Consider the following 57,671-nt stretch of genomic DNA (forward strand, 5'->3'; position numbering starts at 1 on the left):
AATTGAGAGTTGTGACTCCCCAATTTAAAACTTGTATCATCTCTGCCCGGTTTAAATTGCTCCCACTGTAGACAATCTCGCTGGGATGAAAACCTGCTTGCAAACCCAGAAAAATATCTCCTGGCGTATTAGCGTGGAGTCCCCAGCCAGCCGAGCGAAAAATTTTTAACAGGGCAATGTTACCATTAGTGACGCTGGCAAAGCAAAATTGTGTATGAGGATAGCTGACAGCCCCAGTTATATACTCAATAGTTTGGCGTAAGCGATCGCCATCATAAACATAAAGCGGAGAACCATAATTACTGATTAACTCCTGCGCCTGTTCCTCAGAAAATGGCGGACTAAGGGAAGTTTGAAACTTAAAAAATTTGTTAGTCTCCATAATTTCAACTTAGTTGCTCAGTCTATAAATTACGAATTACGAATTATTTTGTAGTTTTTCCATAGCCAACGGGGTAACCAAAACGGATGATTCCAAGATTGTTTGCTGAAGTTTTCATTTAAGAACTGCGATCGCCAAAGTTGCCACATAATTAATAACCAGAGAATTTCACCAATCCGACGGCCTTGAATAGCTGCTCCCAATTTACCTTCGACAATTTGGGCGGCTATGTCTGGATAAAAATGATTGTTAGCACGCAGTATTTCGGGATTTAGCCAAACACCAATTTGATGCCAAAAATCATTTAAACACCATGAAGTTAAAGGAACTCCCATACCACGCTTTTGTCGCCAAACAATTTCGGGCGGTAGCCAATTTTCTACAGCACGTTTGAGGATATATTTTTCACAGGCTCCCTGTAAGCAAAGTTCTCCAGACAAACGGAATGTCCAATTTGCTAAATCTAGATTACAAAAAGGCGATCGCACCCACAATCCATTAGCCAACCCCAAAGCACTAGCACGAGGATGGATATTCTGCGCCCCTTTGAGCATCAAACTAGCACGCCGGAGACGATGCAGCAAAGATGGACACTCAGTAGCATCGAGAGCCGTCAATAACCAATCTTCAGGATGCAAATTTTGTATCTTGCCATATATTTCTGGCTGATAAACTTGAGACTCGTAGCCGCAAAGACGGTGAAAAGTCCGGAGATATTGCTGGATAAAAGTTTCCTCTCCGGCGGGATTTTCTGACTGATAAACACCTGCGGCAATTAAAGGTTTATTCGTCCAACCGGCAAATAATTGATCTCCACCTTCCCCATTAAAAATTATCTGAGTTTCTTGACTAGCTCTTTGAGATAGCAGATACAACGGAACACACACGCCATCACCAAAAGGTAAATCCAATGCTTCCACAGTAGGAATTAAAGCATTTTTGATGTCATTTGGCTGTGCTGCTACTTTTACTAAAGGAATTTTCAGAAATTGCGCCACTTGTTCTGCATAGGGATATTCTGGAATCCCTGCATTACCAAAATCCAAAGTGTAAGCGCGGACTTTCACCCCTGCTTGCACCAGTAGCGCCGCCACCACAGAAGAATCAAGCCCGCCAGAGAGAAACACCCCAACAGGTTCATCGCTTAAATCAGCAATTTGTTGCTCAATGGAATTTTTCAGAAGGACTTGCAATTCTTCAATTGCTGTAGCTTCATCTGTTAATTGTTCTGGGGCTTGTCGCCAAGAATTGATATTTTTAGATTTAGGTATTTGAAGTATATTAAAATTGCGATCGCCAAAGGCGGGGCGTAGCCCATCGCGCCAAATCAACTCAGTCCCAGTCGGAACTGCAAACACTCCATTCACAGGAGTTAAAGGTGTCGGAACATAAGAAAAACAACTATAGCCGTATAAACCAGGAATACTAATATCTGGTTGTTGCAAAATCGGTAAGAGTAGTTTTAGTTGAGTTGCAAACCAAATTACTTGTGCTTGTACAGTCCAATACAAAGGCATCTTTCCGAAAGGTTCTCTGCCCAAAATCAGGCAATTATTTTCCTCCAGACTTACCCAAGCATCAGGCGAACTGAATATTCCTGACGCCGAAACACCAGCAATTTGATTTTTTAACAGTGAATAATTTCTATCCAGTCCTATATAAACAACATTCCAAACAGGAAGAAGATGATTTTCTTGTTGAGAGAACTGACTCAGGCCTAACCCCCCTTTCCCTGTTATGGAAGGTAAAAAAGCCTCTCCCCTCGTAGGGGAGAGGTTTGGAGAGAGGTTTTCCAAAACACCAGTTAACAGCGCTTCCAATTGATGTTGAGCGCCGTAACCCCAATACCCAAGAAAATGATGTGGGATGTTGCCCATATTGGACTAGTTCACTTGAAAGGTTTCATCGCTAATTTGACGGCCTTCCAAAAACATTTGCACCTGCCATTTGCCAACAGTTGCAGCTGAATTAATCGTGTGGCGACACTGAGTATTCCAAACAGAGGTATTAATTTCGCGGGTTTGATAGCTGTTTTGCTTGACAATTTGACCGCTTGGATCAATCCAATTACAAGAGAGAGCTAGTTTTTTACCCAACGGTGCATCCTTCAAGGTGACACGATAAAAAACTTCTGGATTAGTTTGGCGGGAAATTGTGTTTAAATTACCGCTATTATTTTGTGCCAAACTAACGCTGTCTTGTTGAGCAGAAACACGAGCAAGTGCAGAATTTTGTTGCTGCATAACAAATATTGTAGATGCACTCACCACTGCTAAGAATGCTACCACCCCAGAGGTAATCCATCGATTTTGGCTCTGTTGCACTGAGAGTGCTTGCCGACGATTCAACTGAACTACAGCTTCATCTAATAACTCAGGCGGTAAGTTCATCTCCTGTAAAATTTCTTTAACTTGCTGTTGGTCTAATTCTGCTTCTCGACGCGTTTGCAGACTTTCGACTTCAGTTACTATTTGTGCTAATTCCTCTTGAGTCAGTCGCGGCGTCATAGCATAACTCCTGTTTAAAAAAGTTGATGGCGCTTGTTGATAATGTGCAATACAAAGAGTGTTTGGGAGAAGATACCCTACTGAATTGCAAAAAATTACTATATATTCCGATGGATCGCATCATAAACTACAAGTTTAGTTAATTGCTTTTCGGATTTTTTCCCAAAATTTTTGTCAAATCGGCCAGCCAGTCACCAGATTTTGAGGTTTTAAGATTACCCGATTAAAGCTGCTTTGTCGTAGGGATTGCTGTTTTGATTATAATGAGGTCTTTTGGTGAATGCTAAAGTGCGTAGTTTACCGCCGTAGGCATCGCTCCTAACAGCGAAAACCACACCCAAGACACCTATTATCATTAAACCCAGTGCTGAATTAGCTTCCAAAAACTGATTAATTCTATCTGGAAACCCTTAATCCCAATATTAATTGTTTATTTTTTTAACATTATTGAAAAGTTTCGATAATTTTGTTTGTGAAATGTATCGAAAAATATGATATAAATTCTTAAAACTTTAAACTTCTTTATTTACACCAATAGCTAGTTCCTTTTTGCTATGTTTCAGCTGTTTCCAAAGCACCTTAATTTGCTCGTAAGCTTCTTCAGTAGATAATTTTCCACCTGTTTGTAGACAAGTGATGTAAGTAATTTTTTGGGCAAACTCTTGCAAGTTGGCATTAAACACCAAATTCTCTGGCTCGAACTTCCCATAATACCGACTACGAGGGTAAAGGAAGTTGTTCTTGTATTCTGAGTTGGGGTCTGTCATGATTTTCCTCTCCGTAATCTTTACTAGAGCTATAGACTTAACTTTTTTCCAAGTCTAAATACACACCAGAAATTCAAATTCCAGAATCACTGCTCAAAATCAAGCACATTGGATGTTAAGAATGTTGACTAAGGAGTTATAGCAGGCAATAGGCAACGGGCAAAAGGCAAGAGATTTGAAAGGTGTCGGCGTTTTACCATCCGTTTATATCCTAAGCTAACTGGCAACTGCTATATTATTCTCTCCTCCACTCCCTGCCCCTCATCTTCTCCATACCCAATGCCCAATGCCCCATACTATTTAGCAATGTCTTCAAAGTCTGTTATCGCATAAGCAAACTCTCTAAAAGCTGTCTTAATTAGAACCTCCTTAGTTCCTCTTTCGAGGGAAGAATTGCGTATGAGATCTGTTAATTCTATAAACAATAGAGAAAACATAAAACGATCTTGGCGATCGACTTGCTTCAAGCAAGAGAATATAAACTCATAAAGCTCTGTTTTTCTCGGCTTAGTTTGTTCATCCCATATCTGCAACCCAAGCCGAAAAGTCCTCAAACGGATTTCATTAGTATTGTAGGACGCGTCTTTGTAGCGCACTGATAGGCGTTGGGGTAAGTCCATGAGTTTTAGCTATGCATATTTAATGTAAGGTAATTATTCACTTATATTTCGCCTCATCCGGAAAAATTTCCATAGAGCATAGGGGATTGGTTATATCGTGTTCGGGTGAAGACTTATCATTAGGACTGACGCTCTGACGCGGAGAAATTTTAATAATAAGTGATTATCCAAACTTGATATTATTCCCTAAGTCCCCGTGTCCCCGCGTCGCCCCATCTCCCCACTCCCTCACCTCCACTCACCTTGTAGAGTGAAAGCTGCCCAATAATAAGGCGCAGCATATTTTTGAGTCCGCCAAATTTCCAGTTGGGCTGTTCGTAATGCTGCGGCAGGCTTTAATCCTTCTTGGAGCATCTTTTTATAAAAGACTTTCATCAGTTCTGATGTTGCCTGGTCATCTACACTCCACAGACTCACCACAACTCGTGGACTGCCTGCATACATAAACCCTCTAGTCAATCCTACCAATCCTTCTCCTCTAACTTCCCCTCCCAGTCCGGTTTTACAGGCACTAAGTACTACTAAGTCTGCTTGCAGGTTGAGGTTGAAGACATCGTGCAAGCGCAAAAAGCCATTTTGTGGCATTCCTTTGTCATCAAATAGCGACAACACTATGCCTGATAGTTCTGGGTGTTTGCTGTTGAGAATGCCATGAGTAGCAAAATGAATAATGCGATATTGACTCAAGTCGTTGCTGGTTGCAGTGTTACGGCTAGCTGTAAAGTCAAAAGCTTGCTTGGCTTTATTAGCTGGAACAAGGGCGAGAATTTGCTCGGCTTCGTGGCGTGTAAATTGTAAACGTCCAAAACTAACTTCTGAGTCTTTAGCAGCTCTATTTAAAGCGAGGGTGTTTAAATTGGCCCCTGTTACAGCTGGAGGAGAGGTTTGTACTTTACTTTGGAGGCGTTCATCATCAATACTAAAAATGGGATCGGCTAACACAATTAATGTCTTGGCTGCTGGTTTGCGTTGTTTGTGTTCATTCCTGAGAATAGCCACTGTAGAAGCTGATGGTAAAGTAATAACTTCGTGGTTAATTAGTAATGGTTCATAGCTACTAGTTCCCTGGGAATTAGGTTTAGTCAAAGCAGCAAATGGTACATATTGCAAAGCACCATCGCTAACAACTACTAAGCGTTTATTTTGAAGTTTTGAGGCTACTGGTGCAAGTATAATTTTAGATAGAGCATCTATAGATGGGCTATGTTTGAGATATGGGCTAGTGATTTCTTGACGGAATTTTTGAACGATCGCTTCAATCTCTGCACGTTTTGGTAATTCGTAACTCGTGATACTCTTATTAGTAACCGCCCACAGATAACTCCGTTCTTCTCCTAAAGAGTATTCTAAAAGTAACGTGTTCTCATCAAGTACTTGCTGTTGAATTTGGGCAAGTGAAAGAGGTTGAGGTTGAGTTAAAGCTGCATAATGTGGACTAGTGGCGCGGATTTTTATCTGGACTTGCTGATATTCTTCTAGAACTGCTTCATTTTCTTTTTCTAAAGCTTGCACCTGGGCTTTAGTGTAGTTTCCACCTAATAGCTGTATCCGACGTTTTTCTAAAACATCTAGTTGTTTTTGTAAGTCACGTTCTTGAGAAAGTAATTTTGGTTCTACGCCTTGCCGAATATCAGCTTTAGCTTCTGTCAGCAGTTCCAAAAGACTGCGGGCGCGCGCACGTTCGCTGGTTTGCAGTGCCAAAGCATCATATCCTTTGGATGGTTCTTGCTTGTGCATTTGCATCAACAAGTCAATATAAAATTGATAATAATTCTGCACAGTAGCAAAATAAGAAGCACGGAGTTCCTGAGAGTTAATTTTGGTACGCAGGTCTTCAACAATGTTGATGACTATTTTTATTTGACTCAAGGCTGCGGTAAGATTTCCTTGTTTGCGTTGAGCAGAGGCCATGTTATAAATAGTCAGAGCTTCTCCTCCTCTATTTCCGACTTTTTGGTATAGAGAGAGAGATTCTTGGTAATAATTCAGTGCTTTTGGCTGTTCTCCCAAATCTGAATAAATTAGACCAATATTGCCGAGGTTAGCTGCTAAGCCTAATTTATTTTCCGTAGATTTAAATAGAGGTAAAGATTGCTGGAAATAATCTAAAGCTTTTTGTTTATCTCCCATCTTCAAATAGACATTGCCAATGTTATTTAAGGTACGAGCATCGCCTAATTTATCCCCTAATTTTTGGCTAATAATCAGAGATTTTTGAAAATAATCTAGTGCTTTTTCTTGTTGTTGTAAATCTGAGTAAATTGTACCAAGATTATTAAGTACAGTAGATTCTGCTGACTTGTCTCCCATTTCTTGATTTAAAGCCAAGCATTGGTTAAGATAATCTAGGGCTTTTTGCTGTTGTCCTAAATGTAAGTAAATCAAGCCAATATTATTAATAGTACGAGCTTCCCCTAATTTGTCTCCTACTTCACGCCTGAGGATAAGGGCTTGTTGAAAATAATCTAGTGCTTTTTGGTCTTCTCCTGAATTTATGTAGACATTACCAATGTTATTGATAGTACGCGCTTCCCCGATTTTATCTCCCATCTCTCGCTTGAGTAACAAAGCTTGATGAAAAAAATCGAGCGCTTTTTGCAATTCTCCTATATCTGAGTAGACGCTACCAATGTTGTTGAGGGTAATAGTTTCTCCCTTTTTATCTTTTATCTCACGTCTTATTAATAAAGCTCGATCTAAATAAAAGAGTGCTTTTTGTTGTTGTCCTAAATCTGAGTAAATTTTGCCGAGGTGAGCGACGGTAAAAGCTTCTGATGGACGATCGCCTAGTTTCTGATACAGTGGTAGTGCTTCTTCAAATTTAGCGATCGCTTTTAACAAAGATTCTCCTGTTCCTTGCTCATATAGCTTCTTTCCCTCTTTATATGCTGCATCAGCAGCAGCGCTAATTGCATCATTGACCTGTGTTTTCTGTGCAATATTTACCGGATATTCTTTAGCAATTGCAATATTTGATTCTGTAAACAACAAAATGCTGGTAAAAAGAACAATACTACGACCTGCTACAAATGGGAAAAATTTCCATTGTATGGAGTCAGATATTTGAAATTTAGTCATATACATCTGCGTTTTTCTAGCTTCCTAGATTTAGGATTCCCAAAAGCAAGTAAAAAATGTTAGATGCTTATCCACGCTGAATTGGTAGCGATTTTTCAAGTAAGAGGCTATGCTAACGCGGGTATATCGTATATGTAGCAGACTGTCTGTGAGTTGTGGCGATCGTAGTAATTAGTGAGTTAAACTGCGTTTGATTAGAAAATATAGCATCACATTATACTCAGGTAGTACTTGAAATTTATGCCAGTAGCCATTCACGCCACAGAAAAAGCACTATACAAGGTTTTTAGTAACGACTTCGCATTTTCCATACCAGCTTATCAACGTCCTTATGCATGGACAAAAGACCAAGCAAGTGATTTATTAAATGATTTGTTGTCTTTTTTAGGGAATGATTCAGAAATTACAGCCGATACTAACCCTTATTTTTTAGGGAGTATAGTTTTGATTAAGAGTAAAGATGCTCCTAAAGCTGACGTAGTTGATGGACAGCAGCGTTTGACAACGCTCACAATTCTTCTAGCTGTTTTAAGAAGTTTACTTAGTGAAAATAATGCATCAAGAATTACAAAATATATTTATCAAGAAGGTGATGAGTTTGAAGGAACATCTGATTGTTATCGCCTAAAGTTACGAGAACGAGATGAAGATTTCTTTCGTAACTATATACAAAGCGAAAATGGATTAGATAATCTTCTAAAACTTGATGCCTCCCAGTTAACTGATAGCCAAAGAAACATTCAAGCAAACGCCAGTTATTTTCGTGAGGAATTATCTCAACGTTCTGAGCAGCAGCAAAGTCGTTTTATTCATTATTTAATGACGTGCTGTTTTTTAGTAGTTGTTTCTACACCGGATCTTGACTCAGCTTATCGTATATTTTCTACTCTAAATGCGCGTGGTCTAGACCTCTCACTCAGTGATTTTCTTAAATCAGAGATTATTGGAGCAATTGATCCATCTCAACAAGATAAATATACAAAAATTTGGGAAACTGAAGAAGAAAATTTGGGTCGAGATAAGTTTCAAGAACTATTTGCCCATATCCGCATGATTGATCGTAAGGCTAAACCGCGTAAGACAACTCTCAAGGAATTTACTGAAGACATATTGCCTAAAATTATACAGCGTCAGAAATTTATTGACGAAGTATTAAAACCTTATTCTAATGCTTTAAAAATTATTAATACAGCAAATTACCAAAGCGATAAACATGCAGAAACAATTAATTCTTTGTTGAAATGGTTGAACCAAATAGACAACTTTGATTGGATTCCGCCAGCAATTCTCTATTTTTCTAGAAATAGCCATAATCCTGAGAAATTAAAACAGTTTTTTATGGATCTTGAACGATTAGCAGCAGGTTTAATGATTTTGCGGGCTGATATTAATGACCGTATCGGACGATATGCAAAACTTCTTGCCGCTATTGAGGAAAATATCGATTTATATGCATTAGAGTCACCTTTACAGCTAACTTCTGATGAAATAAATCGAATTATTAAAACGCTTGATGGAGATTTATATCTAATCAAGCGAATTAGACAATATGTTCTTCTGCGCCTTGACTCTGCACTTTCTGGAGGGGAAGCGAGTTACGACTATTCAGTTATTACAGTTGAACACGTACTTCCTCAGAACCCAAGCGAAGGTAGTAAATGGCTTCAATGGTTTCCGAATGAAGAAGAACGCATCCAATATGTGCATCGCATAGGTAATTTGGCGCTGCTTTCTAGAAATAAAAATGCCGAGGCGCAAAATTACGATTTTGATAAAAAGAAAGAGAAGTATTTTCTTAGCAAAAAAGGGATCTGTCCTTTTGTTTTGACAACCCAAGTTTTACAACAATCTGAATGGACTCCGGAAGTTATTAAGCGGCGGCAAGAAAATTGTTTGCAAAGTTTAAGAAAACTATGGCGTTTGTAAGTGCGATCGCTCTCAACCATTGACAAAAGTTGTAGGGGCGTACAGCTGTACGCCCCTACCATCAGCTATTTTGTGAAATGGTATACCTGGGAATTAGAAAATTAGGCTGGTTGTATTTCTGGATTACCATCTGTAACCACAAATGAAGCCTTTTTGCTAATAGTGCCAAATGGAGTTTCCACCTCTGACACCGCAAGATAATCTGCTTTCCAGGTTGTGGGAGTCACATTACAGCGAACATACCCCCGTCTATTGTTGTAAAACTTAACCTGTGGGTTTTCTGGTATGTAACTGGGGATAGTGTCTGAGCCATTTCCACCGGAGGATATTGAACTACAGACGAATTCACTCCCCACCGTAGCAGATTGTGGGTTATTAAAGTCAGCCTTTAAATCTATTGCCCAGTGGTTATGGACATCGCCTGTTAAGACTACTGGATTAGATGGTTTACGCTGTTCTAAGAAACGTAAAAGGCGATCGCGGGAAGCTACATAACCATCCCACTTATCCATACTATAGGTTTCCCCTGGCCCCGCTGTTCTATCTATCTGAGCAACTATAACTTGCTGAGCTAAAACGTTCCACTTAGCCTGTGATTTATCTAAGCCATCATATAGCCAATCCTCCTGTGCTTTACCAGTAATGGTTCCATTCGGTTCTAGTCCACAAGGACGTGCTTTAGTACCATCACCACAAGGCTGGTCAGTGCGATATTGGCGAGTATCTAACACATGGAAGGTTGCTAACTTACCAAAGTTCAGTCGGCGATAAAGTTGCATATTGGGGCCAACAGGACGTTGTAACGGACGCAACGGCATGTGTTCGTAGTAAACCTGATAAGCAATAGCCCGACGTTGCAGGAAGATTTCCGGGTTTTGATCTGGTTCGCTATCAATTTCTGAGATGTCGTTGGCGTAGTTGTTTTCTACCTCATGGTCATCCCAGGTAACAATCCACGGAAATGCTGCGTGCGCTGCTTGCAGATTGGTATCGCTTTTATAGAGGGCGTGACGGTTGCGGTAATCTTCTAAGGTGAAAATTTCTGAACTATTGTGTTGTCTGGGAGTAGTGGTTGAGATTCCCCCTTCATAGATGTAATCGCCAACATGGACTACTAAATCGAGGTCGTCCTGTGCGAGATATTTGTAGGCGGTATAGAATCCCTGCTGATAGTTTTGGCAGGAGACAAGGGCAAAGTTCAACTTATTCAAGTAGCCATTCGCTAAAGGTGCAGTACGAGTGCGACCAATGGGGCTAGAGTCTTGACCGACAACAAAGCGATACCAGTACCAACTATCAGGTTGCAGCCCTTCTACCACAACTCGTACTGAGTGAGCTAGTTCTGGGGTTGCCAGCACCGTACCTCTGGAGACAATGCGCTTCATCTGTTCATCAGTAGATACTTCCCAGCGAATTGGTACATTTACTGGTGGCATTCCGCCGCCGTTCAAGGGTTCGGGAGCCAGACGAGTCCAAATCACAACGCTGGTGGCATCGGGGTCACCCGACGCTACACCCAAAGTAAAAGGATAATTGGAAAATCTGGTTGTGGCACTCGCTGTTTGATGAGAAAATTGGTTAGCGATCGCAAAACCACTTAATGCTCCTGCCCCAATAATTAAGTTGCGTCGTTTGATTCGACTTTGCAAGAGCCTTTCAATATTATGAAAATCTACCATTTTTTACTCCTGGTTGATTGGTAATTGGGCAATAGACAATGGGCAATGGGCAATGGGCAATAGGCAATAGGCAATAGCTAAAAAACCAGACAAAATAATTGGATGCAAGCCTCTAATTTGCATTAGGAATAAAATTCAAAATTTTAAATCAGGTGACTTGCCGCAATATTTGAATACGTCAGTTTTCCAATCCCATAGTTTTAATTATGTGGATATCCCTATTGCCTTCTTGCCTCTTGCCTTTTATTAATTGCTAATGAAAATCAAAGATTAAGCTTTAACTTTTTTGATGGAAATGAACTTTTTCTTTGTCGTCAAGCCAATGCCACAAGCTAAGAAAACGCCAGCTAAAGCTGTAGGTTCAGGTACTCTTGTATAAGAAACTGTACCTGAAATTAGTTCCACATCAGGTTCGGTTGGGGAGAAAATTGTAAAATCCTCACCAATAATTTCGTAGCGGAGAGAATTGGCAGGATTAGTTTTGTTGTCGAATGTATAGTCTAAAGCTAAAGATGGTTTTCCTGTGGAAAACACTGTTGAATATACAAGGGGAAAGTCTGGATAGTCGATATCATCTTGTTCGGTGTAAACTGTAGAATCGCCATCAAATTGAAAAGAAACCGAATTAGCGATCGCTACGGAATTTTCTTCACTTAAAGTTGAATCATCAAAGCTAAAAAAGCCATTTCCCTTAGTGGTGGGACTATCAACGCTGAAAGCATAATTAATAATTGCAGCAGATACAGATTTTGCATTTAGAGTTACAAAACTTATAGTCAAACTAGCGGCAGCAAGCACTAATTGTGGAACGAATTTCATCTTTTGCTTTCCTCACGATGAACTTCTGCAAGTAATATACATCAGTAATTACAGCAGAATCTAAAATTAAGAATTGGGAACTAAAACAGGCTTAATACCTGGTTACCTGACCTAGTATGTCTACTTCACCATTTTTTGAAACCCTTTGTATTAATTAGTTTGTTGTTAATTAATACATCTTTTACGTGATTTTCCAAGCAATAGCCTGTCACCCCTGATTACAGCGATGACAATGAAATTTCGATTATTCAATTGGAAAAATTAAGAGACAAGTTTTCCAATCCTTCAAACAACCATATATTAAAATCCTTAGTTTAAGCCAAGTTTAATTATGGGTAAAAATCGCAGCAAATTTATTTTGCTAATCAAACAATTCCTCAAATCCAAGATATTTTTTTAGAAAAATTTTCGGTTGACTTTTACTGATATAATTTATCTTTCGAGATGTGCTTAAAAGATTTACATAAAACTACATACTGTAGCGTCATAGCTTTAGATTCCCGCCTTGTTAAAGAAGTCCGGGATCTAGGTGCGTCAAGCTTCGTTCTATTGAGAATTTGTAGTTGAATGTGAAATCTCAGCCTGCTTTTGGGAATACTTAATTTAGTCAACTGATTGTTGGCAATTTAAGCTATCCAATCTAGAACCAAGGCATTTTGAGATAAATTATGAAATTGATTAAATCATCTCAATATTTTCTAGTATTTTCCTTATCTTTATGTTTTAATTTCGCTCATACTTTCACAACACAAGCACAAGCTCAGTTATACCAACCAAACAAAACTTGGCAAATTAGTCAAACATTTAAGCCACCGAAGCGAGGAGCACCTCCTGTAAGTGCTGGTGGTTCAACTCGTAGTAGTTCTTGTCTGGCAGGCAAAAAAGTCATAACTCCCTTAATTCCTCCAAATAAATTAGGACTGACACTTGGTCAACGTCCAACATTTTTCTGGCATATACCCGAATCTTCAGTCAAAACAGCTAAGTTTTTGCTTTTTGCTGATAATGACCAGAGACTAGTTTATGAAACATCTTTTACACTTCCAGATAAATCAGGAATTGTTAGCTTTACACTTCCTGACACTGCTCCAGCATTGGCAGTAGATAAAACTTATCACTGGTATCTGACAATTGTTTGCGATGCTGAAGACTCCAGTGACAATCCGATTGTAGATGGTTGGGTGGAACGAATTAAACCGGAATTAGCATTATCTGAGGCGTTAAAAAAAGCAAATTTGCGGAAATTGCCCACCATATATGCAGAAGCCGGAATTTGGCATGAAGCCTTGGCTACTTTAGTGCAACTACGCCGGACTGAGCCGAATAATTTAAAAGTGAGGATGGATTGGAGGCAATTTTTTAAATCAGTTGATTTAAGCGCGATCGCTTCAAGTCCATTAATTTAAATATGGGGTACTGAGGACTGGTGACTGGGTATTAAGAGTGTGAGAGGGTTGAGAAGCTTTTTTATTATATGTAATCTCTCACACTCTCCTGTTTCCCTCATCTTTCCCAGTCCCTAATCCCTACTTAATATTATGTGGAAAAACCTGAAACCGCGAATTTGGCAATGGCGGGGTGTTTTATTTGCAGTTCCCAATATTACAATTCTAGTGATTGGATTACGCTTAACTGGATTACTACAGTTATTAGAATTAGCTGCATTAGATCAATTTTTTCTCCTCCGCCCACGAGAGCCAGTTGATACTCGTATTGTGATAGTTGAAATTAATGAGGCGGATGTCCGCAAGCAAGGACAGTGGCCAATGACCGATGCGGCGCTTGCTGATGTATTAGAAGATATTAAAAAGCAGCAACCTAGAGCGATCGGTTTAGATATTTATCGGGATTTACCTGTAAATCCTGGTCACCAAGCTTTAGTTAAAGTGTTTGAATCAACCCCGGATTTGATTGGCGTGCAAAAAATTTCTGATAGTTTTGATAGTTCTTCAGTTGATGCCTCTCCAATTCTCAAACAACGCCATCAAATTGGAGCAAATGATTTACCTTTAGATGGGGATGGAAAAATTCGCCGAGGTTTGCTTTACCTCAATTTAAAGAACGATGAAGTTCTGGAAAGTTTTGCTTTAAAACTAGCTTTGTTGTACTTGAAACCTGAAGGTATTACTGCCAAGCCAGCAGCAACTAACTCTAATTATTTGCAGTTAAATCGGGGTGTTTTCCCTATTTTTGAAGCAAATGATGGAGGTTATGTGCGAGCGGATGCAGGAAGTTATCAAGTACTTTTAAATTATCGAGGAAGGATACAAGAATTTCTCAAAATTTCTCTGAGAGATTTACAAAATAAACGCATTCCCAAAGATTTAATGCGCGGTAAGGTGGTATTAATTGGGGCTACAGCTGAAAGTTTGAAAGATTTATTCTATACGCCTTACAGCAGCAATGTACTTACTGAGCCAGAACGTATGGCGGGTATTACAATTCATGCTAATTTAATTAGTCAAATTTTGAGTGCGGCTTTGGATGGTCGTCCAGAAATTAAGACTTTGCCGGAACCAATAGAATGGCTATTGATTTTTAGTTGGTCAACTATTGGGGCGATTTTGTGTTGGGTACAACGCCACAGCAATAACCAAAAGATTTTCCTAGCTATCGGTCTGGCAGGTAGCGGTTTACTCGGTGGTAGCTTTTTGGCATTTCTGAGTGGTTGGTGGATTCCCGTTGTTCCTTCACTATTGGCATTGGGAGGTTCTGCGATCGCACTTACTCAGTATATCGCCCAAGGTTCTGCCCAGATGCGAAAAACTCTCGGCCGTTATCTTACTGATGAAATAGTGGCCAATATTCTGGAAACTCCTTCGGGGTTAAAACTAGGAGGAGAACGCCGAAAAGTGACAGTTCTCGTATCTGATTTAAGAGGATTCTCGGCTATTTCTGAACAATTACCTCCTGAGGAAGTAGTTAGAATTCTCAATCTTTATCTAGGAGCAATGACAGAGGTAATTAATCACTATAAAGGTACGATTAATGAATTTATGGGCGATGGTATTTTTGTGATCTTTGGTGCGCCAATTAGTCGTAAAGATGATTCTCAAAGAGCGATCGCCTGTGCTATTGCTATGCAATTGGCAATGCAACAAGTCAACGAACAAAACCAACAAATGAATTTACCAATCCTCGAAATGGGAATTGGAATTAATACAGGTGAAGTTGTGGCGGGAAATATTGGTTCTCAAAAACGCGCCCAATACACAGTCATCGGCAGTCATGTCAATTTAGCTGCCCGAATTGAAACTTATACAGTGGGCGGGCAGATTTTGATTTCTGAAAATACCTCCAAAGATGCCAATATTGACCTCAAAATTGCTGGAGATTTAGAAATCAAACCTAAAGGCATAAAAGACCCGGTGAAAATTTTTGATATTCGTGGCATTGGCGGTCAGTATAACTTGTTCTTACCTGAAGATGATGAAGCAATGGTCAGCTTAAATCAGGAATTACCTGTGGAATACAGCATTTTACAGGGAAAACAAGCAGGTGGAACAGTATTTGCAGGAGCTTTAGTTGGCCTCTCAGAAAAAACAGCACAACTCCAATCTTTACATCCCTTAGAACCTTTGAGTAATCTGAAGCTGAAATTATTAATTGAACCAGAACTAGCTACAGAAGAAGAACATATTTACGCCAAGGTCATTAAACAATCTGATGTTGAGAAGCATCTTTTCCTGATTCGGTTTACAGCCATTCCTCCAAAAGCGATCGCACTTCTTAATATACTCCGTCAACCTGAGTGAGACTATGCCATCAATATTGAAATTGTAGCGAAGGGAAGTGTATCTAAATACAGTCAACTGAGAAAGTAGGTAGTTCACCTTTTTTGGAAACAGTAACAATTGTTGCTGATAGAACCTGGCGATCGCTGTAAAATTTTGCAATTCAGCTAGATTCAACTCTAAGAAATCCTTAATAATTCGTAACGAATGGTATAGAAGAACTAATTTTAGTTTTGGGTATAAAAAACATAATTCCTCGTAAAACTGAGATTAAATTACATCCAAACGACAAATGACGAACGTAGAAAAATTTCAGAAACTAGTAGACCTTGCAAATGAATATGGGATTATTTGCCAGCCAGCACCAGAAGAATGCTTGATCGCATCCTTACCTGGAGACGATGATTTTTTATTAGCTTTTACCTGGTCTGGTGTAATTGAAGGAGAGTCGCCAGAACATGAATTAATAGCAATTAGCGTACAGGATATAGTCAAAGAAGTTACCGTTGCAGCTTGGCAGATTCCTATTTATTTATTCGGAAACGTTTTAAGACAAGCACAAATGCTTGTAGCTGTCCACAAAGATTTTTGGCGTTGCTGAATCAAGAGATGATTCTTGTAGGGTGGGTATGCAGAGTGCCTGGAAATACAAGGGACAGGCTTTTCGACCCATCTTACAAAACCTGCAAAATCATCCTGCTTTTTCTGCAATGCCTAATAACTAATATCTCCGTCAACGGTGGCGGAGATTTTTATTCCACAAGCGATGTTTGACAACAAAACTATCTGTAAAATCTCATAAATTATAATTACTAAAGAATTAGGCATCAAGTTTATTAACATATACAAAGCTTGATATTTGCTTAATTTTAGAATATACCAAGTGTATAGGTGAACTTGTCATAGATATCGCCCCATATATAGCCCTACTTAATAATTCGTGAGAAACAAGATCCCCGATTTCTCAAAAAAATCAGGGATCTAAACACCGCAAATTGTCACAAATCAGATAGGATTGCTATAGCCCGAATAGGACTCGTTTTTTTCTTGTCATCAACAAATTTTTCAAAAAATATGAGACTATAGAAATATTCAGATAGTCAGAAAAACGTGAGTCAGCAAGATAAAATCTTAGAAAAAATCCTCTCTGGGACTTCTGATACAGACATCCCCTTTGCCCAATTGTGGCAACTCTTATACAAACTAGGCTTTGATGAACGTATTCGTGGCGATCATCGTATTTTTGTTAAAGATGGTGTAGAAGAAATACTAAATCTCCAACATAAAAAAGGAAAAGCCAAAATCTATCAAGTTAAACAAGTTCGTGCAGTAATTATTAAGTATCAGCTAGGAACTAAAAATGACATTTCGCTATGAAGTTATTCTCTATTGGAGTAGAGAAAATCAAGCTTTTATTGCCGAAGTACCAGAATTACCAGGTTGTGCTGCCGATGGCGAGACTTATCAAGAAGCTCTGTACAATGTAGAAATCGTCATGCAAGAGTGGATAGAAACAGCTAAGGATTTAGGCCGTTCCATTCCCGATCCTAGACCCCGTTCTATGTACATCTAATAATTTTTGGATTTTAGTTTTTGCGAAAAGTCATGATATCAAAATATTTGTCGAGACATTGCAATTGCTAGTCTCTACATCTGGGTGCTGTTTATTCAAGAATATTATAATTAAATAACAGGTTGATTAATATGCAGTCCCATAATAACTAAGTCTCGTTCAACGCCGTCAAGTTCTCCAACTTTAGGCAAATATCCCCACTGTTGAAACCCAAATGTTGCAAATAAGTTTAAACTGGGTTGATTGTGGGCAAAAATGAAGCAGACTAAATTTTTTAAACCCAACCTATAACTTTCTTGAATTGCTTGTGCTAAAAGTTGTTTTCCTAAGCCACGCCGATGGAAGGCAGGGGCTATGTAAATACTAATTTCAGCAGTTGTATTATAAGCAGGACGCCCATAAAAGGATTGGAAACTCAGCCAGCCAGCAATTACTCCTTCTACTTCGATTACCCAAAGTGGCCGGTGTGAAGGCGATCGCGCCCTAAACCAAGCAAGCCGACTTTCCACAGATACCTGCTCTAAATCAGCAGTCGCCATACGGCTGGGAATTGCAGCATTGTAAATTTCCACAATTGTGGCTAAGTCTGTTTCAATCGCATGGCGAATCATCATTGCTAAGGTCTTGGAGAAAATCTAAGCGAAAATATTCAAAAATCATACAGTGCTATACCAGGCAATAGGCAATAGACTTGACAATCTTTTTGTGCCCAGGTTTTAACGTTCGGTTTATGTCCTAACTTAACTGGCAACTGATATGACAGTAGTAATTATACGGTTTCTAAGGTAATTGTCACAGATGCTTCATTAAACAGGACTTTCCTAATTAATTCACTATTTATTTTAAAAGTGTTGAAGGGGACAGGAGGTTTTTTTCTCCAAGGGGATTCAAACCCCTCCTGAAAAAGAGCCACAAAACAAGAAAATTTGGAGTTCTTGTCTTAAACCGCAAGTTCGCTTTTGTCACGGCAGGAAACAGAAGGCTGTTTTCCTTGTGCCTTCTGCCTTCTTTGATAAGAATTACAATTTATCTGGTTATTGTTTTACGTATAACAGAGAAACATTATAATTCCTCACCCCGAAATTGTTAGTTTTTATTTCTCATGGCTAATTTAGCATTCATTCTAGAGAAACAGTTTTTTTCTGATGTCAGGAAAAAACAACTTATTTTATCTAAAAATATATATTTCTTGTGATAGAGAGATCGGCTTTTTTTAAAATCACTTAATAATTCTAGTATAGCACAGCTATGTATTGCATATATGCCTCAAACGATACAGTATTGAATCATTGAAAAGCAGAATTTACAAAACCTTTTGCTCAGTCAGTAACATACATATAGAGATATAAAATTTTGTATAAACAATCAAATTCTTGAAACTTTAATTTGATTGTTTATATACAGATATAGATAACTAGGGCTTGCATCTCCAGCTAAAGATAGAGGTTAGTAATATTAAGTTTGCTTAGCATAGGAGTAGGGATAAGATTTCTAGTCTTTAGTGAATAATCAAATAAGTATTTTAAAATAAAAATATTATTATGTCTGCCAATTGTTTTAAAAATAATCAGAAATCTAATCTAGATAGCCTAGAAAAAATGAATAGCAATCAATCTAAAAATACATTTGTAGAAGTTGATATTGCTATTTTAATAGATAAAATTAAAAATGGAATTTGGCTATTTGGAATTCCGTCTTGGCTTTTTGGGATAACTGACAGAAGCTTCGCTGCATTTACCGATGGTTATGTATCGACTGTAGAAATTTTTCAACTATTTACAGCTTCTTTCTTTTTTTTCAGTTGGTTATATCTCAAACCAGAAGAAAGCTTTACTAGTAATGATTTCCCCCCTAATGAATATCAAGAATATCTCTGTCGTATCCAAGCGGAAAAGTTAAAAATTAAAAGGCTACATATGATTAGCCAGGAATATATTTTACCTTTTCCTTACGTTTGCCAGATTTATCATTTGTTGAGCTTAAAACATTTAGAAACAGTTCATAAATTTAGCTTAAACAACCTGAAGATTTTAAATATCAGTCATTTTGAACCCACAAATATCGGTGGAATCATCAAGTTCCAAACAATATTAGATTCTCCAGCTAATCCTTTAAGAATTTGGCGGCAGCCAATTGTAGAGGTAGATTTAATATTGCATACTCCATACACTGTTGAACTGAGTATTCCAGTCTACAATAACAAAAGAATAATTGTTATTTTTCATGCCTTTCCATTAAGTGACTCGGAACATCAGTTGTTCATAGATATTTATAGCGATCTAGAGTGGCCAAAGCCATTATTGCAAATAATCTTACATTTTGCTTCTTGTTTGACACTCTTTGAAGACTTGCCTTATTTACAAGCTCTAGCTGAGAGAAACATAGAGCGTTTACTCCATTCACATCGAATTTCAAATCACGAAACTGGGTTGCTATTTAAAAGATATGTTGAGCTATATGGTTCGAGTGGAGAAGGAACGAAATTAATTGAAGGGAGGGAAAATAGTTAGGAGTGAGGAGTGAGGAGTGATATCAGGTTCGTCTAATTAGTTACGATAAAAACTTTGCAGACTCTTTGCGCCTTTGCGTCTTTGCGTGAGATTTAATCATAACTATTTTACTGAACATGATATGAGGAGTTAAAAGTTAGTAACTCCTAACTCCTAACTCCTAACTCCCAACTCCCAACTCCTAACTTTATTTTTCTAAGCGCGTGCTAATAATGGCGCAGCAGCTAGTAAGGTTTTGGTATAGGGGTGCTGAGGATTAGCAAAAATCTTTTTCGTTTCACCGAGTTCAACAATTTTACCGCCGTTCATTACGGCGATGCGATCGCACAAAAATCTGGCTAACCAAAGATCGTGAGTGATGAACAAATAAGTTAACTCAAATTCTTCTTTTAATTGCAACATCAAATCTAGCACTTGTGACTGCACGCTAGCGTCTAACATACTCACTGGTTCATCGCAAATCAAAAGTTTCGGGTGAGTAATCAAAGCACGAGCGATCGCTACTCTTTGTTGTTGTCCTCCAGACAAATCTGATGGATAACGTTCATAATACACGTGGGGCGGTGTTAAGCCAACTTTTTCTAACATCCACAAAACTTGTTCTTTTGCCTTTACAGAATCAGCAAGATGATGAATAAATAAAGGATCGGCTATACTTTGTCCCACTGTCATCGCTGGATTGAGACAAGCATGGGGATCTTGAAACACCATTTGTATTTGTCGCCGTGAAGAACGAATTTCTTGAGGCGACAGTTTAGTTAAATCCTGTCCTAAAAACTCAACTTTACCAGCCGTGGGACGGATTAGTTGCAAAATTGTCCGCGATAAGGTGCTTTTACCGCAACCAGATTCCCCAACTAAGCCAAGAATTTCTCCGGGATAAAGATCCAGGTTAATACCATCTACCGCTTTAATTGTCTCTGAGTGTCTGTTAAACAGTCTTTCAATAAAATTAGGTTCTATAGTGTAATATTGTTTGAGGTCAGTGACACTCAAAATCGGCGATTTCTCCTTAATACTCGCTAACTGCTTTTCTTCCCCAGTCCCCAGTCCCCAGTCTCCAGCCTCTATTTCATCCACTGATTGAATATGTAAAGCTGCTTTGAGGAGCGATTGCGTGTATTCGTGTTGCGGTTGTCTAAATACAGCTTCCGTCGAACCCATTTCGACCATTTTACCGTGGTACATGACGCCAATGCGATCGCAATACTCAGCTACCATTGCTAAATCGTGAGAAATCAGCAGCAATCCCATGTTTTCTTCACTGCACAGCCGAGTTAATTCCTGTAATATCTGCGCGGAAACGGTAACATCTAAGCTTGTGGTGGGTTCATCTGCAACAATAAACTTGGGATTGAGAAGTAAAGCTAAGGCTATGGCTACCCGTTGTCGCATTCCGCCGCTAAATTCATGAGGATACTGATTCCAACGGCTTGCGGGGATATTTACCTTTGCCAATGTTGCAAGTGCTTTTTCTTTGGCTTGCGCTGCTGATAATTCTGGTGAGTGCGCTTGCAAAGTTTCCAGACAATGCTTACCAATAGTCATCAGCGGATCGAGGCGTGTCATCGGATCTTGAAAAATTAAAGCGATCGCTTCACCGCGAAATTTCCGTAACTGGTTAGGCGTTAAATCAAATACTGACTGTCCCTGAAATGTCACCCGCCCCTCAACGCGGCTAGAAGCTGGAAGTAATCGCATAACTGCGCGTCCGATAGTTGACTTACCGCAACCCGACTCTCCTACCAATCCCATTTTTTCACCACGTTGCAGGGTGAAAGATACATCATCAACCGCCCAGCTTGGTGCTTCTTCACTTCGTTGAGGATAAGCAACTCGTAGATTTTCGATACAGAATAAGGCTTGACTCATACTTAGTTATTACCCTGGGCTAGCAGCTGGGATAATCTTAAATTTTAGATAGTTTAACAGATTATTTTTAGACCTTACCTGATGTGAATATCTTTAAGGGACTTTACACACCAATCTTGCTCAGGCAGACAGAAAGCCTTTGGTGATTTACCGGAGTCTTTATTATTAGCACACCCAAAACCCTTGCATAACTTTTCGTATACCGAATTTAAATTTTACTTTTAGATATGATTTTCGATTACTATTCCCACAGATACGTTTGAGATAATAATTATTAACCTCAAGAAAACTTTCGACATAAAAATGAGTTTTAAGTCTGAAAAAAATCACATATTATTCCCTTTATAAAAACCCTTTGGCATATAATAAATTTAAATTTGAAGATAATAAAATTAAAATAATGGCTAAAATCGTAATTTCCACCTTGTTTGATAGTGAAATCAAAACGTTTTTTCACAAGCTGACATCAGGGGAATTAGAAGTTATACTCGGAGGGATTTCTCCTTATACTTTTCATGTAGTTAATATCACTGATAGCGTCGCAATTAATCCTTTAGGAGGAGATAATACATATGAAGCTATTAACCATTCAGTGAGCTATCATGATAATGACATTAATAGCATAGATTATTCAGGGTCTATTTATAATAATTTTTTTTAGTATTGATAAGTGGCTGTAACGCAAAACTTTATTCAGATAATTCTTGATAGAGCCTAGTATGCTAAATATAAAAACTTTCTCATATAAAGCAATAGGAAATAAGCAATTAATTTTTCCCTATTCCCTACTTCCTATTTTCCAAGAATCTGTAAATTCATCAATCAAATAGAAGTTCTATAAAACTACTATTTGATTGCCTGAAAATATACGTAGTAGCGTGTGAAGCCTTAAATTGTGCATTAGAAAACTCTTGTGGGGCGGGCGTCTCGCCCGTCCAGTGCGGGGAAGATGCCCACATTACAAGAAAACTTATTGCAACATTATTAGTCTTGCCACGCCACTACAGTACTAATTGTGTCCAAAAATCAAACATGATTCCTATATACTAATGATGATGATCGGTTGTGCCTTGGTCAGTTTCTACTAGACGTGACATCAACACATCTGGTTTTCTACTGATCACAGACTTAACTTTATCAACTGCAATTACTTCACTGATTTTTACAACCATTTCCCAGAGAGTATCTTCCTCTGCCTCTTTGTTGTAAGTTCTATGTTTAAACCACAACAAATCATCCCAAACTCCGATAATTGTAGCAAAATACCACTTTTCTCGTATTAGTATCCAGATTTCTTGTTCTAAGTACGTCTGTAGGAGAGATTTCACGATGCTTGAGATTATAAAAAATATTGTGCTACATATTAAGTAAGTATTAATGTCTTTAACAACAGTAAAAACACTGTGATTTTTTTGTATAATCAATATTAAGAAAAATTAAACCTCATAAAGCAAAAGCTCATTTAAACTACTATTTAGCAGATAGTTCAGATGATAATTTTTTTACCTTTGTAAATCTTGTCAGTATAATACGGAATTTTTATTTTTAGTATCAGATACTACAGACAATGAGCCTATCAAAAGGCGTCGGTAAAACCTACTCCCTCTAGGGATGGAATGAAAGACGCCTTGACACTGTTGACTGTTGGCTGTTGACGGTTAACAGTCAACAGTCACCTGACTTGCAAATTCTATTAATTATCACTAACAGTCACAGCTACCTTGGCATGTTTGTTAACATAATCCACAAACAGTTGCTTCAAGCGGGGACTAACACCAGCGTGTTCAAAGAACCCAAAGCCTACATTCCGAGCTTTTGATAAGATTTGCTCTGGCGTTAATCCTTCTTTAATTGCGATACTCAATAGTGCAATTCCAGTCGATCGCATCCCTGCTGCACAATGCACAACTGCTGGTTTGGGAATTTGTTCAACTGTTGTCAGTATTTTGGTAATTAATTCTTCATTTAGTGCTTCTAGCTTAAGTGGCACATTCGCATAGTGCAACCCTAATGCTTCCGCCACCCGTTGCTCATCGTGGGAGAATCCCAACTCATCAGGCGATCGCAGATTTAAAATCGACTTAAAACCTTCTTGTCTAGCTTGCTCGAGCTGTTTCGGTATAACTTGTCCTGTGGTTGTCAAGTTTTCGTTAATTTGTATCGCGTTGATCACATTCACTCCTTTTAACTTTCCAATTTCTTGCAGCTTATTAAATGCTCTAAAAAGCAAGCTTTGAGAAGATATTTAGACAAACACAACAAAATACCCCAAATTTCAGAACTGATCGCTTGATTATTTCTCAATTCGCTTTTTGAGTTGATTATTTTATTGCTGTACCTATAATATACGGTTTGTCGGTAGGTTTAGTGTAGATTAAAATATATTATATATTTTAACGATAAATTTACTGTAGTTTATATTTTGAGCGGACTTGATATTCTCAAAGGCATGTCACCTAAATGCCAGTTTTAAAACGATGAGTGCCAATAAAATATCTCTTCGGCCTGCTGATGAAAAAGATGGGTGGGCGCTGAGTGCAATTCATATTGCTGCTATCAAAGCTCTACCAGCAACTTTTTATACAGAAAAAGAACTTTTAGCTTGGCGTAATCACCGCAACCAGCCTGATGCTGCAAATATTTTAAAAAATATGAAATTGGAATCTTTGTGGGTTGCGGTGGAGGGAGATATAGTTATGGGGTTTACCAGTTTCGTTGTTGACGAACTGATTGGGTTATACGTCCATCCTAAATATCAAGGTCAAGGAATTGGGCGTGCTTTAGTTGAACATTTTTGCCATCGAGCAAGCGATCGAGGTATAGATAAGGTAATTACAACTGCGAGCCTTTATGCAGAAGGATTTTATTTAAAACTGGGATTTACTGCCATTCAAAGAACGCCTCATTATTTAAGAAATGGGCTATTTGTTCCAGTTACCAAGATGAGTAAAATATTAAATATTCCTGAGGGAATAGTATAGAAATCAGGTATTTCGGCTTCAAAAAATGCACAATCATACCAGCTAATCTATGAAAATTGCATACATCATTTTAGCCCATAAGTATCCCGAACAATTAAAGCGTCTTATTCATCGACTTAATACACAAGATGTTTCATTTTTTATACATATAGATAAGAAAGTAGATGCGAAAATCTATCATCAGATGCTTACTCAACTGAATGAATTTCCAAATGTTTCTTTTATCAAGAGATTTAATTCAGCATGGGGAAGCTTTGATGCTGTAAGAGCTAGCCTTGAAGGTATGAAGTCAATAGTCAAAACAGGCACTGAGTTTGATTATGTTATACACTTATCCGGTCAAGACTATCCAATTAAATCAAATACCCATATTAAAAACTTTCTCGAACAGAATAAAGGTAAAGAATTTTTAGAGTATTTTCCACTACCTTGTACTAAATGGAAAGGAGGCGGCTTAAGAAGAATAGAATATTGGCATATCCGTTGGAAAGATGAGTATATTTCTATTCCGGAGAAGCGTGAGTTTAAATCTCCTATCAACTCTTTGTTATATTCGTTTTTGATTTCATTTTTACCTAAAAAACGTAAATTTCCTGAAGGCTTTGCTCTTTATGGAGGTTCTGCACTTTGGTGCTTAACGGGAGAATGCGTAAAGTATATAGATGATTTTGTCAAACAAAACCCTAAGTTTGTGAATCGTTTTAATTACACTGCTCTAACAGATGAGCTTTTTTACCAAATAGTTATTTTAAATTCCCCTTTTAAAGACAAAATAATTAACGACCACTTAAGATATATAGATTGGGGAAATATTAACGCACTCCACCCCAGGATATTAGAAAAAAATGATTTTGAAAAAATTAGCCAATCAGAAAAATTATTCGCCAGAAAATTCGATCTAACTATAGACCCCGATATATTAGATATGATTGATGAAATGGTGCAAGTGGATGTCTAACCGAAAAATTCGCAATTGATTGAGTGACGCTTGGATGAGCGTCACTACTGACTATAAGACTCCTATTTAATTTTTCAAAAAACTTAGTTGATATTTCTGTTTGGGTGAATGCCTGTATATCATGGCATATCCAAACAAGAAACTGATAGAATTGTGCTAGTACTTTAATAGTGCAAATTCGCAACTACCGATGCACTTGAACTCTAGGAAAGATATCACAGTCTATCGGTTCACCAGATTTTTTGGTTTTCAATGAATTAAATTCTGGTACATCAATTTCTTCGAGGGGTTTGAAAGGCCACGCTTTCGGACGCTGATAATAAGTAACATCATCGCCAGTCCAATTCGTCACTATTGCACGTCGTTGTGTAGAAGATATGTTAGTGACTGAATGATGAATTGTCAGAAAATGATGAATTAAGCAATCTCCAGCCTCCATATCCCAGGAGAGAATTTCGTGAGGTTCTGGTTCTACAAACCAGGATGGGTTGGATCTTTCGCGTAACTCTTTGCCCCATTGATGAGAACCTTTGATATACTCTAATCGACCGTTTTCTTGTTTGACAGTATCTAGAGCCAGCCAAATTTTACAACACTGCCAACCTTGTACAGGCCAGTAAGGTAAGTCGTTATGCCACCCAATACGGCCATTTGATTCGGGTTTTTTAACAAAAAAACCGTCAGCCAAAAAGTTCAATTTTTTCGATTTTAAAACTTGAGCTGCAAGTGTTGGTAATGGAGATTCAAAAGCTAAAGCACGGAAATCAGCATCAATGAGCCAGATGCTACTGGCATGTTCCGCACTACCTTGTGGTCTTGGTGCATTCTTGTTCTCCAAAGGGCCAGGGATTGATATATTTTTGTCAACCGCTGTTCGCATCCGTTCTACCCAGATATCATCCACAGCATTTTTGACGCAGATAACGCCATCTCGTTCAAAAGCTTCAACTTGTTGAGGGCTAATTTTTTGTGTGTCTACCTTCAGCATTTTATCTTTTTTCAGATTTTGAAATTAAACTATTTTGGCTCAGAACTGCTAAATGCATATCACCCGATTTCAGTCATAATCTCAAGAATTAACTTTACTGAAATTAAGTTTTTTACTATCTAACAAAGAAAGCTTTTTCAGTATAAAGTAGATATTCATTTAGTTATTCTTTCTGGAGATGGACTATTTTTTAACAACCGTAGTTAAATAATTTCACACTTACTACCGAGATCCTTTTTAATAATTAGTGGTATTAGTGACGCTAGCCGTAAAATCCCAGACACAATGAAGACTTCGACTATGCCAAAAGAGCCAGCAAATTGAGCGATAAAGCCGCCTATAGTTGCTCCTAAAGCACCACTGACCCCAGCAATAGCAGCTGCGATCGCAAAATAGATAGACTGATTTTTTAGCGGTGCAATTTCTATCTGGAGATTGTTGTTACACAAATCAACTCCTCCCCAATTGGCGCCAATAAAAATGTGTAATAAAGGCAACCACAACCACAAATCTAAAGGGCTAGAACCAATCCGCAGCCACAGCCAAGGTATAACTGCAATCAGAATTCCTGTAGAAATTAGAATCCGACGATTGCCAATTTTATCTGATAATTTTCCCCAAACAATTAACATCAGCATGTGTGCACCAGCTCGCAAGCTGTTGTAGAAAGTTACCCAGCTGACATCTAGATTTAGCGTATCTAGCAAATAGAGGTTAAAAAATGGGGCACTGAGGTTAACAGCAAACGTCCAAAAGCCGAAATAAAGCAGAAATACCAAATAATTGGAGTTTTTCTTAATGCTGCTAATTAAATCGTTTTCTGTTGTCAGGATTTGCGGCAAAGAAATTGCGCCAGATGTGTCGCCAAGTTCGTTTGGTGAGGAGTCTGCCTGAATCTCGCTAGTTTGAGATGAACTAGCATAATAAGTATTTTGTAATTGGGGATTCATATCTACCTGGAAATACTGACACCCCAAACTCACAATTCCAAAGAAAATGCCTACTAACAAAATCACTCCATAACCTTGGATGCTTCCCCCATACCAATGCGATATGGCTAAACCTGCTAAGGGTAAGCTAAGTAATTCTGTGAGGTTGGCAAGACTATTGCGTAGTCCGAAATATCTGCCTCGTAACTGTCGTGGGACTAACATTGCTATCCAACTCAAGCATGATGCAATTGCTAATCCTCCTAAAAGATGAGTGCATAGGAGAATCGAGAGCGACAATATCACCAATTGATTGGAATCCAGCCATCCCCAGCTAAAACTAGCAATGCCAATTACTAAAATTACCCACAATAATCGAGCAATTCCGTGTGTTTGCAGCGAATACTGAAAGCGGCTGGTGCTGCGTTCAGACAAGTAAGCACCTATCGGCTGAAATAGATGTAGCAACATGGGGATAGAGGATACCAGACCAAAGACAACTGGACTGGCATCCAACTCCACCAAAAAATTACCCAGCAAAATTGAGCCAGTGGCAATGGAGAAAAGTGCTGCAAAAATGCCATCGGCGGTGGAAGCCCTCAAACTTGTGCGAATTGCATCTTTAGAAATACGACTTGGTGTTGAGGTAGGAGCGAGTGGTGCTGATGGCGCAGCAATCTCAGCGATTTCTACAGTAATAGGTGTGCCTATTTCAGCCGGAACAAAATCCATAAATGTAGTACTTCAAAAAATATAGGGAAACATCCCAATTAGAGAGTATCTATAAAATCCATAAAAAGGGAAGGGAAACGCGATCGCTTAAAAACAGAAATTTCTTATCAATCAGACTAAGGTTATACGTATAAATACTCATTATAAAAATTCTTTCTTTTCAAACAAGAAATCACTTGCTTTAAACCTTTATAAGAACGTGGGATAGTTGAAGCGGACAAGGACAAAGAATCAAACCAGTAAACAGCCATGTAAGGATATCTTAGTACAAAAAAGTTTGAAATTTGATTGTTCGTAGGTCGATCTGGGTAATTTTACTTTTTCTTTGAGCTAGAAATGAAACCTAAATCTCTGGGCGATTAAGATAGTCGGCGTCAAAAAAATAAACTATGTTAAGATAAGTAAATACTTAGAATATGTTGACCAAGGTAACTAAAAGCTTTTGAGTAGCGATCGCGATAAAATTCTATTCAAACCAAGAAATATTCATGGTATTTGTGCTTCAGAGAAAGAGTAAATAACAAAAACAATGTGTAAAATTTTACTATATATATGTCTGCTTAACTTTTATTTACATAGTTATTAATTTTCCCGCTGACTTCTCCTGGCATGGATGATGCCGTATCGTCTCGCTAATCAAAGATTAGCTTTTTAAATCAACGCTCAAATCGCCAAATACTCAAAATCTAGTTTTTTTTGTTTGAAATCTACCTTTGGTGTAGGTGCAATTTTTGAAAAATAGTGATACGTTAACTAATGTAAACAAGTGTCTAAGCTTTCTAAGCAAGTAAAACCACTCTCTTAGCTTGCTTTTAAACCGTTATTCAGCTACTAAAAGTCCGTAAACCTTGAGGCTAGACATAGAAGTGACAGTCTGATAATCTGATAAAATCAATGAAGTTTTGTTGCGTAAATTTGCGATCCCCTTAAGGTTCAGCGAAGACTTAAGGCCTTTGGCTGTGCTGGTGAAATGACACTAGATGCACTTCATCTCTGGTGCTGTAGTTTGTCATTTCTAAATCTGCAATCCAACGAGATTTCATTCAGATTTACGGTTTTTTCTCACGAATCGCAGGCAACTTACTTGCTTGCGACATAATGTCCCAAGTTAAGTCACTCTCAAAGAGAAGTGCTTAAAATTACGATTGCATCAGTACCAAAGTAACAATTTCTTTCACTTAGAGGCAAAATTTGTGAGCATCGTTCAAACAAAACTCCAAGCTACCGAAAACAAATTTCACGTAGAAGCTTATGAAAAGATTGAGTATGAATTAGTTTATGTAGATGGCGTTTTTGATATTGCTAATCCAGAACTTGCAGAGATATATAGAAGTTTTGGCAGATGCTTGGCTGTTATCGATACTAATGTCTACAATTTTTACGCTACTCAAATTGAGAAATATTTCCGCTATTACAATCTCGATTTGAGGATTTTTACTCTGACTATTACCGAACCAAACAAATCTATTCAAACCTTTGAGAAGATTATAGATGTGTTCGCAGACTTCAAATTAGTGCGAAAAGAGCCAGTATTAGTCATCGGTGGTGGTTTAATTACAGACGTTGTAGGTTTTGCTTGCTCTACCTATCGCCGTAGTAGTAACTACATTCGGATTCCTACTTCTTTGATTGGTTTGATTGATGCTAGCGTCGCTATCAAGGTAGCAGTTAATCATCGGAAGTTGAAAAATCGTTTGGGTGCTTATCATGCTTCCCAAAAAGTTTTATTAGACTTTTCTCTGTTGGGGACATTACCAAAAAATCAAGTGCGTAATGGAATGGCAGAATTAGTCAAAATTGCTGTAGTTGCTCATGGGGGTGTGTTTGAGTGGTTAGAAAAGTATGGTAAAGAATTGCTTGATACCCACTTTGGCAATATCGATGGAACTCCAGAGATTAAACAAATAGCTCATAGTCTGACTTACGAAGCCATCAAAAAAATGTTGGAGTTAGAAGTACCTAACCTCCACGAACTAGATTTAGATAGAGCAATTGCTTATGGACATACTTGGAGTCCGACTTTAGAACTTGCGCCACACATTCCGATGTTTCACGGACATGCGGTGAGTATCGATATGGCTTTATCTGCAACCATCGCAGCTAATAGAGGGTATATCACAATTGAAGAACGCGATCGCATTTTAGGATTAATCAGCGATTTGGGACTAGCTCTCGACCATCCTTTAATGGATGAAGAACTATTGTGGGACGCTACCGAGTCTATCACTCTGACACGAGATGGTTTGTTGAGAGCCGCGATGCCGAGGCCAATTGGTACTTGCTTCTATATGAATGATTTAACACGGGAAGAATTGGCACAAGGTTTAGCAGACCACAAGCAGCTTTGCGTTAACTATCCTCGTGGTGGCGAAGGTGTGGATATGTACCCCGTTTATCAGACAGAACTAGTTGGGAGTGCCATATAATGTCCACCACAATTGCCAAGCCCACAGCTAGACCAGTCACACCGGTAGGCATCTTAGCAAAGAAGCTAGAAGCTATTGTCCAAAAAATTAACCAACGCACAGATTTACCTGCGGATTTAGTCGATAACATCACTCAAGCATGGCAGTTGGCAGCTGGTTTAGATCCTTATTTGGAAGAATATACAACCCCTGAATCACCCGCTTTAACTGTACTTGCCGAAAAAACATCAACAGAAGCATGGCAAGAACACTTTAGTGAAGGCACAACAGTACGACCTCTAGAACAAGAGATGCTATCCGGCCATGTAGAAGGACAAACCCTAAAAATGTTTGTTCATATGACCAAGGCCAAAAAAGTACTCGAAATAGGGATGTTTACAGGTTATTCTGCATTGGCAATGGCTGAGGCATTACCTCCAGATGGAGTGCTGGTTGCTTGTGAAGTAGATCCCTTTGCTGCGGAAGTTGGACAAGCAGTTTTTGACAAATCTCCTGACGGTCAAAAAATCCGGGTGGAATTAGGGCCAGCTTTGGAAACCTTAGATAAGTTAATAGAAGCTGGAGAATCCTTTGACATGGTGTTTATCGACGCAGATAAAAAGGAGTACATAACCTACTTTCAAACATTGCTAGATACTAATTTGCTAGCACCGTCAGGATTTATTTGTGTAGATAACACCCTACTGCAAGGAGAGGTTTATTTACCCGCACAACAACGCACTTCTAATGGTGAAGCGATCGCTCAATTTAATCGTGCCGTAGCACTCGAAAAGCGCGTAGAACAGGTAATACTCCCCCTACGAGATGGCTTGACGATTATCCGCAGAATTGCGTGATTGCGTATGGCACAATCTATTTCCGTTTCTTCTTCACCTGCTATACCGTCTTTACCTTCAGAGACAAAAATAGCCGTAATTATCCAAAATATTTTGACTTTGGCGTTGCTATTATTAGCACTGCCAATCAATGCCGCGATCGTTTTAGTGACTTTGTTGTGGCATACTATCTCGCGTCCTTTCCAGCAGCCAGCCACCAAAGCCGCAAACCCCAAAAATATCCTGATTAGTGGCGGCAAAATGACCAAAGCTTTACAGATAGCGCGGTCATGCGCTGCTGCTGGACACAGAGTGGTGCTGATAGAAACCCACAAATATTGGCTATCTGGGCATCGATTTTCCCAAGCTGTTGACAAGTTTTATACTGTTCCTGCGCCGCAAGAAAATCCAGAACGCTATACTCAGGCTTTGATAGACATCATCAAACAAGAAAATATCGATGTCTACATTCCTGTGACCAGTCCCTTGGGTAGTTACTACGACTCCCTGGCCAAGCCATCACTGTCGAAGTATTGCGAAGTATTTCACTTTGATGCAGATATTACCGAGAGATTGGATGATAAATTTGCCTTTGCCGAAACAGCGCGATCGCTTGGTTTATCAGTGCCTAAATCTTTCAAAATTACCTCTGCCGAACAAGTTCTAAATTTCGACTTCTCCCAGGAATCTCGCAAATATATCCTCAAGAGTATTCCTTACGATTCAGTACGGCGTTTAGACTTAACTAAGCTTCCCTGTGCCACTCCAGAAGAAACAGCTGCATTCGTCAGAAGCTTGCCAATCAGCCCGGAAAAGCCTTGGATTATGCAAGAATTTATTCCCGGCAATGAATTTTGTACCCATAGCACCGTCCGGGATGGCGAATTGCGATTGCACTGTTGCTGTGAATCTTCAGCTTTTCAAGTTAACTATGAAAACGTTGAAAATTCCCAAATCAGGGAATGGGTGAGGCATTTTGTCAAGGAACTGAAACTTACAGGACAGGTTTCCTTTGACTTTATTCAGGCTGAGGATGGCAGAGTATATGCTATTGAGTGTAACCCCCGCACGCACTCTGCAATTACTACTTTCTACGACCATCCCCAAGTTGCCCAAGCCTACCTAGATAAAGAACCGATGGCTCAAACGTTACAGCCATTGCCAACCAGTAAACCAACTTATTGGACTTATCACGAAGTCTGGCGTTTGACTGGTATCCGTTCTTTTACGCAATTGAAAAAATGGATTGCAAATATTTGGCGGGGAACTGATGCAATTTATAAACCAGATGACCCGTTACCATTTTTAATGGTGCATCATTGGCAAATTCCTTTACTCTTGCTCAAGAATCTACGTCAGCTCAAAGGTTGGACGCGCATAGATTTCAACATCGGCAAATTGGTGGAATTGGGGGGAGATTAATACCGAGGCTGCTACGGATTACCAAGAAATAAATTACTACTTGTGCGGTGGGCGTCTCGCCCGCCCGCAAACAAGGGCGGACATCTTGTCCGTCCCACAATAAAAGTTAGAGAACATGAATCATGTCAGTACTTCGTATCCTTCATTTAGTTGGCTCTGCACAGAATGATTTTTACTGCGATTTGTCACGCCTGTACGCCCAAGACTGTTTGGCAGCAACGGCAGAGCTGCACTATGACTCTACGATCGCATATATTACCCCCGATGGCGAGTGGCGATTTCCTACCTCCCTCAGCCGAGAAGATATTGCTCAGGCTAAACCGATGCCTGTGTTTGAAGCCATAGAGTTCATTGCAGCACAAAACATTGACATCGTGTTACCACAAATGTTTTGTATCCCTGGAATGACTTACTACCGCGCCTTATTCGACCTCCTGAAAATTCCTTACATAGGCAATACTCCGGATCTCATGGCAATAACGGCTCACAAAGCCAGAACCAAAGCAATTGTGGAAGCAGCAGGGGTAAAAGTGCCTTTTGGAGAACTGCTGCGCCAAGGAGATGTTCCGACAATTGCACCTCCAGTAGTTATTAAACCCGTAAGTTCAGACAACTCACTAGGGGTAACTCTAGTTAAAGATGCTGCCGAGTATGACGCGGCGCTGGAGAAAGCATTTGAATATGCAGATGAAGCGATGGTAGAAACATTCATCGAAGGTCGAGAAGTCAGATGCGGCATCATTGTTAAAGACGGGGAGTTAATTGGTTTACCTCTTGAAGAGTATTTGGTAGACTCTCATGAAAAACCCATCCGCACCTATGCCGATAAACTCAAAAAAACAGACGATGGCAACTTGGGTTTCGCCGCAAAAGGTAATAACAAGTCTTGGATTTTAGACCCTAATGACCCGATTACCCAAAAGGTTCAGGAAGTAGCTAAGAAATGCCATCAGGCTTTGGGTTGTCGCCACTACAGTTTATTTGACTTTCGCATCGATTCACAGGGACAACCTTGGTTTTTAGAAGCTGGGTTGTATTGTTCTTTTGCCCCCAAAAGCGTGATTTCCTCTATGGCGAAAGCAGTAGGAATCTCTTTAAATGAGTTATTAATGATAGCGATCGATGAAACGTTGGGCAGTAATAAGTAAGTCGGCGTAAATAATTATCGTTGGAATCAGGCAATAGGCAATAGGAATAAGGGTTTGAGCTAGTTTATTTTTTTTAATATAGTTTGTTTGATTTTATTCTGCCAACTTATACCAATTCTGTATGAAGATGCGCCAAAGTATATAAGAAACGAACCGCAAAGGGCGCAAAGGACACAAAGTAAAAAAAGAAAGAAAGAAAGAAAGAAGCAAGCCAAGAGAATTTGGCGCAGCCTCACAAAGAAATGGTATTACTTACAGCAGATTGCAAAGGAGTGATACCATTTCACTAAAATCCTGATACAAATTCTTTCCCCTTTGCTCCCCTGCTCCTCTGCTCCCCTGCTTGCCTAAATGTATCAAATTGAAAGTGAAACGGTATGAGGTACAGATAATCGTAGGTTGGAAAATCTTATAGCAATCCTAAGTCATTCGTGAAAAAATCTATTGCCTATACTTCGACTTCTCTACGAGACGCTACGCGTAGCTTGCTTCCCCGTAGGGGTACGCTCAGTACAAGTTGCCTATTGCCTATCTAATTGGTATCAGTTCCAAATTATTGGACAATTGACACTGAACTATTGACTTTTCACTAACAATGGCTTCTCTGGAAAATCAAATCATTTTAATTACTGGCGCTAGTAGTGGTATTGGTACTGCTTGTGCCAAAATTTTTGCTGGTGCGGGTGCAAAACTCATCTTAGCGGCACGGCGGTTAGAACGTTTGCAACAACTGGCAGATACTCTCACTCAAGATTTTAATACTGAAGTTCATTTGTTAGAGCTAGATGTGCGCGATCGCTCTGCTGTAGAATCTGCCATCTCTAATCTACCCTCCTCTTGGTCTGACATCGATATTTTGATTAATAATGCTGGTTTGAGTCGCGGTTTAGACAAGTTGCATGAGGGTAGTTTTACAGATTGGGAAGAGATGATTGATACTAATATTAAAGGTTTACTTTATCTCTCCCGTTATGTTGTTCCTGGAATGGTCAGCCGCAGTCGCGGTCATGTGGTCAATTTAGGCTCCATTGCCGGACATCAAACTTATCCTGGCGGCAATGTATACTGTGCTACTAAAGCGGCGGTGAGGGTAATTTCTGAAGGCTTAAAACAAGATCTGTTGGGTACTCCTGTACGGGTAACTTCCGTTGACCCTGGTATGGTAGAAACGGAATTTAGTGAAGTGCGCTTTCATGGTGATACTGAACGCGCCAAAAAAGTTTACCAGGGAGTCACCCCTTTAACTCCCGACGATATCGCTGATGTGATATTTTTCTGCGTGACGCGATCGCCCCATGTCAATATTAATGAAGTTGTGCTAATGCCCGTTGACCAAGCCAGCGCTACCTTAGTTAACCGACGCACTTAGGGAATAAAAGATAAAAAATATACCTTTTATTTGAAGATAGGGGAGCAGGGGAGAAAAACCGCAACTAACTTCAAGCTAACGTCACTGAGCAGAGTGAAAAGCTTGTGGGTGGCAAGCACATTCAGGGTAAGCTCATGATTAAGGTAGTAAACTTGCTGTTCTAGGAATTGTGTAAAATTCCTCTGACGTAAGCTGATGTTAAAACCCTTCATACAAATGAAGGGTTTTGAACTTTCAGTTACCCTGAAATAAATATATAAAAGAGCAATTTTCAAATGACCATTTACTTTTATAAGGCTTGGCAGCCTTATGGCTGTTTTTCTAACTTTTCTTTCCACGGGATTCACGTCCAGGGTATTTATTGGCCAACGGTTGAGCATTATTATCAAGCACAAAAGTTTGTTGGTAGTACGGATGCAGTAATTATACCTTTCATTCATGCCGCCGCCACACCCGAAGAAGCTGCTGCTTTGGGAAGATGTAGCAGCCGTCAACTACGTCGAGATTGGGATTTGGTTAAAACTCAAGTGATGCGAGAAGCTGTACTCAAAAAGTTTCTCACTCATGCTGATATTAGAGAAGTTCTTTTGAAGACAGGCGATGAAATGTTGGTTGAAAACTCCCCAACCGATTATTTTTGGGGTTGTGGCGCTAATAAAACCGGTCAAAACCATCTCGGTAAAATTCTCATCAGCGTTCGTGAAGAAATCCGAAAATTGCTATCTTTAACGGTAATTCACGAATAATTTAATTAAAAAAGTTACATTCAACATAAAATCAGCAATTAAACGGGGAATAGTCAAATTCCCCCAGTCAAAAAATTTTAAATAAATCACCTATAGTGAGCCATTTAGTTGAAAAAAATCTTAATTAATTGGCTTAATGGGCATAATTATTAAAAAAATATTGTTAATTCCAAGCAATTAATCAGCTACTAAGTTAAGTAAAATTACTGAAATAGTTTAATGGCTGAGAATATAAAATTAATAAGTGTCAATGATTAAAATTTTCTTAACTATAAACTTGAGAGGATATTTGTAAAGTCTATGTAATAAATTAAGCCTTTTTAAATTTTCCTAAATCAATTTTTATAGCAGGAATTCTGATACTTGTGAAATATCCTCTAATACCATTTGCAAAAATATCTGTAACAATTATATGCCCAAATCAAGTATTTTTAGCAGAAATTTCATCAAATATGATGATAATTCAGGAACTGGAAATTGAAAATTTTCATCAAAGACAACTATAAAAAACTTTTTTAAACTTCAGTCATAGTGTACATAAACGATGACATTTACCGATAAAACACACTGGTTGCAGCAAAGCTTAGACAAAGAAAGTTTACTGCATCGGATGACCAAACAGATTAGGCGATCGCTCGATCTTCAAGAGATATTAACGGCTACTGTTGCCGAAGTACGGTTATTTTTGGGTACAGATAGGGTCACGGTGTATCGGTTTAATGTTGATGGTAGTGGTGAAGTTATTGCTGAATCTATTTATGAGCAGCGTCTACCATCTTTATTGGGGTTACGCTTTCCAGTCCATGATATTCCACAAGAAGCTAGAGAGATGTTTCTGCTAGCAGGACAACGTTCAATTGTAGATGTAAGTAATGGGAAAATTGGGCTATCACCTCTACACTCAAAAGAAACTAACGAACGTCTGCAAACTAATATTTACTATCGGCAAGTAGACCCTTGCCATATTGAATATTTAAAATCAATGGGCGTGCAGTCTTCATTAGTAGTGCCAATTTTGCATTACGACCTGAAAGAAGAATCGGCAAAACCACAATTGTGGGGATTGTTGGTATCTCATCACGCCGAAGGGCGAAGGATTTTGAAGCGAGAACTGAGATTAGTGCAGCAAGTTGCCGATCAAGTAGCGATCGCCATAGCTCAAAGTCGCTTATTCACTGAAGCGATCGCCCAGCAGCAACGAGAAGCTACTATTAACCGAGTAACAACACTATTACATAAACTGCCAACAATCCAATTACAAGGCGCACTAGAAGAAGCGATCGCTGCCTTCGCTGGCGTCGGTGGCAGGCTTTATATTGAAGAAAGTAAAGAACTATATACCTGGGGCGAGCAGCCGAAACTACCATTAGAGCTAGATAATGCTCTGATCGAACAGCATCCCATGTGGCAAAACTGGATGGCTGAGTGTAAACCAGGTAATATTTGGGCAACTGCTGACCTTTATAAAGAACCGCGTTTGCGAGTTTTAGCTTTAGGGTTCCGTTCCACTCCAATTCGGGGACTGATGGTGATTCCCCTACATTACCGCGAAAAATTTACTGGTGTATTAAGCATTTTTCGCTCGGAATTTGACACAGAAATTTTGTGGGCAGGACGGTGCGAAGATAATCGGCGGCAATTATTACCGAAACTTTCCTTTGAAGTTTGGCGAGAAGAAAAAAAAGGGCAAGCACCTGAGTGGAAGGCAGAAGATATCTTATTAGCCCAAGCTTTGTACGATCATTTTTCAATGGCAATTCAGCAGCAGCAAATGTACAAACAAGTACAAGCCCTCAATTCCAGCCTAGAAGTGCGGGTGCAAGAGCAAACTGCTGAGGTAGAAAAATCATTACTATTTACCAAAGTACTCAAACAAGTCACAGACCACATCCGCAGTACATTAGACTTGCAGACAACCCTCCAGACTATCGTTCGGGAAGTGCGATCGCTGCTGAATTCAGACCGCGTATTAATTTTCCAAATCCAAACTAAATCGGTGATTGTGGAAGAAATTAATGGCAGCTGGCAGTCAGTTTTGGGAGTGGAAGCACCAGGAGAATGCTTTCCTGACGACTTTGTTAATTTATACTTCCAAGGTAGGGTACGGGCTGTTAACAATGTATCAACCGTTTCTTTGAGTGACTGTCATCGAGATTATTTGCAAAGTCTCCAAGTGCAAGCTAACTTAATTGTTCCAATCAACATAGGTATGCAAGTATGGGGATTACTGATTGCCCATCAGTGCGATGCACCCAGAAATTGGCAGGATGCAGAAATTGATTTATTGCAACAGCTAGGAGATCAGGCTGCGATCGCCATTCAACAAGCACAACTCTACGAACAAACTTGTAGTGCTGAAGCTGAAGCCAGAAATCAAGCTGCACAGTTAGAAAGTACTCTGCATCAACTCCAAGAAACACAGACAAAATTGATTCACACTGAAAAAATGTCTGCCTTGGGACAGTTGGTAGCAGGTATCGCCCACGAAATTAATAACCCCGTTAACTTTATTTACGGTAATCTCTGCCATGCAAGCGACTATACCGAACAATTACTAGAGATTTTACGGCTTTACCAGTTACATTATCCCAATCCCCATAGTGAAATTCGTGCTGCTATTGAAGCGATCGATTTTGATTTTTTAGTAGAAGATCTGCCAAAAATCATGGAGTCAATGCAAGTGGGAAGCGATCGCATCCGTTCAATAGTGCTGTCGTTACGCAATTTTTCTCGCTTGGATGAATCTGAAAACAAGCGCGTCGATCTCCATGAAGGTATTGACAACACTTTATTAATTTTGCGACACCGCCTCAAAGGCAATCCTGAATTTCCAGCCATTGAAGTCATCAAAGACTATGGCAAAATCCCACGAGTGGAATGCTATGCCGGACAAATGAATCAAGTATTCATGAATATTATCAGCAATGCGATAGATGCTTTGGGAATGGGGAATGGGGAATGGGGATTCGGGAGATGGCAAGATGAGGAGATAGAGAAATGGGGAGACGGGGAGAATAACCAATACTCAATGCCCTATCCCCAATGCCCAATGCCCACCATCCACATTTCCACTAAAGTTTCAGCTGACAACTCTCGTGTGCTGATTCGTATTAGTGACAATGGACCTGGAATGACTCAAGAAGTGAAAAAGCGAATTTTTGACCCGTTTTACACTACCAAACCTGTGGGTAAAGGCACTGGACTGGGATTGGCAATCAGCTATCAAATTATTGTCGAAAAACATGCCGGAATAATGGAGTGCATTTCAGAACCAGGCAAAGGTACAGAGTTCTGGATTGAAATTCCCGTTAAGCCGCCAGCAACAATCAATAGTCAACCGTAGCTAGAGAATGTGGGGAGGGTGGGGAGATGGGGAGACGAGGGGACAAGGAGATAGCTCAATACAGTTGAGTTAAGCAATTTTTTCCTTCTCTTTCTTCTCTCTCCGTGTCCTCTGCGCCTCTGCGGTAGCCTGCGGCAAGCCGCTGTGCGTCTACATTAAAAAAAATGACTTTGACAAAGAGTGCTACCCTGAACCCAAGCGTATTGGGAGATAGCTCAGCAATCAACAGTTAACACTCCCAATGCCTAATAGATTATTACAAAATGTTAGTTTCAAAACTTAAAAATTTACTTAGCAATTACTCAATTCATCCACAAGGTTGATGATAAAATTATTAACAATAGGCTATACAACAAATTTTAAAGCTATTTAGAGCTTGCACTATATTAATTTAGGTAAAAAAATAGCTCAAAAGTAAAGTTTAGTTGCAAAAAAAATTAGTTTCATCCACTAGTGCTAATCTAATAATTGAAGCTAATAAAAAGCTTCCCTGGCAGATACAACAGCTGCATGATGGAATGTAGTTAAGAGGTAAAAGACGCTGTTTAATTCACATCTGTCTCGTCAAAACACGGCAACACCCAACGCGAAAACTCATATTTCCTCAAAGTGGAAAATTAGGGGGCGCTGTAACTGATTTTCATTACTTGTTTACAAAGTGATGAGAGTTATTACATCCCTGGTTAGAATAAACAAGGAGAGGAAATGTTGAAGCGAGTAGATGGTTGGGTGTTGTTGTATTTAAAAAGAAATCAGAATAATGACTCCTCTGGGTGTAAGCTGAATACGAAGGTTGAATAGCGAGAAACAGTTAAAATAGCGCCTTATGTCAATTATTGCGCTCAGAGCATGGTATTTACAGGATTATGAGCCGATTCCAGAATTGGAAAAGCGCCCACCAGACATTCGCCTAAGTAAAAAAAGTCTGCTGAGATCGGCATTGCGAGCGGACTTTTTAGAAGAAAGCGACGAAATTAAAAAATCAATTTGGTTTGGGCGCTATCTGGAAGGGGAAGATATTGAATTTTATATTGAAGGTAGTGGCGGCTATCGCGTAGCTAACATTGACTTGATTAGTCACGAAATTTATTTTACTAAACAAGCCCTGTTAGCTCAGTTAGAACCAACTATTTTTTTCTCTTACCAAACTGAGTATGCCGCAGCAAGTGATGTTCTCAGAGAAGAACTGCGAAAAACTTTGGAGAATTTAAACTTGCGATCGCGTCTTCCCTTAACATTAGTAGAATCCTCTCGCCCCAGTGATGCCACTTTCCGAATTAATCGCACTATGATGCGAAAAATCCGTAAGAGTTTGTTATTTATCGCTGATACCACACCCATTAGCAGTGTTAATGTTAAAGAAAACCTCCAACTAATTCCTAGTCCCAATGTCTGTATTGAAATTGGCTATGCCATCCAAAGTAAGCGGTCTGAACAGATTCTACTAGCACAAATGCAACGCTCAAATTTTGAAGGACAAGTTCCCTTTGACTTACCCACACAACAAATTTTACAATTTCAAGACATCAAAGAACTGAATAAAATTCTGACGCGAACAATTGAAAATCAGCTAGCACGGTTCAAGTTGTTTTTTTGAACAAAATAATGAACAATTAGATCCCCGACTTCTTAGAGAAGCCGGGGATTTAAAGTTTGCGATTTGAGTGAGTACTTACTCTCTAAAAAGTTTAGACAGTTCTAGCCCATCTTCCAGATCCCTGGCTGTTAGAGCTAAAATAAAGGTCAATTACAGTTCTAATCAAGCTAGCTTCGACTATTCCGGCTTACTGTCTATAGTAGATGCTGGCTTTTTCTTGATAACTCTACTCAGAAAACCCATTACTAATAGTCCAGCAATTGCGCCAGGTTCAGGAATCGCAGTTGCTGTCAGCTGACCCCCAAGATCCAATCTACAGTCTGGGAATGTGTCGCATACTTCTGGCGTAAGATCGTCTTTTAAGAAAATTTTAGCCGTTGGTAATCCTTGTTCGGCATTTAGGTAAGTATAAAAATCTAACCCTGTCACATCTGTTGCAAAGTCAATTCCCAAATCAAAACCATTCGGCGTGTCAAAGTTGCCTGTTTGTAAAACAGTCTTTGTTACTGTATCAAAATTGAAATTGAAACTACTATCCACTTCGGGAAAATCGTATTGGAAATTTTGTAATAAAGCTCCTTGTGGATCGAAGAAAGAAATGGCAAAATCAGTCAATTCTTCCTTGGTGACGATGCTTCCCAGAAAACTATCGTCATAGCTGAACTTTCCCTTAGCTGAATAACCTTGATCTCCTAGCCAATTAAGCTCAAAAGAAGCAGCATCAGCACTCTGAAAGTTAATGAAAGTAGCCATAGAAGTGAACGCAGCAACAGCTACAGTAGCTTTTATTTGGTTATGAATGCTTTTCATTTTCTTGATAAAGTCTAAAACACTTTTGGGCAGATCGTATCATTAGATTAAATATAATTCCTATAACTTATGTTATTTCTTTGTCAGATAAATATAAAAACCTCAGATAAATATAAAAACCTAATATTTTTATTTAAATTATTATTTAAATCATTCTTTAACTTCTCTTAATTAAAATATTCTCTTATCTGACAAAATCATCATTTTTGTAAATTATTAAAGGGAGTATTAAAAGTAATAATCCCAAATTAAATTAAGCATTACCTCAACTTAATCGAAGTCTAATAACTTCTTGTCAGCATTTTAGGTAACCAAAAAATTTTTATGAAATTATCTCGACGTAGATTTTTTACATTAGCAGGCACAAGTGCTGCTGGTACTTTGCTAGCCTCTCCTTTAGAAGGTCTTATTGCTAGACAAGCCAATGGTCACCCTGTATTTGGTAAAGGTTACGGGCCGCTTGTACCAGATCCCAATGGCTTATTAGATTTACCAGTTGGATTTAAGTATCGGACTTTCTCTCTAACAGGCGATTTGATGAACGATGGTACTAAAGTTCCGGGTGGCCATGATGGTATGGCGGCTTTCCCCGGTCCGAAAGGTACAGTTATTTTAGTTCGCAATCACGAACTTAGTCCTACTTCTGATACAAAAGCCGAAGGGCCGCGTCCTTACGACCCATTTTGTAAAGGTGGTACGACAAACTTAGTTATTGGAAGCGATCGCAAGCTAATCAAACATTTTACTTCTTTAAGTGGAACTTATCGTAACTGTGCAGGTGGGCGAACTCCTTGGGGTTCATGGATTAGTTGTGAAGAGAACACCACCACTCCAAATTCGTTTCCGGTAGGCAATAGCAACTACGTCTCGAAATTCCACGGCTATAACTTTGAAGTTCCAGCTAGCACCACTACTCCTGTAAAGCCTGAACCTCTAATAGCTATGGGAAGATTTAACCATGAAGCTGTGGCGGTAGATCCCAAAACAGGAATTGTCTATGAAACTGAAGATAAGGGAGATAGTCTTTTCTACCGTTTTATCCCAAAAGTACCCGGCAAGTTAAAAGAAGGTGGTACTCTTCAGGCATTGAAAATCAAAGATATCTATCAAGCACAAACATTTGCAGATTTCCCCAAACGCAAGCCCTTTAAAGTAGAGTGGGTAACTATTACAGAGCCAAATCCGGCTGAAGATACTGTAAGAGAAGAGGGTTTTGCAAAAGGAGCAGCCCAGTTTGCTCGTGGCGAAGGTATCTGGTATGGTAACGGTGAATTTTACTTTTGCTGTACGAGTGGTGGTGCTTTAGGGCTTGGTCAAGTCTGGCGCTATATTCCAGCGAAAGAGACAATTGAATTGTTTGTTGAGTCTACATCTGCTGCCGAACTGGAAAATCCAGATAATATAGTTGTCTCACCTTATGGCGATCTCATCTTGTGTGAAGATGGAGATGACGAGCAGTTCTTAGTAGGTGTTACTCCCAAAGGTGAACTCTATCAATTCGCCCGTAATGCTTTGAATACCAACGAGTTCGCTGGTGCTTGCTTCTCACCTGATGGTAAAACTTTGTTCGTTAACATCCAAACTCCTGGTATCACCTTCGCAATCTGGGGCCCTTGGAAAAAGTCATAAAGGTTAAGATTAGCAGCAATCCTATTTGAGTTGTGAAATTATTTGTGGAGGCAGGCAATAGGCAACAGATTACCCTCGATCTCAGTAACATCATTGCCTAACAACGCTTACGAGCTTTTTTAGTACATAAAGTATCAATCAAGTAGGGTAGCACAGCTGTGCTACCCTACAACAATTTAATTTTCAAGTATTGACCAAGCTGTAGGGGCACAGCATTGCTGTATCCTGACATATAGATGTAGTTTAAATCTACTGTAAGTGTGTAGAGCTAGCCCGTCGTAGACATAACCTGTGGCGGAAAGTAGTTGTAAGCGATCGCCAAAATTAATATTACACAGTTATTTACAGATGGAACAAGTAATTGAAACTCTCAAACAAGATTTACCTACACTTTTTGAAAAAGATATTTCTTATGACATTTATACACAGGATATCTATTTTAAAGACCCAGTGAATACATTCAAATATAAATTTAATTATCGGATTATATTTTGGACTTTGCGATTTCACGCTCGGCTATTTTTTACCCAAATTTCCTTTGATGTACATGATATAAAACAGTCTGCGTCAGATACTATTTTAGTCAATTGGACAGTGCGAGGAGTTTTGCGTGTTCCCTGGAAAGCACCTTTGCTTTTTAATGGCTATTCAACTTATAAACTCAACAAAGATAATTTGATATACGAACATATTGATACTTGGGACAGAAAGCCAGGGGAGATTTTAAAGCAGTTTTGGCAAAAGGGAGAAACAGTTAGTTAGCTGGTAGGTATTCTCCTTTTGCAAATCTAATTTAAAAAACAACTTTTTGGTTGAGGCTATCTTCAAATCTTGCTTAATTCTTAGTATTAATTATCAGAAGCAGGTCATCTATATAAAATACGTCTTAACTCATGCAGAATATGACAAAGACAACTGAAAAAATGACCCTTACTTTTAACTCAGAACTTTATAGCCAATTACTGTCTCAGCATCAACCTCGAATTATCAAAACAGAAGAGGAAAACGAGAAATTTTTAGAAACTGTTGAAGCACTGCTTTCTCGTTCCGATCTGACTCCTGAAGAAGATGCTTTGTTAGAATTATTGGTAAAACTGATTGAGGATTTTGAAGATAAGCATTATCAGCTTAATGTTTCAACTCCTCGTTCAAGACTTTTGCATTTGATGGAAGCTAGAAGTCTGGAACAGGCTGATTTAGTAGAAACTCTTGGTTCAAATGAGATTGTTGCTAAGGTTATTAATGGAGAGTTAAAAATCACTAAAGAACAAGCTGAGGCTTTAGGTAAATTTTTTCATGTTGATGCAAGTTTGTTTATTTGAGAATAGGCGATCGCTATCCTAAGACACAACTAGTTCAGATATACGGCACGTTTAAAGTTGGTGCAGTACATAAACTTAGCTTAAAAGCCAGTTATAAAAGCTGTTTTACTTCTGAAGTATCCTGTATATTGATAAATTAATATTATTGTTGTACACTGATTTTCTTAAGTATACTACATGTAGCAATCCAAATTTAGATGTGAGAACATATCGAAAGAAAAAGTAGGTATTTATAACCTTTTCAGACATTTTATGTCTTACGACTGATTTAGGATCGCTATACTCAATTACAAGTATAAACAACTAAAAAGACACTAAAAATGGCAAAAGACAGTCTGAAGGTTTATTTAGATGCCCTCATATGTAGAGAAGCATTTGAAGTACAAGGGCAACAAGGCCAAAACATAGGAAGAAATATTGCTATGATATCTATTCGTGATTTAGAAAATAATTCTTTTTTCTATCCATTTTTACGCAAACCTGATTTTCAAAGAGAAACTAATGAGTGGGAATCTCAGAAAATATGTGATTTTATAAAAAGTTTTTTAGATGGAGATTTAATACCATCTGTTATTCTTTGGAGAAGTTCTAGTAGTTATTATTTTGTGATAGATGGTTCCCATCGGCTTAGTTCTCTAATAGCTTGGATCAATGATGACTATGGAGATGGTAAAATTTCCAAAGTATTTTATGATGGAGACATTACAGAAGAGCAAAAAGCCGCTGCTCAAGAGGTCAGGAAACTTATTAAAGCAACTATAGGTTCTTATAAGGATTATCAATCGTTAACACAGCATCAAGGACAAGTAGATCAAAAATTTCTTGATAGAGCAAGAAACTTAGGAGCTTTAGGTATCCAGCTACAGTGGGTTGAAGGTAATTCAGAAAAAGCAGAAGCATCTTTTTTTAAAATTAATCAACAAGCAGCACCTATCGGTGAAACTGAAATGCGTTTACTACTGGCACGGAAGACACCTAATGGTGTTGCTGCTCGTGCAATTATGAGAAGTGGTAATGGGCATAAATATTGGTCAGACTTCTCACAAGATAAACAGGATGAAATAGAAGAACTTGCTCAAGAAATACATCAACTTATTTTTGAACCTAAATTAAAAAATCCTATTAAAACTTTAGACGTGCCAATAGTAGGAAGTCTATCGGCTCCTGAAAAACTTGAAGTTATATTAGAATATGTGAATATTGTTAATAATATAGAAGTAGATAATCAATTAGGAGATGATCCTACAGGAGAAAAAACAGTAGAACTGCTAAAAAATTGTAAAAAGATAGCGCAAAGGATAAATAGCAACCATCCTTCATCTCTCGGTTTCCACCCCATTATATATTTTTACACTAGCGCTGGAAAGCCCAAAATTGGCTCATTTTATGGCATCGTTACCTTAATATTACATTTAGAAAAAACTAAATACTTTTCTAAATTTATACAAGTCCGAAAAGATTTTGAATGGGTGATTTGGCAAGATGATATGGTTCCACAGATTGTCAGCAAAAATGGGAATGCACTCAAAGCAAGAGAGAAAGTTAAAGATTTTTATATGAAAATTATTGATAAATTATTGCAAGGAATCGATAAGAAAAATGTCATTAAGGAAATCATCATCGAAAAAGGTTTTGGCTCTTTAAAAGCTAAAACCAAAAGTAATGCAAGTGAAACCCAAAGTAAAGAATTCTCACGAGAGACAAAAGCAGCAGCTTTTATCAGAGATGCTTTACCTGGTTCTCCACGATGTAAAATCTGTGGAGGTTATCTCCCCAATCGTCTTAATTCTATAGATCACATTAAGAGAAAAGCTGATGGTGGCTTGGGTACTCTAGAAAACGCACAGTTGACTCATCCATACTGTAATACAACATACAAAAATTAGATATTTTGAAACTAAGTCTCAAATTCAGATACAGTGGTGTGCTAGCAGGATGCGTTACCTTTATTAAGACACACTACTATTTTTTCATTGCTGGATACTGTTGCAATACCTGTTGCAAATATTGGCCAGTATAAGATTTGGGATTTGCTGCAACTTCCTCCGGTGTACCTACAGCAATTAATTCTCCGCCTTTATCGCCACCTTCTGGCCCCAAATCTATTACCCAATCTGCACAACGAATCACATCTAAATTGTGTTCAATTACTAAAATTGAATTGCCTTTATCCACCAATCTTTGCAATACATCTAATAATTTGTGGACATCATAAAAAGATAATCCTGTTGTTGGTTCATCTATTAAATAAAGTGTTTTACCTGTGGCGCGTCGAGATAATTCTGTTGCCAATTTTACGCGTTGGGCTTCACCACCTGATAAAGTCGTCGCAGGTTGTCCCAATTGAATATAACCCAAACCGACATCAAATAAAGTTTGCAAACGGGCGATCGCCTTCGGAATATTTTGGAAAAAGTCTAAACTTTCCTCAACAGTCATGTTGAGAACATCGGAAATAGATTTGTCTTTATACTTCACTTGCAATGTTTCGCGGTTGTATCTTGCACCTTTGCAAATTTCACATTGCACATAAACATCAGGAAGAAAGTTCATTTCAATCACATTCACACCCTGTCCACTACAAGCTTCGCAACGTCCACCTTTAACGTTGAAAGAAAATTGTCCGGGTTTGTAACCCCTAGCTTTGGCTTCTACTGTTTGTGAAAATACATCCCGAATGGCGTCGAAAATTCCCGTGTAAGTTGCAGGATTTGAACGTGGTGTGCGTCCAATGGGTGATTGATCTATGACGATCGCTTTATCAACTGCATTTAATCCTTGGATTTTCTCTAAGTCTTTCGGTAAGGGAACTTTCTTAGTTAAATGATGTTGTAATGATGGATAAAGTAACTCGTTAATTAAGGTAGATTTACCAGAACCAGACACGCCAGTAACAGCAACAAGTTTCCCTAATGGAATTTCTACATCTATATTTCTTAAGTTGTTACGATGGGCATTTTTAATTATCAAACTGCGCCCATTTCCTTCTCGGCGTTCTGCTGGGGTATTAATTACTCGTCGCCCTGATAAATAAGCACCAGTCAAAGAATCTTCTGCTGCTAATAATGCTTCTAAATCACCTTGGGCGATAATATTTCCGCCATGAATTCCTGCACCAGGGCCAATATCAACTATATAATTGGCTGCACGAATTGTTTCTTCATCGTGTTCAACCACAATTAAAGTATTACCCAAATCGCGCAATTTAGTTAAAGTTTTCAGCAATCTGCCATTATCTCTTTGATGCAAACCAATACTTGGTTCATCTAAAACGTAGAGAACTCCTGTTAAACCAGAACCAATTTGTGTTGCTAAACGAATGCGTTGCGCTTCGCCACCAGAAAGGGTCATTGCTGGACGGTCTAGGGTGAGGTAATCTAAACCAACATCTAACAAAAATTGCAATCTGGCTTTAATTTCTCTGAGTACTAAATCGGCAATTTGTAACTGGCGATCGCTCAACTTGAATTGCTCAATTCTTTCCCGACAATCTCTAATTGATACGCTAGTTAAATCCAAAATACCGTATTGTCCCAACTTCACAGATAAAGCTTCCGGTTTTAACCTTTTCCCTCTACAAACATCACACGGCTGGTCGATTAAATACTGTTCTAATTTTTGCTTAATTAACTCCGTGCCGCCCTCGTATTGCCGTTGTAAAATTGGAACAATACCTTTAAAAATTTGTTTTTTCTCTGTTTTTGTAGTTTCTTGGTTTTCTCCATACAAAAGAGTATGCTGCTGTTCTTCTGTTAGCTTGCTCCAATTTGTTTGCAATTCAAATCCATAAGCTTGCCCTACACTATAGAGCAATTCCAAATAATAAGAATTATCTTTTTCTGACCAAGGGGCGATCGCCGCATAAACTGGCGCTTCCGGGTCGGGTACAATCAAATCTGGCGCAAATCTTCTTAAAGTTCCAATTCCATGACAGTTCGCACAAGCACCATAAGGTGAATTAAACGAGAACAATCGCGGCGATAATTCCTCCATCACCGCGCCGTGTTCTGGACAAGCAAAATTTTCCGAAAATACTAATTCTTCCTCTGAGTCAGACCCCCCGCCTTCGGCACCCCCCCTTGCTAAGGGGTTAGGGGAGGTTTCCTTAGATGAGTCATGACCAATAACAATGGTTGCAATGCCACCGGATTGTTTTAAGCACGTAGATAAAGAATCGACCAAACGCTCTTGGATACCATCTTTTTTCACCAAGCGGTCAATTACTACTTCGATGGTGTGTGTTAAATTTTTATCCAACTCAATGGAATCTGATAATTCACGCACCTCGCCATCGACACGCACACGGACAAAACCTTGGGATGCCAGACTTGACAAAAGCTTACGATGTGTGCCTTTTTTGCCCCTGACAACGGGTGCAAGAATTTGGAAACGAGTACGGTCTGGTAATTCTAGAATGCGATCGCACATTTCATCAATTGTCTGGGGTGCAATACAGCGATCGCAAATTGGACAATGGGGTTCCCCAGCGCGACCAAATAACAGCCGCAAATAGTCATAAATCTCCGTCACCGTACCCACAGTGGAACGGGGGTTATGAGACGTTGACTTTTGGTCAATGGAAATGGCTGGACTTAAGCCTTCAATCGCCTCCACATCCGGCTTATCCAACTGTCCTAAAAATTGCCGTGCATAGGCGCTGAGGGATTCTACATAGCGACGTTGCCCTTCAGCGAAAATCGTATCAAACGCCAAAGAAGACTTTCCAGAACCAGAAACGCCAGTGAATACAATTAAGCGATCGCGTGGCAGTTCCAAATCAATATTTTTCAGATTATGCTGCCTAGCACCCCGAATCCGAATGGTATTCTGGCTATTGTGCGAGGGAAGATGTCCGTTCAACAGAGAAGCCTGAGCGTTAGCTTGTTCTGAACCGAACTTCGGGGATGCTGTGAGCTGTGGGTCTGACATATTGCGCGGCAAAAAAGGAGTTTCTTATGAAACAGTCCTTAATAATACTATCTTTAATTACTTTATAGTAGAACAATAGTACTGTTTTAAATACTTATTGGGAGTTGGGAGTTAGGAGTTGGGAGTTAGGAGTTAGGAGTTAGGAGGTAGGAGTTAGGAGTTATTCTCCGCGTCCCCGCGTCCCCGCGTCTCCCCATCTCTTCTTCTGTCTGCCAAATTCCTACAAACTCCATGCAGCCTGAAAAAAATCATACTCACACAACATAGCGTAACGGTAAGTTGAATGCACAACAGCATTACTCGTGGCATAATTCTCAACCAAACTTTCTAACTGCTGTGCCAATGGCTGAAAATCGGTGCTACTGTAAGTCCGAATCCAGTCAGCATATTGATGATTTGGGATGCCATTAACAGCTAACTGTTCTCCCAAAAAAGCATACAAACGCATACAGGGAGACATGGCCGCAGCAGTTAAACCAACATCTTGTCCCCAAGCAGTTGCTAACAAAAAATCAGTATAACGACGGGTAGCGGCTCCAGGTTCCACATCATGCAAATTAACTCCCCACTGGGAAGCATAGCCACTATGCAATTGCAGTTCTGCTAACACACCTCCAGCTAAGTTATGAAATGTCGTGAAACCTACCCAATCTGGTGCTTTAGCTGCGGCAATACTATACGCACGGGCAAAAGCTTCTAAGAAAAAAGCATCTTGCCCTACGTAGTAAGCAAACTTCACTCGTTCAAGAGTACCATCGCCAATGCCTTGAACAAAAGGATGCTCTAGGCACGCTTTGGCTAAATCTTGATTTGCCGTCCATAATTCATTGGATAAAGTCATTAGTTATTGGGTATTGGGCATTGGGCATTGGGCAGATAACTGTCATCTCCCCCACTCCCCACTCCCTAAAAAGGTAAAAACTGAAGCAAGAGGGAACCAACACTGCCGAAAAAGTCAACGAAACTGGGGCTACCAGAGCTTACTTTTTCAGTATAGGGGGTTTGGAGTTCTTTCATAAAAGCCTGGGCTGTTTGCATTCCAGGGGTATTTTTTTGGGATGTAAACAATTTGTCGGCAGCTTGAGCATCTACGAATGCACCTTGTCTATCTAATATTTGGTAGCGGGCGACACCACGAGCTAGATAAGCACCTGCATAGTCTGGTTTAATGGCGATCGCTTGACTAAAATAACTAATTGCTTGCTGGGGGTTGCCTTTTTCTGCTTGCGCTACACCCAAAGCATAAAAATCCTCTGGTGAAGCAATTTGTGATGGTATTCCTATTGCACCTTGGAAGTTACTATTATTCAGGTAAGCGCCATTTAATTCTGCGTTTGTTAAATAGCTACTTCTCAAATCAGCAGCCGCCAAATTTGCGCCACTAAATCTAGCCTCCGTTAGGTTAGCCCCAAATAAACTAGCACCGCTCAAGTTTGCCCCTCGCAAATCAGCACCGCTCAAGTTTGCACGGCTGAGGTTTGCACCTGCAAGATTAGCACCGCTCAAATTCGCTCCAGATAAATCAGCCATGACTAAACCTGCATGAGTCAAATCACAGTTTTGACATTGTTTGGTTGCCAATAACTGTTTCACGTGTTCAGAATTCGCGGCTTGTACGGTTGTTGTGAGGCTAACCAAAGTTAAAAATGTGGCAGTGGCGAGAATTTGGTTTTTCATATTTGTGTAATATTTCTTACTCAAGATTCAATATTAACCGAGATAGATTTATACCTCAGCCACATGATATGAGCAACCTGAACAGTTTGCCCTCTGTATTTGCCTACAATACCCTTGGGTTAAGAAAGTTCCTCGGTACAGGCAAAGGGGGGATTTGCCTATTGCCTATTGCCTATTGCGTTTTAACCAAGATTATGGTTGCCTCAAGAACTCGTTAATAGCATGTAATAATTTATGGAAAGTGTAAGGCTTCGTCAAAAATATATTGACACCAGCATTCGCAGCCTCGACCATCTGGTTGTCCGTTACCATACCACTGATGCCCATAATCTTAACTTGCGGGTTCATTTGCTGCATGATATTAATTGCAGTTAACCCATCCATTGACGGCATCATCATATCCATCAACACCATACTGATTTTATTTTTATGCTGGGCATACAATGAAATTGCTTCAATGCCGTTAATAGCTGTCAGGGTTTTGTAGTTGTGGTCTTCTAGTAAAGTTTTACTAATCTCCAAAATAGCGGCTTCATCATCTACAATTAAAATCAATTCTCCATTGCCGTTAGGCAATTCCAAACTCTCTGCTTGCTGATTTGTAGTTTGGTTAATAGCTGGTAAGTACACCTGAAACTGGGAACCTTTACCTATCTCACTAGAGACTTTCACAAAACCATTGTGGTTTTTGACAATGCCAATTACAGTTGACAAACCTAACCCTGTACCTTTGCCTGGTTCTTTAGTTGTGAAAAAGGGTTCAAAAATTCGCTCTAAAATTAGTGGAGAAATCCCAAATCCTGTATCTGAAATAGTTATAACTACATAGGGGCCAACCTGAGCATTTAGATTTATTTTGGCAAAGCTTTCATCAACGAATAAATTATCCGCAGAAATAGATAATGTGCCGCCCTTGGGCATGGCATCACGAGCGTTGACGCATAAATTCATTAACACCTGATGAATTTGAGTCGGATCTGCCAAGATATTCCAGAGTTTATATGTAGGTCGATTATTGATAACTGCGATCGCTTTGGGAAATGTGCTTTGGACAATTTGCTCAATTTCTAACAGTAGGTGTTCTATTTGTAAACAAACACCTTTGCCTTCAGATCTACGGGAAAAAGTCAGAATTTGCTTGACCAAATCCGCCGCACGTTTAGAATTATGTTCGAGAAGCTTCAGCAGTTGCTGATTGCGTACATCCAGATTGGGAAGTTTGAGCGCCAACATTTCCGTTGAGGACATAATGGGCGTCAGGATATTGTTGAGGTCGTGGGCAATACCACTTGCCAACGTGCCCAAGCTCTCTAGGCGCTGGGCACGGAGAAATTGGGCAAAGAGTTGTTTTTTCTCTGTGATGTCGGTATCAACGGAGAGGATGGATTTAGGTTTCTCTGCTTCATCGCGCATCAGTGTCCATCGACTTTCCACAATAATTTCTTTTCCGTCCTTGGTGACTTTATGTAACTCACCTTGCCAGGAACCACCGTCAGTAACGCTTTTTAAAGCTGCTTGCATTTGCGGTGAAGTTTCTTTGCACAAAATCTCTTCTAGGTTCTTTCCTAAAGCCTCGTGAGCCTCCCAAGCGTACATCCGTTCTGCACCTTGATTCCAGAATAATACTTGGTTTTGAAAATTTCGCACAATGATTGCATCAGAAGTGATATCGAGCAGAGCTGCTTGTTCGCGGATTTTCTGTTCGGCCCACTTGCGCTCAATTGTGGTAGCCAATACATTAGCGATCGCCTGCAAAAAATGAATATCATTTTGGGTAAACTCCCGGAGTCTAGTTGTGTGTGCACCTAAGACACCAAAAGTTTGTTTTTGACCCTGAATAATGACACTAATGCCACTGACCACAGAGTGGTCAATCAATAATCGTGGCCCTTGAAACCGTGTTTCTTTCCGGAGGTCATAAACAATTACTGGCTCACTGCAAACTAGTGTGTAGGACGCCTGAGTTTCATTCTCTGAACTTAATGCTAATTTTAAATTTCCCACCAGCCCTGAGTCCCAACCGACTCCTGAACGTAACAGCAAGGTGTTCCTATCCCCAAGCAGTTCCAAAACCTTACTGTACTCTACCTCAAGGCTTTGAGTAACCAAGACAACGGCTTTATCCATTAATGCGTCAATATCTAAATTAGCCAGAGCTAACTGACCCAGTTCAGCCACAGCTGCCTGCTGACGCACACGCGCTCTTAAACCAGATTCCACCCGCTTGCGTTCAGCGAGTTCAGTTTGTACCTGCTCATAAAGTTGAGATTGCTGGATAGCAATGCCCACCTGTGTTGCCAATTGTTTGAGTAAATCGATTTCCCACGTCTGCCAATGTCGGGGCGCCGTACACTGGTTGGCAACTAATAATCCCCACAATTTTTTTCCTTGGAGGATGGGGACTGCCAAGTTTGCCCTCACTTGAAACTGAGTAAGTAAATTCTTATGGCATTCAGTCAGACCATCTGTATAAATATCTGCGACAGCTTGGATGCGCCCCTGTCTGTACTCCTCGCCGCGAGTTTCCATAAAATAAGTGTCTTGGACTTGGGTATTCAGAGCAGACATCCAATTTTGATCGACAGACTCTACCACCACTACGCCGCTGTAGTCTGGTTCAAACTGATACATGAACACTCGATCAACTTGCAGAAACTGACGTACTTCAGTAACGGTGGTATTCAGAACCTTATCCAAATTCAAACTCTGGCGGATGCGCTGGGCAATTGCCATCACCAATCGTTGCCATTGAATTTGCTGTTGCAGTACCTCTTTTGCCTGCTTACTATCTGTCAAGTGGCACACTGAATTCAACTCATCGTTGTTCATCTATAAATATGCCTGCTCTAATTTATGAGGTTATCAATATCTAGTGACTGCTGAGGATTATACTTATGAACTATTGCCTATAACCCATATTTGGTAGGAATAAATGTTATTTATTCCCTGAAACAAGAGGATTTAAATTTTACCTTAGTTGTGATTAATTTATATCCTAATTTAGGTGGCAACTGCCACAATATGTATTTCCTTTATTCCAGCATAAATATTAATTTGTAACAACTTCCAGACAATATATGTATGTTGAGCCAGCCAATGAGATAAGGTCATTCATCTGGCTTAGACACAGCTTTTTACTCTGTTTTGACTATAAATACTAGAATTATTGTGAGATTTTTATTGCTGATGTAATTTCATAAAAAAGTGGCATTCTTTTGTAAAGACTAAGTAGGTCGGTGTTGAAAATTGTCGTTATGACAAGGCAGGAGGCAGAAGGCAGAAGGCAGAAGGGAAGAGTTTTTTGGGCAACTTTACTTTTAGTTACATATTTTGGTTTTTTTACGCTGTTCTACTTATATACTCTGTATTTTCTAAAATTTACGTGAATTCGACGAACCTCGCTCTGGCTGCAAAGGGACAACTGACTTCAGCTTGATGACACGAATTTGTTACTCTGCGGCAAACTAAGGGTAAATGCTGTTTGACCAACAGATGTTGCTGAATCAAGGATGAGATCGCCTCGATGTGCGCGGACAATTTCACGGGCTAGGCTCAGTCCGAGTCCAATTCCTTCGACTTTGCGGGTGCGGGCACGATCGCCACGATAAAATCGGTCAAAAAGGCGGGAGCGATCGCCCTCTGGAATATCTTTTGATGCGTTGGCGATCGTAACTTGGAGCGTTTTTTGATTTTGATGAGCGTGAATTTTTATCCAACCGTTGGGGAGATTATATTTGATGGCATTACTCAACAGATTTTGTAGAACTTGAATTAGGAGATCGCGATCGCCTTGTACCTTTAGACCATCAGGAATATCGCTTTGCACTTTCAAATGAGGAGCTAGGAGTTCTACATCCTCTAACATTTCCACGAGCAACTCAGACATATCCACTTCAACCAAATACAAGCTCATTTGTCCTGCATCTGCTAAAGACAACAGCAAAAGTTTCCGCATAATGCCGCTTAATCGGCGCACTTCATCCAAAAGGTTGCTTAGGCGCTGTTGCACTTCCGATCCAGGTTCAACCTGTTGCAGTGTTCGTTCTAATTCGCCTTGGAGAATGGTGAGTGGGGTTTTCAGTTCGTGAGCAGCATCAGCACTGAAGCGAGAAGCTTGTGTAAAACTGCGTTCTAAGCGTTCTAGCATTTGGTTAAACACGCCAATCAGTTCCACAAATTCAACATCCGTTGTGCCAATGGGAATCCGCCGATCTAGGCCTTTGACGGTTACCTGTTGAATGACGCCTGTTAATTGATGGATGGGGCGCAAAGCACTACCAGCAACCACCCATGCCCCGACGGCAACCAGCAAAAGCGCTCCCGGAATTGATACAAGAAAAATATTGCGAATAATAGCCATCTCTTGATTGACGGTTTGGAGGCTGACGGCAATGGCAATGTGAGCATTGGGGAATCTAGCAGCCCCAATCCGCCAACTTCCTGTCGCTGTCTGCTGAGAGATAAATTGAGGTGGGCGAGGAAAAGGTGGATTTATATTCTTAGGTATCGGGGGTCGTTCTCTATTCAAGGGCGGTGGCAAAGGTGCCAAGTCAATCTGCCGAAGCAATAGACGATTCAAATCGAGGTCGCCTTGTACTGCGTCGGATTGATAAACTGTTTTGCTGTTTGTGTCCAGCACTAACAGTGCAACTGGAGTTTTTGTATTTGTTCCTAAGGTATGGGTTAATAAGTCTTCATAACGCTGCCATCGCTCTGGTTCGGGTAGAGGTTCGGGTGGACGGTTTGCCCGCATTAATTGATTTAACTGTTCTGCGTCAAGGCGACTGATTTTAGCCTCATAAATCTGAAACCAAGAAACTGCACCAAACCCAACTAATGCACTTCCAGCTAAACCCGCAGACAACAGGGCAATCCGCAATCGAAACGATGGGCGCTTCATATCAAGTTCAGGTAGTTACGAAGAAAGGCAGAAGGCAGAAGGCAGAAGTGATGATTAGTATCAAGCCAACTGAGCCTCCTGAATTATGATTCAAATATCTTTGCATTAGCCCTAATAATAAGTCTTCAGCCGGAGACGATATCATAGTTTCTCATCTGGTTTGCGAAACCGATATCCAACCCCGCGAATGCTTTCAATCAAGCCTGCTTCTTCAATGGGGTCAATTTTTTTGCGAATTCGTTGGATACACACATCGACGACGTTGGTGTTGGGGTTAAAGTCGTAACCCCAAACGTGTTCTAGAATTTGAGTGCGGGTGAAAACTCGTCCGGGAGAGCGCATGAGATATTCCAGCAGATTAAACTCGCGGCTAGTAAGTTCGATCGCCCGTTGATTATAGGTGACTTCCCGCGTGATGCGATCGAGCTTGAGCGACCCAACCACAAGCAAATTTTGGCGTAGGCGTAGCCCGTCGTAGACATCGCCCACACTCCGGCGCACAACTGCATGAATTCGAGCCGCTAATTCTTCCACAAAAAATGGTTTGGCTATGTAATCATCGGCTCCCAAATTTAAACCGGAAAGGCGATCGTCGAGTTCATTACGAGCCGTTAATAAAATTACTGGAGTATTTCGCCCTGAGCGCCTTAGTTGCTTGAGAATCGATAGCCCATCCTTACCCGGCACCATAATATCAAGTACGATCGCATCATATTCGTTATCTAATGCCCGCAGATATCCTTCATCACCATTGTCGCAGTAGTCTACGACAAATCCTTGCTCCTTCAATCCAGCCCGGACGAAGTTAGCAATTTTGGCTTCATCTTCGACAAACAGAATGTTCACAAATAATATTGATTACTTGACAATTATTCTTCCATTGTAAATTCATTACCTTTGAGTTGAAATTACAAAAATGTAATTCAGAAACGAAGCCAGTTGTAATTTTGAGGCGGCTTAATCAAAAATGTAAGCAACAATTTCGAGGTTAATGATAATGAATATTCGTCAAGTTTTAGTGCTAACTGCGATTCCTGTTTGGTTGGGTACATTTGGTTTTATGTCACTCACTCAGGCAAATGCCGCTAATAAATTCCAACAAATTGCACAAGCAACAGATACTCCCAACCAACCACGGTCAGAAAGGCAGCGTCCGCCTCGTCCCGATTTGAAAGCGGCTGCGGCAAAGCTGGGAGTCACAGAACAACAATTAAAGGATGCACTGGGAGTTCCTGCTAATCCTCCGACTCCAGGCGATCGCAATCAACGTCCACCTCGTCCCGATTTGAAAGCGGCTGCGACAAAGTTGGGAGTCACAGAACAACAATTAAAGGATGCCCTGGGAGTCCCCGCTAATCCTCCTGGCGATGGCCAACGTCCACCTCGTCCTGATTTTAAAGCGGCTGCGACAAAGCTGGGTGTCACAGAACAACAATTAAAGGATGCCCTGGGAGTCCCCGCTAATCCTCCCACTCCAGGCGAT

The 57,671-nt window shown here is 39.6% G+C and carries 46 protein-coding genes (2 of these 46 running past the window's edge); 24 read left to right on the plus strand and 22 right to left on the minus strand.

What is annotated here, in order from left to right; genetic code table 11:
- The 7 genes from H6H03_RS14575 to H6H03_RS14605 form a co-directional block, all read right to left on the minus strand.
- Positions 1-382 carry the 5' portion of a diaminopimelate decarboxylase family protein gene (locus tag H6H03_RS14575; RefSeq protein ID WP_190955807.1) on the minus strand. The gene continues 905 nt to the left of window position 1, outside the view, so the window shows 382 of its 1,287 coding nt (coding positions 1-382); its start codon is at positions 380-382; the stop codon falls past the left edge of the window.
- A gap of 29 nt (positions 383-411) precedes the next feature.
- Positions 412-2,259, minus strand: coding sequence for an asparagine synthetase B family protein (locus tag H6H03_RS14580; RefSeq protein WP_190955808.1), 1,848 nt, complete (start codon positions 2,257-2,259; stop codon positions 412-414).
- Between the two features lie 6 nt (positions 2,260-2,265).
- Positions 2,266-2,889 carry a DUF3859 domain-containing protein gene (locus H6H03_RS14585; RefSeq protein ID WP_190955809.1) on the minus strand — a complete coding sequence of 208 codons (624 nt, stop codon included), beginning with the start codon at positions 2,887-2,889 and terminating at the stop codon, positions 2,266-2,268.
- A gap of 215 nt (positions 2,890-3,104) precedes the next feature.
- Positions 3,105-3,272, minus strand: coding sequence for a hypothetical protein (locus H6H03_RS14590; RefSeq protein WP_190955810.1), 168 nt, complete (start codon positions 3,270-3,272; stop codon positions 3,105-3,107).
- A 129-nt stretch (positions 3,273-3,401) separates the two neighbouring features.
- Positions 3,402-3,656 (minus strand): DUF7219 family protein, encoded by a 255-nt coding sequence (locus H6H03_RS14595; protein WP_190955811.1) that lies wholly within the window; start codon positions 3,654-3,656, stop codon positions 3,402-3,404.
- A 296-nt stretch (positions 3,657-3,952) separates the two neighbouring features.
- Positions 3,953-4,276, minus strand: a complete 324-nt coding sequence (locus H6H03_RS14600) for a hypothetical protein (protein WP_190955812.1) — start codon at positions 4,274-4,276, stop codon at positions 3,953-3,955.
- 228 nt (positions 4,277-4,504) lie between these two features.
- The gene (locus tag H6H03_RS14605; protein WP_190955813.1) at positions 4,505-7,354 is read right to left on the minus strand and encodes a CHAT domain-containing protein; all 2,850 of its coding nucleotides are present in this window, start codon (positions 7,352-7,354) and stop codon (positions 4,505-4,507) included.
- A 240-nt stretch (positions 7,355-7,594) separates the two neighbouring features.
- Here H6H03_RS14605 and H6H03_RS14610 point away from each other — a divergent pair, with 240 nt between their 5' ends.
- Positions 7,595-9,280: a DUF262 domain-containing protein gene (locus H6H03_RS14610; RefSeq protein ID WP_190955814.1), complete on the plus strand. Its 1,686-nt coding sequence runs from the start codon at positions 7,595-7,597 to the stop codon at positions 9,278-9,280.
- Between the two features lie 101 nt (positions 9,281-9,381).
- Here H6H03_RS14610 and H6H03_RS14615 read toward each other — a convergent pair whose 3' ends face one another.
- Positions 9,382-10,959 carry an alkaline phosphatase D family protein gene (locus H6H03_RS14615; RefSeq protein WP_190955815.1) on the minus strand — a complete coding sequence of 526 codons (1,578 nt, stop codon included), beginning with the start codon at positions 10,957-10,959 and terminating at the stop codon, positions 9,382-9,384.
- A gap of 270 nt (positions 10,960-11,229) precedes the next feature.
- A complete protein-coding gene (locus H6H03_RS14620) occupies positions 11,230-11,778 on the minus strand; it encodes a PEP-CTERM sorting domain-containing protein (protein ID WP_190955816.1) in 549 nt (182 codons plus the stop codon).
- Positions 11,779-12,446: 668 nt separating this feature from the next.
- Here H6H03_RS14620 and H6H03_RS14625 point away from each other — a divergent pair.
- From H6H03_RS14625 to H6H03_RS14645, 5 genes are all read left to right on the plus strand, one after another.
- Entirely contained in the window at positions 12,447-13,184 is a 738-nt protein-coding gene (locus tag H6H03_RS14625; protein ID WP_190955817.1) for a DUF928 domain-containing protein, read from the plus strand.
- A gap of 132 nt (positions 13,185-13,316) precedes the next feature.
- Positions 13,317-15,533, plus strand: coding sequence for a CHASE2 domain-containing protein (locus H6H03_RS14630; protein ID WP_190955818.1), 2,217 nt, complete (start codon positions 13,317-13,319; stop codon positions 15,531-15,533).
- A 271-nt stretch (positions 15,534-15,804) separates the two neighbouring features.
- Complete coding sequence (locus H6H03_RS14635; RefSeq protein ID WP_190955819.1) at positions 15,805-16,113, plus strand: hypothetical protein; 309 nt, start codon at positions 15,805-15,807, stop codon at positions 16,111-16,113.
- A 509-nt stretch (positions 16,114-16,622) separates the two neighbouring features.
- Complete coding sequence (locus H6H03_RS14640; RefSeq protein ID WP_190955820.1) at positions 16,623-16,889, plus strand: type II toxin-antitoxin system HicA family toxin; 267 nt, start codon at positions 16,623-16,625, stop codon at positions 16,887-16,889.
- The gene (locus H6H03_RS14645; protein ID WP_190955821.1) at positions 16,873-17,085 is read left to right on the plus strand and encodes a type II toxin-antitoxin system HicB family antitoxin; all 213 of its coding nucleotides are present in this window, start codon (positions 16,873-16,875) and stop codon (positions 17,083-17,085) included. The genes H6H03_RS14640 and H6H03_RS14645 overlap by 17 nt, the downstream gene beginning before the upstream one ends.
- Positions 17,086-17,195: 110 nt before the next feature.
- Here H6H03_RS14645 and H6H03_RS14650 read toward each other — a convergent pair whose 3' ends face one another.
- On the minus strand, positions 17,196-17,699 hold the full coding sequence (locus H6H03_RS14650; protein ID WP_190955822.1) for a GNAT family N-acetyltransferase: 504 nt from the start codon (positions 17,697-17,699) through the stop codon (positions 17,196-17,198).
- A 984-nt stretch (positions 17,700-18,683) separates the two neighbouring features.
- Here H6H03_RS14650 and H6H03_RS14655 point away from each other — a divergent pair.
- Complete coding sequence (locus H6H03_RS14655; protein WP_190955878.1) at positions 18,684-19,595, plus strand: hypothetical protein; 912 nt, start codon at positions 18,684-18,686, stop codon at positions 19,593-19,595.
- A gap of 195 nt (positions 19,596-19,790) precedes the next feature.
- Here H6H03_RS14655 and H6H03_RS14660 read toward each other — a convergent pair whose 3' ends face one another.
- Positions 19,791-21,467 (minus strand): dipeptide ABC transporter ATP-binding protein, encoded by a 1,677-nt coding sequence (locus tag H6H03_RS14660; protein WP_190955823.1) that lies wholly within the window; start codon positions 21,465-21,467, stop codon positions 19,791-19,793.
- A 355-nt stretch (positions 21,468-21,822) separates the two neighbouring features.
- Here H6H03_RS14660 and H6H03_RS14665 point away from each other — a divergent pair, with 355 nt between their 5' ends.
- Positions 21,823-22,128, plus strand: coding sequence for a hypothetical protein (locus H6H03_RS14665; protein WP_242057711.1), 306 nt, complete (start codon positions 21,823-21,825; stop codon positions 22,126-22,128).
- Positions 22,129-22,513: 385 nt separating this feature from the next.
- Here the strand turns inward: H6H03_RS14665 and H6H03_RS14670 are convergent, their stop codons facing one another.
- Together H6H03_RS14670 and H6H03_RS14675 are read right to left on the minus strand one after the other, a co-directional pair.
- Entirely contained in the window at positions 22,514-22,795 is a 282-nt protein-coding gene (locus H6H03_RS14670) for a hypothetical protein (RefSeq protein WP_190955824.1), read from the minus strand.
- A gap of 365 nt (positions 22,796-23,160) precedes the next feature.
- The gene (locus H6H03_RS14675) at positions 23,161-23,640 is read right to left on the minus strand and encodes a beta-lactamase hydrolase domain-containing protein (protein ID WP_190955880.1); all 480 of its coding nucleotides are present in this window, start codon (positions 23,638-23,640) and stop codon (positions 23,161-23,163) included.
- 304 nt (positions 23,641-23,944) lie between these two features.
- Here H6H03_RS14675 and H6H03_RS14680 point away from each other — a divergent pair, with 304 nt between their 5' ends.
- Complete coding sequence (locus tag H6H03_RS14680; protein WP_190955825.1) at positions 23,945-24,448, plus strand: GNAT family N-acetyltransferase; 504 nt, start codon at positions 23,945-23,947, stop codon at positions 24,446-24,448.
- Positions 24,449-24,497: 49 nt separating this feature from the next.
- Positions 24,498-25,406, plus strand: coding sequence for a beta-1,6-N-acetylglucosaminyltransferase (locus tag H6H03_RS14685; RefSeq protein ID WP_190955826.1), 909 nt, complete (start codon positions 24,498-24,500; stop codon positions 25,404-25,406).
- 184 nt (positions 25,407-25,590) lie between these two features.
- Here H6H03_RS14685 and H6H03_RS14690 read toward each other — a convergent pair whose 3' ends face one another.
- The gene (locus H6H03_RS14690) at positions 25,591-26,394 is read right to left on the minus strand and encodes a phytanoyl-CoA dioxygenase family protein (protein ID WP_190955827.1); all 804 of its coding nucleotides are present in this window, start codon (positions 26,392-26,394) and stop codon (positions 25,591-25,593) included.
- A 203-nt stretch (positions 26,395-26,597) separates the two neighbouring features.
- Positions 26,598-28,055, minus strand: a complete 1,458-nt coding sequence (locus tag H6H03_RS14695; RefSeq protein WP_190955828.1) for an MFS transporter — start codon at positions 28,053-28,055, stop codon at positions 26,598-26,600.
- 1,193 nt (positions 28,056-29,248) lie between these two features.
- Here H6H03_RS14695 and H6H03_RS14700 point away from each other — a divergent pair.
- The 8 genes from H6H03_RS14700 (at position 29,249) to H6H03_RS14735 (ending at position 40,921) form a co-directional block, all read left to right on the plus strand.
- A complete protein-coding gene (locus tag H6H03_RS14700; protein ID WP_190955829.1) occupies positions 29,249-30,481 on the plus strand; it encodes a sedoheptulose 7-phosphate cyclase in 1,233 nt (410 codons plus the stop codon).
- Entirely contained in the window at positions 30,481-31,317 is an 837-nt protein-coding gene (locus H6H03_RS14705) for an O-methyltransferase (protein WP_190955830.1), read from the plus strand. Before H6H03_RS14700 ends, H6H03_RS14705 begins: the two co-directional genes overlap by 1 nt.
- A gap of 6 nt (positions 31,318-31,323) precedes the next feature.
- Positions 31,324-32,718: an ATP-grasp domain-containing protein gene (locus tag H6H03_RS14710; protein ID WP_190955831.1), complete on the plus strand. Its 1,395-nt coding sequence runs from the start codon at positions 31,324-31,326 to the stop codon at positions 32,716-32,718.
- Positions 32,719-32,840: 122 nt separating this feature from the next.
- On the plus strand, positions 32,841-33,866 hold the full coding sequence (locus H6H03_RS14715; protein WP_190955832.1) for a D-alanine--D-alanine ligase family protein: 1,026 nt from the start codon (positions 32,841-32,843) through the stop codon (positions 33,864-33,866).
- Positions 33,867-34,461: 595 nt separating this feature from the next.
- Positions 34,462-35,235 carry an SDR family oxidoreductase gene (locus H6H03_RS14720; protein ID WP_190955833.1) on the plus strand — a complete coding sequence of 258 codons (774 nt, stop codon included), beginning with the start codon at positions 34,462-34,464 and terminating at the stop codon, positions 35,233-35,235.
- Positions 35,236-35,510: 275 nt separating this feature from the next.
- Positions 35,511-35,981 (plus strand): NADAR family protein, encoded by a 471-nt coding sequence (locus tag H6H03_RS14725; protein WP_190955834.1) that lies wholly within the window; start codon positions 35,511-35,513, stop codon positions 35,979-35,981.
- 544 nt (positions 35,982-36,525) lie between these two features.
- Positions 36,526-39,324, plus strand: coding sequence for a GAF domain-containing sensor histidine kinase (locus H6H03_RS14730; RefSeq protein WP_190955835.1), 2,799 nt, complete (start codon positions 36,526-36,528; stop codon positions 39,322-39,324).
- An 826-nt stretch (positions 39,325-40,150) separates the two neighbouring features.
- Positions 40,151-40,921 (plus strand): hypothetical protein, encoded by a 771-nt coding sequence (locus tag H6H03_RS14735; RefSeq protein ID WP_190955836.1) that lies wholly within the window; start codon positions 40,151-40,153, stop codon positions 40,919-40,921.
- A 177-nt stretch (positions 40,922-41,098) separates the two neighbouring features.
- Here H6H03_RS14735 and H6H03_RS14740 read toward each other — a convergent pair whose 3' ends face one another.
- The gene (locus H6H03_RS14740; protein ID WP_190955837.1) at positions 41,099-41,731 is read right to left on the minus strand and encodes a PEP-CTERM sorting domain-containing protein; all 633 of its coding nucleotides are present in this window, start codon (positions 41,729-41,731) and stop codon (positions 41,099-41,101) included.
- Positions 41,732-42,055: 324 nt separating this feature from the next.
- Here H6H03_RS14740 and H6H03_RS14745 point away from each other — a divergent pair, with 324 nt between their 5' ends.
- The 5 genes from H6H03_RS14745 (at position 42,056) to H6H03_RS14765 (ending at position 46,568) form a co-directional block, all read left to right on the plus strand.
- On the plus strand, positions 42,056-43,360 hold the full coding sequence (locus H6H03_RS14745) for an alkaline phosphatase PhoX (RefSeq protein ID WP_190955838.1): 1,305 nt from the start codon (positions 42,056-42,058) through the stop codon (positions 43,358-43,360).
- Between the two features lie 348 nt (positions 43,361-43,708).
- Complete coding sequence (locus H6H03_RS14750) at positions 43,709-44,122, plus strand: DUF2358 domain-containing protein (RefSeq protein WP_190955881.1); 414 nt, start codon at positions 43,709-43,711, stop codon at positions 44,120-44,122.
- A gap of 46 nt (positions 44,123-44,168) precedes the next feature.
- Positions 44,169-44,279, plus strand: a complete 111-nt coding sequence (locus H6H03_RS14755; protein ID WP_190955839.1) for a type II toxin-antitoxin system HigB family toxin — start codon at positions 44,169-44,171, stop codon at positions 44,277-44,279.
- A complete protein-coding gene (locus H6H03_RS14760) occupies positions 44,263-44,682 on the plus strand; it encodes a helix-turn-helix domain-containing protein (RefSeq protein ID WP_242057713.1) in 420 nt (139 codons plus the stop codon). Before H6H03_RS14755 ends, H6H03_RS14760 begins: the two co-directional genes overlap by 17 nt.
- 320 nt (positions 44,683-45,002) lie before the next feature.
- Entirely contained in the window at positions 45,003-46,568 is a 1,566-nt protein-coding gene (locus H6H03_RS14765; protein ID WP_190955840.1) for an HNH endonuclease family protein, read from the plus strand.
- Positions 46,569-46,644: 76 nt separating this feature from the next.
- Here the strand turns inward: H6H03_RS14765 and uvrA are convergent, their stop codons facing one another.
- The 6 genes from uvrA to H6H03_RS14795 all read right to left on the minus strand — a co-directional run bounded on the left by uvrA (position 46,645) and on the right by H6H03_RS14795 (position 57,034).
- Complete coding sequence (uvrA, locus tag H6H03_RS14770) at positions 46,645-49,611, minus strand: excinuclease ABC subunit UvrA (RefSeq protein WP_242057714.1); 2,967 nt, start codon at positions 49,609-49,611, stop codon at positions 46,645-46,647.
- Positions 49,612-49,831: 220 nt separating this feature from the next.
- Entirely contained in the window at positions 49,832-50,452 is a 621-nt protein-coding gene (locus H6H03_RS14775; RefSeq protein ID WP_190955841.1) for a TenA family protein, read from the minus strand.
- A gap of 65 nt (positions 50,453-50,517) precedes the next feature.
- The gene (locus tag H6H03_RS14780; RefSeq protein ID WP_190955842.1) at positions 50,518-51,288 is read right to left on the minus strand and encodes a pentapeptide repeat-containing protein; all 771 of its coding nucleotides are present in this window, start codon (positions 51,286-51,288) and stop codon (positions 50,518-50,520) included.
- 192 nt (positions 51,289-51,480) lie between these two features.
- Positions 51,481-54,117 (minus strand): GAF domain-containing protein, encoded by a 2,637-nt coding sequence (locus tag H6H03_RS14785; RefSeq protein WP_190955843.1) that lies wholly within the window; start codon positions 54,115-54,117, stop codon positions 51,481-51,483.
- Positions 54,118-54,715: 598 nt separating this feature from the next.
- Positions 54,716-56,188 carry a sensor histidine kinase gene (locus H6H03_RS14790; protein ID WP_190955844.1) on the minus strand — a complete coding sequence of 491 codons (1,473 nt, stop codon included), beginning with the start codon at positions 56,186-56,188 and terminating at the stop codon, positions 54,716-54,718.
- Between the two features lie 141 nt (positions 56,189-56,329).
- Positions 56,330-57,034, minus strand: coding sequence for a response regulator transcription factor (locus tag H6H03_RS14795; RefSeq protein ID WP_190955845.1), 705 nt, complete (start codon positions 57,032-57,034; stop codon positions 56,330-56,332).
- A 151-nt stretch (positions 57,035-57,185) separates the two neighbouring features.
- Between H6H03_RS14795 and H6H03_RS14800 the strand changes: the two genes are divergently transcribed.
- Positions 57,186-57,671, plus strand: the 5' portion of a protein-coding gene (locus H6H03_RS14800) for a hypothetical protein (RefSeq protein WP_190955846.1). It continues 141 nt past the right edge of the window; the window shows 486 of its 627 coding nt (coding positions 1-486); the start codon lies at positions 57,186-57,188; its stop codon lies off the right edge, out of view.

This window comes from Nostoc paludosum FACHB-159 (assembly GCF_014698835.1).
In the GTDB taxonomy this organism is placed as follows: Bacteria; Cyanobacteriota; Cyanobacteriia; order Cyanobacteriales; family Nostocaceae; genus Nostoc; species Nostoc paludosum.

Bases quoted from the DNA above. Each gene is read 5' to 3' on its own strand.
- H6H03_RS14705 (WP_190955830.1), top strand. From the start codon at position 30,481: ATGTCCACCACAATTGCCAAGCCCACAGCTAGACCAGTCACACCGGTA.
- H6H03_RS14620 (WP_190955816.1), bottom strand. From the start codon at position 11,778: ATGAAATTCGTTCCACAATTAGTGCTTGCTGCCGCTAGTTTGACTATA.
- H6H03_RS14600 (WP_190955812.1), bottom strand. From the start codon at position 4,276: ATGGACTTACCCCAACGCCTATCAGTGCGCTACAAAGACGCGTCCTAC.
- H6H03_RS14695 (WP_190955828.1), bottom strand. From the start codon at position 28,055: ATGGATTTTGTTCCGGCTGAAATAGGCACACCTATTACTGTAGAAATC.
- H6H03_RS14615 (WP_190955815.1), bottom strand. From the start codon at position 10,959: ATGGTAGATTTTCATAATATTGAAAGGCTCTTGCAAAGTCGAATCAAA.
- H6H03_RS14635 (WP_190955819.1), top strand. From the start codon at position 15,805: ATGACGAACGTAGAAAAATTTCAGAAACTAGTAGACCTTGCAAATGAA.
- H6H03_RS14645 (WP_190955821.1), top strand. From the start codon at position 16,873: ATGACATTTCGCTATGAAGTTATTCTCTATTGGAGTAGAGAAAATCAA.
- H6H03_RS14650 (WP_190955822.1), bottom strand. From the start codon at position 17,699: ATGATGATTCGCCATGCGATTGAAACAGACTTAGCCACAATTGTGGAA.
- H6H03_RS14765 (WP_190955840.1), top strand. From the start codon at position 45,003: ATGGCAAAAGACAGTCTGAAGGTTTATTTAGATGCCCTCATATGTAGA.
- H6H03_RS14790 (WP_190955844.1), bottom strand. From the start codon at position 56,188: ATGAAGCGCCCATCGTTTCGATTGCGGATTGCCCTGTTGTCTGCGGGT.
- H6H03_RS14680 (WP_190955825.1), top strand. From the start codon at position 23,945: ATGAGTGCCAATAAAATATCTCTTCGGCCTGCTGATGAAAAAGATGGG.
- H6H03_RS14585 (WP_190955809.1), bottom strand. From the start codon at position 2,889: ATGACGCCGCGACTGACTCAAGAGGAATTAGCACAAATAGTAACTGAA.
- H6H03_RS14630 (WP_190955818.1), top strand. From the start codon at position 13,317: ATGTGGAAAAACCTGAAACCGCGAATTTGGCAATGGCGGGGTGTTTTA.
- H6H03_RS14660 (WP_190955823.1), bottom strand. From the start codon at position 21,467: ATGAGTCAAGCCTTATTCTGTATCGAAAATCTACGAGTTGCTTATCCT.
- H6H03_RS14740 (WP_190955837.1), bottom strand. From the start codon at position 41,731: ATGAAAAGCATTCATAACCAAATAAAAGCTACTGTAGCTGTTGCTGCG.
- H6H03_RS14580 (WP_190955808.1), bottom strand. From the start codon at position 2,259: ATGGGCAACATCCCACATCATTTTCTTGGGTATTGGGGTTACGGCGCT.
- H6H03_RS14725 (WP_190955834.1), top strand. From the start codon at position 35,511: ATGACCATTTACTTTTATAAGGCTTGGCAGCCTTATGGCTGTTTTTCT.
- H6H03_RS14595 (WP_190955811.1), bottom strand. From the start codon at position 3,656: ATGACAGACCCCAACTCAGAATACAAGAACAACTTCCTTTACCCTCGT.
- H6H03_RS14735 (WP_190955836.1), top strand. From the start codon at position 40,151: ATGTCAATTATTGCGCTCAGAGCATGGTATTTACAGGATTATGAGCCG.
- H6H03_RS14780 (WP_190955842.1), bottom strand. From the start codon at position 51,288: ATGAAAAACCAAATTCTCGCCACTGCCACATTTTTAACTTTGGTTAGC.
- H6H03_RS14760 (WP_242057713.1), top strand. From the start codon at position 44,263: ATGACAAAGACAACTGAAAAAATGACCCTTACTTTTAACTCAGAACTT.
- H6H03_RS14690 (WP_190955827.1), bottom strand. From the start codon at position 26,394: ATGCTGAAGGTAGACACACAAAAAATTAGCCCTCAACAAGTTGAAGCT.
- H6H03_RS14710 (WP_190955831.1), top strand. From the start codon at position 31,324: ATGGCACAATCTATTTCCGTTTCTTCTTCACCTGCTATACCGTCTTTA.
- H6H03_RS14775 (WP_190955841.1), bottom strand. From the start codon at position 50,452: ATGACTTTATCCAATGAATTATGGACGGCAAATCAAGATTTAGCCAAA.
- H6H03_RS14720 (WP_190955833.1), top strand. From the start codon at position 34,462: ATGGCTTCTCTGGAAAATCAAATCATTTTAATTACTGGCGCTAGTAGT.
- H6H03_RS14625 (WP_190955817.1), top strand. From the start codon at position 12,447: ATGAAATTGATTAAATCATCTCAATATTTTCTAGTATTTTCCTTATCT.
- H6H03_RS14685 (WP_190955826.1), top strand. From the start codon at position 24,498: ATGAAAATTGCATACATCATTTTAGCCCATAAGTATCCCGAACAATTA.
- H6H03_RS14745 (WP_190955838.1), top strand. From the start codon at position 42,056: ATGAAATTATCTCGACGTAGATTTTTTACATTAGCAGGCACAAGTGCT.
- H6H03_RS14750 (WP_190955881.1), top strand. From the start codon at position 43,709: ATGGAACAAGTAATTGAAACTCTCAAACAAGATTTACCTACACTTTTT.
- H6H03_RS14610 (WP_190955814.1), top strand. From the start codon at position 7,595: ATGCCAGTAGCCATTCACGCCACAGAAAAAGCACTATACAAGGTTTTT.
- H6H03_RS14785 (WP_190955843.1), bottom strand. From the start codon at position 54,117: ATGAACAACGATGAGTTGAATTCAGTGTGCCACTTGACAGATAGTAAG.
- H6H03_RS14605 (WP_190955813.1), bottom strand. From the start codon at position 7,354: ATGACTAAATTTCAAATATCTGACTCCATACAATGGAAATTTTTCCCA.
- H6H03_RS14655 (WP_190955878.1), top strand. From the start codon at position 18,684: ATGAATAGCAATCAATCTAAAAATACATTTGTAGAAGTTGATATTGCT.
- uvrA (WP_242057714.1), bottom strand. From the start codon at position 49,611: ATGTCAGACCCACAGCTCACAGCATCCCCGAAGTTCGGTTCAGAACAA.
- H6H03_RS14730 (WP_190955835.1), top strand. From the start codon at position 36,526: ATGACATTTACCGATAAAACACACTGGTTGCAGCAAAGCTTAGACAAA.
- H6H03_RS14715 (WP_190955832.1), top strand. From the start codon at position 32,841: ATGTCAGTACTTCGTATCCTTCATTTAGTTGGCTCTGCACAGAATGAT.